The sequence below is a fragment of the Streptomyces sp. x-80 genome (assembly GCF_046549095.1).
Classification (GTDB): domain Bacteria; phylum Actinomycetota; class Actinomycetes; order Streptomycetales; family Streptomycetaceae; genus Streptomyces; species Streptomyces celluloflavus.
On sequence record NZ_JAJPWM010000037.1, the window covers coordinates 1 to 43,724 of the forward strand.

Here is a 43,724-nt window from a genome sequence, read left to right on the forward strand (position 1 = left end):
GCGAACCCTCGCCGATGGCAACAGGGGCCTGGCAATCTCCCACAGCCCATCCGGCACGATCCATCGCCACCGTCCACTCCCCATAGCCAGCCCAACGACCAACTGACCATGTAGGACACGGTCTTAGAACGGCGGAGCCATCACCCCGAAATCCTCGCGGGTCTTCAACGCGTGGCACCCGTGGCACAGCACCTGAACATTCCCGTCAACGTCCTCACCGCCGAGGGACAGCGGGCGCATGTGGTCAACGTCCATTGTGGATGCAGGGAAGTCGCGCAAGCCCCAGTCGCACCAGGCCGAGCCCCGTTCCTGCGCTCGCCGGCGGAGCCTGGCAGCAGCATCCCGGCGGAGCGCCCGTCGCCTGCTCCGTGCTTGTCGGGAACGGACCGAGGGGCGCCCCTCGTACGCCTGATGGTGCGTCTCGCAGCGGCCCCGATGCGTCGCGGGCACGGTGCAAGGGACCGGCACGGGGTGGGCGCCGAGGTGGAACAGCGGAGTGGCGGTCGCACGGAAGGTGAGCGCGGGCACGATCGCCTTGTCCCGCGGACCGATGCCGCCGCGGTGTACACGGAGTGCAGCGCGGCGGAGCCGGTGCAGGTCGTCACGTGGGCCGGTGCGGGGCGTCACGGTGTGCCGGGCGCCGGGGTGCGAGGCGAGCGCGTCCTCCGGCTCGGCGGCGACGCCGGGGCGGTCCGGAATCGGGGACGGGTGTGCGGATTCACGGCCCGGTGTGTGCGAGGCGGTCGAACGGTGGGTGGAATTGGCGCGAACACGTCAAAAATCTTGAGGTGTCTGCCTTGCTCTCTTCGGGGGTGCGTGTCTCAATGGGCAGCAATTCAGGTCGCTGACCACCCATCAGATCCGGTGGTCGGCACGGGGCCCGAACCGCGGTCCCCGCGTGGCCGCCTGCCGCACCGTCTCTCCGACGGCCACGGGCCTGTCCCCCCACCAGAAGGCGGAACCCTCATGAGACACGGCAAGCTCGGAATCGGCACGGCACTGGGCGTCGGAGTGGCCCTCGCGGGCACCCTCGCGATGGCGCCGGCCGCGGTCGCGGTGACGCCGACAACCGCCACCATCACGTTCGACTGCGGTCTGTACGGCTCCGGTACGGCGACGCTCACGGCGAGCCAGGACGGGACGGCCGCGACCATCAGCCTGTCCACGTCGGCGATCACCGCGCCCATCGACGTCGGGGCGAACTCGGTCAGCTCCAAGCTCACCCTCACCAACAACGGCTCCGGGACGACGGTGTTCAGCGGCAACTCCAACCCGGCGATCCCGTCCGGCAGCGCGGTCTCCACCGGTCCGCTCAGCGGTACGGTCGCCGCGGGCGACAGCCTGACGGCGAAGTCGCTTCAGGTCGTGGTGTTCGGCGTGACGGCCACCTGTAACGCCACCTCCGCGCAGTCCCCGGGCCCGTTCGTGTTCTGACGGCCGGCGGGGCGGCCGCGGTGCGGGGCCGTACGGCCGTACGGCCCCGCACCGCACCGGCCGGACCGGGCGGCGCGGACAGGGTTCCCGGTGCGGCCCGGCCGAGCCGGTACGGCCGTCAGGACCCGTCGCCCGCCCGGTCCGGTCTCGCCAGTTCGGAGCGGCGGTAGGAGTACGTGAAGTAGACGACCAGGCCGATCAGGAACCACACGGCGAACCGCACCCAGGTCTGCCACGCCAGGAAGGTGATCAGCCAGAGCGAGAAGACGACGCCGATCGCCGGCACCACCGGCATCCCCGGCGTCCGGAACGTCCGCGGCAGGTCAGGGCGCTTGTAGCGGAGCACGATCACCGAGATGCAGACCACCACGAACGCGAGCAGGATGCCGATATTGGTCAGCTCGGCGGCCTCCCCGATCGGCAGGAAGCCCGCGATGGCCGCCGACGCGACACCGACGATCCAGGTCACCCGGGTCGGCACCTGATGCCGGACGCTCGTCTTGGCGAACCACTTCGGCAGCAGTCCGTCCCGGCTCATCGAGAAGAACACCCGGGTCACCCCGAGCATGAACGTGAACATGACGGTCAGGATGCCGATGATCGCGCCGACCGCGATGACATCCGCCAGCCGGTCCAGGCCCACCGACTTGAACGCCGTCGAGAAACCGCTCTCCGGGTTGATGTCCCGGTAGTTCTGCATACCCGTCAGGACCAGACAGGCCAGGACGTAGAGCACCATCGAGATCGCCAGCGAATACATGATCGCTTTCGGCATATGGCGCCGGGCGTCCCGGGACTCCTCGGCCGCGGTGCTCATCGCGTCATAGCCGAAGACCGCGAAGAAAACCGTCGCCGCACCGGTGAACGCGCCACCGACCCCGAACGGGAAGAAGGGGTGGTAGTTCCCGGTGTCGATGTGGAAGAAGCCGACGCCGATCACCACCAGCACCACCAGGACCTTCAGGCCCACCACGATCGTCTCGAAGCGCGCGGCGTTCTTGATGCCCAGGGTCAGCAGGTAGGCGATCAGCAGGCAGAGCGCCGCCGCGAAGAGGTCCACCCGGTGCCCGGGGCCGGTGCCCGGCGCGCCCAGCAGCCACGCGGGCAACTGGAGCCCCATCTCGCCGAGCAGAAAACTGAAGTAGCCGGAGATGCCGATCGCCACCACCGCGACGATCGCGGTGTACTCCAGCAGCAGATCCCAGCCGATGAACCAGCCGGCCAGCTCGCCGAGCACCGCGTACCCATAGGTGTAGGCCGACCCCGCCTTCGGGATCAGCCCGGCGAATTCGGCGTACGAGAAGGCGGCCGCCGCGCTCGCCACGCCCGCGATGAGAAAGGACAGCAGGACCGCGGGCCCGGCCTTCCCGTTCGCGACCGTCCCGGCCAGTGTGAAGATGCCCGCTCCGATGATGCCGCCGACACCGATGGCCGTCAGCTGCCACAGGCCCAGGACCCGGGTCAGCCGCGGGCCCGCGCCGCCCTCGGTCTCCTCGATGTGCTCGATCGGTTTACGGCGCCATACGCCCTGTCCCGCGCGCAGCCCCATGCGTGATCCCTCCGTACCCTCCGGCGTGGTCCGACGGCGGCTCATCATGGTCCCTCGGCCGCGTCCGAGGAAGGCGCTGCGCCGGGTCCGCGTCGCGCGCCGCCGGCCCCGGGGGCGGGCGGTGGCCCCGGGGCCGCGTCCGGACGCGGTTTCGCGGGTCGCGCGGGGTGTCGTTGTGAGGCACCGTAGGGAGAAGGGGGTGCCCCGGCCGGTCCCACTGACGCAGGAGACCCTGTATGTCGAACCACACGTACCGAGTGACAGAGATCGTCGGAACGTCTCAGGAGAGCGTGGACGATGCGATCCGGCGCGGGGTCAGCCGCGCGACACAGACGCTCAGGGGCCTGGACTGGTTCGAGGTCACACAGGTCCGCGGGCACCTGGTGGACGGCCGCATCGGCCACTATCAAGTCGGGCTGAAGGTCGGCTTCCGGCTGGAGGAAGGGAAGTCCTGAGGCCGCCGCCGGGTACGGACGCAGGGGGCGCGCCCAGGGCGGCCGGCGGCCCCCCGCACCGGCGCGGGCCCGGCCCCGTTACGGGACGACGGTCACCGGCCAGCGCCCCGCCTTGACCAGACGGACCGCGACCGAACCCATGATGCGGTGCCCGGCCGACTCCGAGGCGCCGACCACCACCGCGTCGGCCGTCAGCTCGTCGGCCATCTGGACCATGCCGTTGTACGGATCGCCCCGCAGTGTGTGGAACTCCCAGCGCACGTCGTATATCCCCTGGAGCCGCTCCGTCGCCTTGCGGATCTCGGTCATCAGCTCCTCGGCCACCTCGCTGGTCGCGTCCACGACCGGGGCGCCCATCGCCGCACCGGCCGGCAGCACCGGCTGGACGTAGACCAGGACGAGCTTCGACGCCTGGCGCCTGGCCAGGCCGGCCGCGTACGCGGCGGCGCGCCACGACGAGTCCGAGCCGTCGATGCCGACGACGATGACCTTCGGGCCGTCCGTTCCGCGCTCGAAAGGCGCGGGCGTGTTCTGCTCCACACCAGGGAGGTTATCCGTACGCACGTGCTGGATGCCCCCCGGGCCGCGCGGGCGTGCGCCGTGGGGCGCTCGGGCGCGGGCCGCCGGGGTGTGCCGCCACCGGGACGACCCGGTCTAGGCCGGGGCCGGCGGCCAGCTGTCCGGGGACAGCACGCCCAGTACGTACGCGCGGGCGACCAGCGCGGTGCGGCCCTGCACCCGCCAGCGGCGGGCGAGCCGGGTGAGGTGGTAGTTGACGCCGTCCACCGTCAGCCCGAGGGCGCCGCCGATCGCCGACGTGGTGGCGCCGCCGGCCGCCATCGCCAGAATCCGGGCCTCCACGGGGCTCACCGTGGCGCGCGGCGCCGGCGACGGGGGAGCGGCGTCACGGACCCGCAGTAACGCCAGCAGCGCGGGCGGCCGGTTCGACGGGTCGCCGACCGGATCGATCGTCAGCTCCCCTTCCCGTTCGTCGCCGTGGCCCCCGCTCCGCCAGCGCACCTCCACCGGATAGCGCGACCGGTGGCCCAGCCGCAGCGCCTCGGTCAGCCGGTGCAGCTGGGCCCGTGCCCGTGGGCGGAACAGGTCCAGCAGATTGCGGCCGCGCAACTGGCCGGCGACCGTACCCCACTGCGCGGCCATCGCCGGATTGGCGATCAGCACCTCGCCGTCGGCCCGGCACACCGCGATCGGGGTGGGGATCCGGTCCAGCAGGATCAGGAAGTAGTTGTGCCAGGCGCCGTCCGGTTGCAGGCCGAACTCGTCCAGCGGACCCCGCGCGGCGGGTGTCCCCGGGGCGGGGGGCGCGCCCTCGTCCGCCGTGCCGCCGTCCGCCCCGTCGCGCATGTTCCCTCCCCGGCCCGCCCGCAAGAGCGGACAGCGAAAAACCACTGCACAATCATGCAGTTGCCGCGGCGGGCGGGGCACACCGGGCCGGTCACGCTGGAGACATGACCGACACCATCGCGCTCCCCGCGGACGAACGCGCCGCCGACGGCATCCCGGTCGCCGACATCTCGGCGACGGGTCTCTCCACCACACCCATCCAGCAGGCCATGGACCTCGCCCGGATCCACGGACCGGTCTTCCGGCGCCGGTTCGGCCACCGCGAGACGCTCTTCGTCTCCTCGCTGGACCTGGTCACCGAGGTCGCCGACGAGCAGCGGTTCGCCAAGGGCGTGCCGGCCGTGCTGGAGTACGTCCGGGAGTTCGCCGGGGACGGGCTGTTCACCGCCTACAACGACGAGCCGAACTGGGCCAGGGCGCACGCGGTCCTGATGCCCGCCTTCGCGCTCGGCTCGATGCGTACGTACCACCCGACGATGCTGAAGGTCGCCCGCCGGGTCATGGCGAGCTGGGACCGGCGGGCGGCCGACGGTACGGCCGTCGAGGTCGCGGACGACATGACCCGGATGACGCTGGACACCATCGGGCTCGCCGGATTCGGCTTCGACTTCGAGTCGTTCGCCCGCGAGAGCGCGCACCCCTTCGTCGAGTCGATGGTGCGCTGCCTCGAAGGGAGCATGCAGAAGTTCGGCCGCGATCCCGACGCCGACCACACGGCGAAGGACGCGGCGTTCCGGGCCGACGCGGACTACCTGGCCTCCGTGGTCGACGAGGTGATCGGCGCCCGGACCGCGAGCGGCGAGACGCGCGCGGACGATCTGCTGGGGCTGATGCTCGGCGCCCGCGCGCAGGACGGCGGCGCCGCGGACGGCGGCCCCACCCTCGACCTGGCGAACATCCGCAACCAGGTCATCACCTTTCTGATCGCCGGGCACGAGACCACCTCGGGCGCGCTCTCCTTCGCGCTGTACCACCTGCTCAAGGACCCGGCCGCGCTGCGCATGGCACAGCGTGAGGCCGACGCGCTGTGGGGCGACGCGGCGGACCCCGACCCGTCCTTCGAGGACATCGGCCGGCTGCCGTTCACCCGGCAGGTCCTCAACGAGGCGCTCCGGCTGTGGCCCACGGCCGCCACCTTCAGTCGCCAGGCGCGCGCGGACACCCTGCTCGGCGGCCGCTGTCCGGTGCGGGCCGGGCAGTTGGTCACGGTGCTCACGCCGATGCTGCACCGCGATCCGGTCTGGGGCGACAACCCCGAGCTGTTCGACCCGGCCCGGTTCGGCCCGGAGGCTGAGGCGGCCCGCTCGCCGCATGCGTACAAACCGTTCGGCACCGGTGAACGGGCCTGTATCGGGCGGCAGTTCGCGCTGCACGAGGCGACCATGCTGCTCGCGCTGCTGGTGCACCGCTACCGCCTGATCGACCACGCCGACTACCGGCTGCGCATCAAGGAGACGCTCACCCTCAAGCCCGACGGGTTCACGCTCACCCTGGCCCGGCGCGGCCCGGCGGACCGGGCCGCGGTCCGCGCCGCCCCGGCCGTACTCCCCGGCGGCGCCGCGACCGTCGGCGACACCGCGGACGAAGGCGGTCTGCCGGCCCGCGTCCCGCAGGGCACCGGCCTGCTGCTGGTGCACGGCAGCAACTACGGGACCTGCCGCGAGTTCGCCGAGCGGCTCGCCGACGGGGCCACCGGCCTGGGCTTCGCCGCCGAGGTGGCGCCGCTGGACGCGTACGCGGACGGGCTGCCCGCCGACCGGCCCGTCGTCATCGTCGCCGCCTCCTACAACGGGCAGCCCACCGACGACGCGGCCGCCTTCGTGCGCCGGCTGGCCACCGCGCCGGAGGGCGCCGCGGCGGGCGTGCCGTACGCCGTCCTGGGCGTCGGCGACCGCAACTGGACCGCGACCTACCAGCAGATACCGACCCTGCTGGACGAGCGGCTGGCCGCGCTCGGCGGAGAGCGCCTGCTGCCGCGCGCCGAGGCCGACGCCTCCGGCGATCTCACCGGCACCGTCAAGGAGTTCGCCGCCGCGCTCCGCACCGAACTGCTGACCCGCTACGGCGACCCGGCGAGCGTCGGCGCGAGCGCCCCGGCCGACGCGGACACCGGCTACACCGTGACCGAGATCAGCGGCGGACCGCTGGACGCGCTCGCCGCCCGCCACGACCTCGTCGCGATGACCGTCACCGAGGCCCACGACCTCACCGCGCCGCGGTGGCCGCGGCCCAAGCGGTTCCTGCGGATCGCGCTGCCCGACGGCGTGACCTACCGCACCGCTGACCACCTCGCCGTGCTGCCGGTCAACGCGCCGGCCGCCGTCGAGCGGGCCGCCCGCGCCCTCGGCGTCGCCCTCGACACCGTCCTCGCGCTGCACACCCGCCGCCCCGGCCGGGACGCCCTCCCGGTGGACCGGCCGCTGACCGTACGCGAACTCCTCACCCACCACCTGGAGCTGGGCGCCCGCCCGGCCCCCGGACAGGTCGCCCTGCTCGCCGCGGCCAACCCCTGCCCGCCGGAGCGCGCGGCCCTGGAAGCCCTCCCCGAGGACGATCCGCGCACCCTGCTCGACCTCGTCGCGGCCCATCCGGCGCTGGCCGGCGCGCTGACCTGGCCGGTGATCCTGGAACTGCTGCCGCCGCTGCGCATCCGGCACTACTCCCTGTCGTCCTCGCCCGCCACCGACCCCCGGCACGCCGATCTGATGGTCGCGCTGAAGCCCCGCGGCACCGGCTCGGGGTATCTGCACGGGCTGCGGCCCGGCGACACCGTCCTGGCCCGCGTACAGCCCTGCCGTGAGGCGTTCCGGCTCGACCCCGCCGACCCCACCCCGCTGATCATGGTCGCCGCCGGTACCGGTCTCGCGCCCTTCCGCGGCGCCGTCGCCGACCGCCTCGCCGCGGGCCGGAGCGGACCCGCCCGGCTCTACTTCGGCTGCGACGACCCCGACGCGGACTTCCTGCACGCCGCGGAGCTCGCCGCTGCCCAGGAGGCCGGTGCCCTCTCCCTGCGGCCCGTCTTCAGCGCCCGCCCCGAGCACGGGCACCGCTACGTCCAGCACCGCATCGCCGCCGAGGCCGACCAGGTGTGGGAGCTGCTGCAAGCCGGTGCGCGGGTCCATGTCTGCGGCGACGGCAGCCGGATGGCGCCCGGCGTCCGGGCCGCCTTCCGGGCGCTGCACGGCGAGCGCACCGGCGCCTCGGCGCAGGAGTCCGCAACATGGCTGCGCGAGCTGACCGCCGCCGGCCGCTATGTCGAGGACGTCTACGCGGCGGGCTGAGGCCGCCCGGGTTCCGGCGGGTGCGGGTCTGGATCTCCGTGCCCGCCGGGGCCAAGGTGGCAGTGCGGCCAACGGGGCCGCACCGCCCGGCGGCGAGGCCGGCGGCCCGACCGGGGGGAGACGGTATGACCAAAGCCCTGATCATCGGAGGCGGCACAGCGGGGGCGGTGACCGCGATGGCCCTGCACAAGGCGGGCATCGACGCGGAGATCTTCGAGGCGTACCCCACCGGCGCGGACGACGTCGGCGCCTTCCTCGTCGTCTTCGCCAACGGCCTCGAAGCGCTGCGGGTGATCGACGCGCACGGCCCGGTGGCGGCGGACTCCTTCCCCGCCCAGCGGGTCCGCGTCCTGGACGACCACGGCGAGCGGCTGGGGGAGCGCCCCATCGCGGGCACCGAACAGGGCACCGGCCTCGGGCCGCGCACCCTGCGGCGCGCCACGCTCTACCGGGTGCTGCACGCCGAGGCGGCCCGGCGCGGTATCGCCGTCCGGCACGGCAAGCGGCTGACCGGCGCCGAGACCGTGCACACCGCGCACGGCACCAAGGTGGTGGCGGCCTTCGCCGACGGCAGCCGCGCCGAGGGCGATCTGCTGATCGGCGCGGACGGCCTGCACTCCGTCACCCGCGGCCTCATCGACCCGGCCGCGCCGCGCCCCCGCTACACCGGCCGGAACACCGTCTGCGGATACACCCGTGACACCGAGGCGCCGCTCGCCCCGGACGCCTACACCATGATCTTCGGCAAGCGGGCGTTCTTCGGCTGCACCCGTGCCCCCGACGGCGAGATCTGGTGGTTCGCGAACGTCCCGGGCACCGAGCGGGACGGGGCCGCGCCGGCCGCCGTCCCCGCCGCCGAATGGCGCCGCCGGACCGCCGCCCTCTTCGCGGACGACGACACCCCGGCCGCCGGCCTGGTCCGCGCCACCGACCGCGTCGTCGCCTCCGGTGCCTACGACCTCGCCGCCACCCCCACCTGGTACACCGACACCATGGTCATCCTCGGCGACGCCGCGCACGCGGCCGCGCCCAACGCCGCCCAGGGCGCCTCGATGGCGATCGAGGACGCCCTCGTCCTCGCCATCTGCCTGCGCGACCGGCCGGATCCGCGCAGCGCCTTCGCCGCCTACGAGGAACTGCGCCGGGAGCGGGTGGAGAAGGTCGTCGCGGCCAGCGCCGGGATGGCCGCGGTCGCCGCGCCGGGGCCGGGCGGCCGCCCGGCGCGCCCGAAGCCGCCCGAGCGCCGCACGGCGGACGGCAGCGCGGGCGCCGACAACTGGCTGACGGGCTACCGCATCACGTGGTGAGAAGGCGGCTCGGCGGGGGGCCCGCCGAGCCGCCGGTCCGGGTCCGGCAGATGGACGACCAGCAGCGCGATCCCGGCGACGGTGAGGTTCCGGGTCGCCGCGTCCAGCCCGTTCCACTGCTTGGACTGCCACATCGCGAACCACTCGCCGCCGACCGCCAGGAACCCCGCCCCGAACAGCAGCAGCACCATCAGCAGCCCGGCGGTGGCCGTCCGCCGGGCCCGGCCGGTGCCGCCGCCGCGCAGTGCGCCGCACCACCGCACGGTGGCCACGCCCAGCACCACCGCGGCCACCGTCTCCCAGGCGATGACCGCCACGTACGCGGCGTCCTGAAGGGCGGGTGAGGTGACGGCCCGCCACATCAGGTGCGGGTCCCGGAACGTGGTGTCCATGGCCAGCACATGGCGGACGAACTCCCGGTTGGTGCCGAAGTCGGTGAGGTTGCCGAAGGCGATCAGTGCCATGGTGAGCGCGACCGTCCCCGTGAGCACGGCCGCCGCGAGCGGCAGCGCCCGGGACGCCGCCCCGGAGGCCGTCCGCCCTTCCGGGTGCGGACCGCCGCCCCGTCCGTCCGGCTGCCTGCCCGATTCCGGTCTCTCCACGCCCATGCGCCGTTCCTCTCTTGATCCACTCTGCGGGCAACTCCCGTACGCTGCTGCCCACTCGGCCGGCGCGCGAACCGACGCGGGACCGGCCGGCCACGGAACAACCAGGGGAGAGCGGGGCACATGAGCGGAATACGGAGCGTGGGGACGGTCGCCGTCGCGGCGGCGGCGATGATGGCGGTGACCGCACCCGCGAGCGCCGAGCCGGCCGGTCCGGCCGGTCCGGCCTACGACGCCGCCACGTCGGTGGGTGTCCACAACGCCTACGAGAAGGGCAAGTACCCCTATCTCGCGGACGCGCTGGACTCCGGCGCCGCACTGGTCGAACTCGACGTCTGGACCAACGGCCTCGGCTCGTCCTGGCGGATATCGCACAGCAACCCGTTCGGGAACAACAGCAACTGCGTGAACGCCTCGACCGCGTCGGAACTGCGCACCAACAAGCGCGACCAGGGCCTCGGCGGCTGCCTCGCCGATATGAAGGCATGGCACGACGCCCACCCCGGCCACCGCCCCATCGTCGTCAAGGTCGAGATGAAGGACGGATTCAACGCCAAGGGCGGCCGCGGGCCCGCCGAGTTCGACGCGCTGGTACGCGGGAAGCTGGGCGACGCGGTCTACGGCCCCGGCGACCTGACCGCGGGACACACCACACCGGACGAGGCGGCACGGGCCGGCGGCTGGCCCACGCGCGCCCAACTCGCCGGCAAGTTCCTGTTCGAGCTGATCCCGGGCACCGTCGAGGAGCACAACCCGTTCGACGATCTGTGGACCGACGTGGAGTACGCCACCCACCTCAAGGAGCTCGCGGCGCGGGGCCGGCTGGCGGGGGCGACGGCCTTCCCCGCGGTGCACGGCGCGGCCGCCGGCGACCCCCGCGAGCGCTACGCCGACCCGGCCCTGCGCCCCTGGTTCGTGGTCTTCGACGGGGACGCGGCGACCTATCTGAACGGCGGTATCGACACCGCCTGGTACGACGCCCGCCACTACCTGCTGATCATGACGGACGCGCAGAACGTCCCGCCGGTCATCGACGGCACCCGGCCGACCGAGGCCCAGGCGCTGGCCCGGGTCGCCCAACTCGCCGCCGCGCACGCCAGTTTCGTCACCGCCGACTGGTATCCGCTGCCGTCCGTCCTCAAGACCGTGCTGCCGCGCGGCGCCTGAGGGGCAGCCGGCGGGGCGGCCCGCCCGGCTACCCGGTGGCGCGCCGGTAGAGCGCGGCGATGTCCGCGCCGAACCTGCTGCTGTAGGACGTGGTGTCGTCGCCGCCCCCGTCCAGCCCGCCGATCACCCCGATCAGCGAGCCGGTGCCGGTGGTCCGGTCGAGGTCGGTGAGCATCGGCCCGCCACTGGTCCCGTTCGGGAATCCCGCGCAGGCGAACCGGAGCTGGGTCGGGCTCTGGGCGTCCGCGGTGTGCCGGCAGCCGACCGGCTGTTCCAGGTCGTTGGGGTAGCCGGTCAGCTGCGCCGGGCGGCCGGCCGGCGCGTCGAACCGGATCCGTTCGGCGCCGGTGACGTCCTGGATCCGGGCGCGCGCCCCGCCCGCCGCGCGGACCCGGAGGAACGCCACGTCGTAGTCCGGATCGCGGTCGTTGACCCAGCGCGGATCGATATCGATCCGGGTGGGCACCCACAGGCCGTACGGCACGACGCCGTCGTGGTAGCCGGGCGCGAACACCAGCCGGGTGCGGAAGCCGCCGTCGTGGACGCAGTGCGCGGCGGTGACGACGAGGTCCCCCGCCGGGGAGTCCACCACGCTCGCGGTGCAGTGGTGCGGGGCGTCGCCGTCGTCGCCGGGGGCGAAGAGCGCGCCGATCGGCGGTGCGGGGGCGGTCGGCGTCGCCATCAGCGGACGGGACGCCGGCAGCGGGGCGGGCGTACCGGAGCGGGACACCGCCACCGGCGGGCCCGGCCGTTCCGTGTACGGTCCGGCGCGCACCGCGGCGGCGGCCGCGTCACCGTCCGCCGGCCGCGCGGTGTAGATGCCCCGGACGGTGTCCCCGTTCGCCAGGAACTCCTCGTACGCCAGGGTCCGTACCACGAGCAGCACGCCGCCCGAGACCGCCGTCACGAGCGCGAGGGCGAGCACGGTGCGCAGCGGGCGCCCGGCGCGCTCGTGCCAGGGGCCGGCCGGCCGGGTACCGGGCGACGGCCGGTCCGCGGCCGGGGCCCCGGCCGCGCCGCGCTCGTGCTCCATGGGGGCGGGCTCACGCTCGCTCGTATCCACCAGCCGCCGCCCTCGCCGCATCAGTCGGCGCAGGCCCGTCGGACGGCCGGGGCGGCACCAGAGTCGGATATTCCTTTTATTCTGATGCATTGTGGTGCATAAGGGGTTGGCCGGCGGCTGCTGCCGCGGCGGAGCGCGGGACCGGGCACGGGCGCCGGTCCGCCGTCCGGACCGGTCCTGCGGCCCCGTGCCCCCGGTCACCCCCGGGAGCCGGCCGGTCCGGCGGCCTCGGTGTACCTGCCGATGCCACCCGGTCGGCCGATCGCCCGGCCGGTCCAACGGCCCGGCCCTGGTGCGCTCCCTATGCCGCCAGGTTGTGCCGGATCAGCGTCTCGGCCAGACCGAACTCGTTGGGGAAGTCCATCGGGACGATGCCAAGGCCCGTCCAGCCGCTCGCCCCCGAACCCTCCAGCAGGCTCTTGACCTGAGGGTTGAGCCGGTCGGCGTTGGAGCGGGGCGGCAGCAGGGCGGCGGTGCTGACGTAGTTGACGAACAGCTTGCCGGGCTGCGCGACGGCCTTGCGGAACTGCGCCTCGATCTTCGGGTACTTCCCGAACGGCTCGGTCATGTAGTCGTCCTGGATGTCGAAGAGCTCCGGATCGGCGTACCGGACGCCGCCCAGCCCGTCGGAATCCGCCAGCAGCACCACCTTGCCGCGGGCCTGACCCAGCGTCGGCAGACCGCCCTCCAGCCGGAACAGCGACCGGTAGCCCTTGTCGTCCAGATAGATGTCGAAGATCCGGCGGAACTCCTCGGCGGCGACCTCCGAGTACTCCTGCTTGACCCGCATCAGCACCGTTTCCGAGGGGTGCGCCCGCAGGAACGCCCGGCAGGCGTTGAGGACGTCACCGAACATCAGCTCCTGGTAGAAGGCGCCGTGGTGGATGGCGAAGACGCTCTCGATGGCCCGGCAGCGGACGTCCAGGAAGCGGATCCCGCTGTTGAGCTGGGCGTCGATGGCGGTGTTCTGACAGGCGACCCAGGGGCCGCCGATACGGGCGCCGGAGTCGTGGGTGCCGGGGATCGACAGCCGCTGTACGGGAGTGGCGTCGCCGAGCCCCGCCATCCAGTCCTGGACGGACAGGACGGCCGCCCCGCGCCCGGTGGCCCCCGCGGTGAACTGCCCGCTCCCCACGCCCGCCAGCACTCCCGCGGCCGACAGCACCGCCGCGCCCCGGAGGAAACTCCGTCGATCCAGCCCCATGCCGCAACCCCTGCCCCTCGTGTCGGCGCGCCGCACGGCTGCCCCGGTGCGAACACGTGATCGGAGCATCGAACCATACGAACGCCGGACACGGCACCCGGCCGCCGGACCACCGGGGCCCAGCGGCCGGGACCGGCCACACCAGGGGCCGTTATCGGCCGCCGCCGGTCAGTCGCGGAAGGCGAGCGACAGCGCGAAGCGGTCCGCGCCGTCCGTCCACCAGTGGGCCAACGTCAGCCCGGCGGCGGCGAGTTCGGCGCGTACGCCGGTCTCGCGGAACTTGGCGGAGACCTCCGTCCGCAGCTCCTCGCCCGCCGCGAAGGTGACCACCAGGTCCACGCCGGGGATCTTGACGGTCAGGTCCCTGCGGGCCCGCAGCCGCATCTCGATCCACTCGTTCCGGGTGTCCCACAGCGCGACATGGCCGAAGTCCGCCGGGTCGAAGTCGGCGCCCAGCTCCCGGTTGACGACCTGGAGGACGTTCTTGTCGAACGCGGCCGTCACACCCCGCGCGTCGTCATAGGCGGCGACGAGCGTGGCCTCGTCCTTGACCAGATCGGTGCCGAGCAGCAGGGCGTCGCCCGGGGAGAGCAGATCGCGCACGGCGCGCAGGAAGACGGACCGCTCCCGGGGCAGCAGATTGCCGATGGTGCCGCCGAGGAAGGCGAGCAGCCGCGGACCGGGCACTGCGGGCAGCGGGATGCCCTGCTGGAAGTCGGCGACCAGCGCGTGCACGGTGAGACCGGGGTACTCGGCGAGCAGCGCCTCGCCCGCGGCCGTCAGCGCGGACTCGCTGACGTCGACGGGCACGTAGGTGTGCAGCTCGGGCAGCGCGCCGATGAGATGGCGCGTCTTGTCGGACGAGCCGGAGCCCAGCTCGACGAGGGTGCGCGCGCCGGTGGCCGCGGCGATCCGGGCGGCGCGGCCGCGCAGGATCTCCCGTTCGGCGCGGGTGGGGTAGTACTCGGGCAGCGTGGTGATCTCCTCGAACAGCTCGCTGCCGCGGGCGTCGTAGAACCACTTGGGCGGCAGCTGCTTGGGCGTACGGGACAGCCCCTGGACGACGTCGGCGCGCAGTGCGGCCGTGGTGGCGTCGGCGGGGAGGGCACGGGTGATGCTGAGGGGGCTCACGTGGCGGGCTCCTTGAGCGGGGTGAGCTGGACGTCGGTGCCGGTGGCGCGGAGCAGAGTGCCGTTGGGGACCTCGGTCCAGTGGGGGGAGTCGTCGTACGGCTCGGAGGCGATCACGGTGCCACCGCCGGGCAGGGACCGCCGGAAGAGGGTGTCGCCCCAGGTGGTGGCGGCGATGGAGGTGCCGTCGGTGAGCAGCAGGTTGAGCCGGGAGACCGGTGCCGCCGCCGCCACGGCCGTCACGGTGGTGGCCAGCGCCGCGCCGGGGTCGTCACCGGTCGCCATCCGGTGCTGGACCAGCGCCCACAGGAACGCCGCGTCGCAGCGCGCCTCCATCCGCAGCAGCTCCACCGGCGGCAGCCCGGCCGCCAGGCCGGCGAGCGAACCGGGCCAGCCGCGCACCGCGCCGTTGTGGCTGAAGAGATACCGGCCGGCGGCGTACGGCGCGGCCGCCGCCTCGGCGTCCGCGCCCGCCTCGGTGGCGTCGCGTACGGCGGCCAGCAGCGCGCCGGTGCGCACCACCCGCGCCAGGTCGGGCAGCGATTCATCGGCCCAGATCGGCCCGGCCCTGCGGTAGCGGGCCGGCACCGGGTCGCCCGGCGCGTACCAGCCGACGCCGAAACCGTCCGCGTTGACCGTGCCGTGCGCCTGGTGGCGCGGCGCCCAGGACTGCCGGTACAGGCCGTCCGGCGGGTCCAGCACCACCTCGCCGAACGGTATCGCCGGCCCGATGTAAGCGATATGACGGCACATCAGCGCGCCGCCTCCCCCGGTGTGGTGCCGCGCTCCGCCCGGTGCGCGGCGGTGCGCCCCACCGGCCGGACCGGCGCGGCCGCGGGCCTCATGCGCCCGCCGCCGGACCGGCGTCCCGGGCGGTGCGGAACCCGGCGAAGATCTGCCGCCGTGCGGGCAGGTCCCAGTTGCGGAACGTGCCCCGGCAGGCGACCGGATCGACCGCGAACGACCCGCCGCGCAGCACCTTGTGCGCGGGGCCGAAGAAGACCTCCGAATACTCCCGGTAGGGGAACGCGGCGAAGCCCGGATACGGCAGGAAGTCGCTCGCCGTCCACTCCCACACATCGCCGATCAACTGCCGTATGCCCAGCGGCGACTGACCCTCCGGATAGCTGCCGACCGGGGCGGGCCGCAGATGCCGCTGGCCGAGGTTGGCGTGCGCCGGGGTCGGGTCCTCGTCGCCCCACGGGTAGCGCCGCGCCCGCCGGGCGGCCGGATCGTGCCGGGCGGCCTTCTCCCACTCGGCCTCCGTCGGCAGCCGCCGCCCTGCCCAGCGCGCGTACGCGTCCGCCTCGTACCAGCTCACATGGAGCACCGGCTCGTCCGGCGGCACCGGCTCGGTCACCCCGAACCGGCGGCGCAGCCACCGGCCGCCCTCCTGCCGCCAGAACAGCGGCGCGCGCAGCCCGTGCGCCCGTACCTGCGCCCAGCCCGCCCCGGTCCACCAGCGGGGGTCGTCGTAGCCGCCGTCCTCGATGAAGCGCTGGTAGGCGCCGTTGCTGACCGGTGTGGTGTCCAGCAGGAAGGCGGGCAGCAGCCGGCGGTGCGCGGGCCGCTCGTTGTCCAGCGCCCACGGCTCGGTGGAGGTGCCCATGGTGAACGGGCCGCCGGGGACCAGGACTTCGGCCGGCAGGATGCCGTCGGAGGTGACCGGCGGGTCGGGCGCGCCCAGCACGGCGGGACCACGGCGCAGCTGATGGGTGATGAGCATGGTCTCGTCGTGCTGCTGCTCATGCTGCGCGATCATGCCGAAGGCGAAGCCGGAGTCCAGCAGCGGATCGCCGCGCAGCGGGGTGCGCGCCAGGATGTCCAGCACCCGGCCCCGGACCTCACCGGCGTAGCCGTGGGCCTCGGCGGGCCCCAGCAGCGGCAGCGACGGCCGCGCGGCGCGCGGATGCGCGAAGGCGTCGTAGACGGAGTCGAGGTCCGGGCGCAGCGCGTCGCGGCCGCCCACGGTGCGCAGCAGCCACTGCTCCTCCTGGTTGCCGATGTGCGCCAGGTCCCACACCAGCGGGGACATCAGCGGGGAGTGCTGCGCGAGGAGATCCCCTTCCTCGACGCACGTGGTCAGCAGCCGGGTGCGGTCCCGGGCGGCGCGCAGCGCCACGGCCGCACGCTCCCGGAGCATCTCGGGATCGATGGTCACGGGCTGTCCTTCCCTGGGGTGAGGTCGTCGTCGGGTACGGTGCCCGCGGCGCGCGGGTGGTGCGGAGTGCCGGGGGCGGTGTCCGTCCCGGACAGGGCGTCGAGGTGGTCGTCGGCGGGGCAGCGGCCGCGCGCCACATACCGCTCGGTGAACTCCGCGACGGCGGCCTGCACGCCGGGGGAGCCGCCGAGCCGCGGCAGGGCCTCCTGCGCCGCCGCGAAGCAGGCCACCGCCGCGGCGTGCAGTTCGGGATCGGTCAGTGCGCCGCGGGCGGCCCGCCGCCACAGCGGATTGCGCGGCGCCGGACGCGTACCCGCCGTCTCCGCGAGGGGTTTGACGATGCGGTAGGCCCGCTCGGCGGCCTCCTGGTCGTCGAAGAGCGCGGCCGTCACGGCCAGCGGCACGATCCAGCCGCCGTCGCCCGCCTGCGCGTCGATCATGCGCAGCTCCAGATGGCCGCGCGGCCGGACCGGCGGGAAGAGCGTGGTGACGTGGTAGTCGAGATCCGCCCGGGTGGGGGGCCGGGGCACGCCCGTACGGACCCACTCACGGAAGGTGAGGCCCTCGGGAGCGTCCCAGGGCCCGTCCTCGGCGCGGATGCACATCACCGGGGCGTCCAGGGCGTAGCGGACCCAGGCGCCGCGCGGGTCCGGGCCCTGGGGCGGGGCGAGCGTACGGGCCGGATCGAGCTGGGACCAGATGACCTGGCGGGTGGTGCGGTAGCCCGTCGGACAGCCCTCGCTGAACGGCGAGTTGGCGAACGCGGCGGCCAGCACCGCGCCCAGCAGATGGGCCAGCAGCCAGCGGCGGCCGTGCCCGAGCGGCCCCGGCTCCTCGTACCCGGCGTCCACGCACACCTGCACGGACGCGGTGGCGGCCATCATCGACCGGCCGGCCCCGCCCCAGCGGTCGAAGTACGCCTCCATGGCGTTGTAGCGCGGCTCCGTCCGCACGCGGTGCGGGGGGTGCCACGGGTTGTGGCCGTGCCCGGCCAGGCTCAGCCCCCGGTCGAGCATGGCCGGACGCACCAGGGCGAGGTCGGCCGTCATGGCGTCGATACAGGAGGTGAGGGAGGTGGCGGGCAGCGAGCTGAGCTCCAGCTGGCCGCCGGGTTCGAAGGTGAGCAGGGAATTGAGGGGGAGCGCGCGCAGTGCGGTGGCCGCGGCGTGCAGCCGGGACGGTTCGACGGGACACCAGGGATCGCGCGCGTCGTGGACCAGCCATTCGATCTCGACACCGATGCGCCGCGGCGGGCCCGTCTTGAAACATATTCCGCGCAGGTGGGCTTCGAGTTCCGCTTCCGTCACCGCCGGCAGTGCGGGCTGTTCCTCCATCGGCTCCCTCTCCCCTCCCGGGTGGCGGCGAATGTGCCGTACTCCAGCTAAGCGGCTGCGGGGGCCGCGCTCAAGGGGACGTTTGTGCGGTGGACGCGGCGGACGGGCGTCCAGCGGGGGAGCGGGGAGAGGACCGGCCGGCCGGGCCGCGGCGCCGGGGCGGCCCCGGCGCCCGCCGCCGGACCCCGCGGACGGGCCGCGGGTCAACGGGACGGCACCGGGCGCGGCCTGCGCCCGTTCGGGTGGTGCGCCGCCGCGGCGGCCGTCACCTCATTGGCGGTAGCCCGCGAGGAAGCGGCCGATCCGGCTGATCGCGGCGTCCAGGTCGTCGGCGTGCGGGAGGGTGAGGATGCGGAAGTGGTCCGGGCGCGGCCAGTTGAAGCCGGTGCCCTGGACGACCTGGATCTTCTCCCGCAACAGCAGGTCCAGGACGAACTTCTCGTCGTCGTGGATCCGGTGCACGGCGGGGTCCAGCCGGGGGAACGCGTAGAGCGCGCCCTTCGGTTTGACGCAGGAGACGCCCGGGATCTCGTTGAGCCGGGCCCAGGCCCGGTCGCGCTGTTCGCGCAGCCGCCCGCCCGGCAGGACGAGGTCCTTGATGCTCTGCCGGCCGCCGAGCGCCGCCTGGATGGCGTACTGCGCGGGCGCGTTCGGGCACAGCCGCATGGAGGCCAGGGTGCCCAGGCCCTCCAGATAGTCGGCCGCGTGCTGCTTGGGGCCGGAGACGACCAGCCAGCCGGAGCGGAATCCGGCGACCCGGTAGGACTTGGACAGGCCGCTGAAGGTCAGGCAGACCAGGTCCGGGGCGAGCACCGCGGCGTGGTGGTGGACCTCGTCGTCGTACAGGATCCGGTCGTAGATCTCGTCGGCGAAGACCATCAGCTGGTGGCGGCGGGCGAGATCGAGCATGCCCTCCAGGAGTTCCCGCGGATAGACGGCGCCCGTGGGGTTGTTGGGGTTGATGATGACCATCGCCCGGGTCCGGTCGGTGATCTTCGAGGCGAGGTCGTCGAGATCCGGCAGCCAGTCCGCGGACTCGTCGCACAGATAGTGCACGGCCTTGCCACCGGCGAGCGCGGTGACCGCGGTCCACAGCGGGAAGTCGGGGGCCGGGATGAGGACTTCGTCGCCGTCGTCGAGGAGTGCCTGGACCGCCATCGAGATGAGCTCGGAGACGCCGTTGCCCAGGTAGACGTCATCGACGCCGACATCCGGCAGCCCGCTGTGCTGGTAGTGCTGCACCACCGCGCGGCGGGCGGACAGGATGCCGCGGGAATCCGTGTAGCCGTGGGCCCGGGACAGATTGCGGATCACGTCCTGGAGGATCTCCTCGGGCGCCTCGAAGCCGAACAGCGCCGGATTCCCGGTGTTCAGCCGCAGCACGCTGTGGCCCGCCTCCTCCAGCGCGTCCGCGTGCTGGATCACCGGCCCCCGGATCTCGTAGCAGACGTCGGCCATCTTGTTCGACTGCTTGAACTGCATGCGGCGGCCTCCCGGTCCTCGCCCACCGCGTGGCGCGGCGGCTTCCGTGTTCCCTGGTTCTTCCGTGTTCGCTGATTCGCTCACCGTACTTGGTTTTACCAAGTATCGACTTGGAAAATCCAACCACATGTCTATGCTGGTGTCATGCCGCGCCGAAGCTATGACCAGTACTGCGCCGTCGCCCGAGCCCTGGACGCCGTCGGCGACCGCTGGACGCTCCTCATCGTCCGGGAGCTGCTGGGCGGGTTCCGGCGCTACACCGACCTGCACGCCGATCTCCCCGGCGTCAGTACCGACATGCTCGCCTCCCGCCTCAAGGACATGGAACGGGACGGCCTCGTCACCCGCCGCCGCCTCGCCCCGCCCGGCGCCGCCACCGTCTACGAACTGACCTCCCGCGGCCGCGCGCTGCGGCCCGCGCTCACCGCCCTCGCCGACTGGGGCGCCCCCGCCCTCGGCGAGCCACGCCCCACCGACGCGGTGCGGGCCCACTGGTTCGCCGTCCCGCTGATGGCCCGGCTCGCCCGGCACTTCACCGACGGCACCGCGGTGGTCGGCATCGCCCTGGACGAGGGGGAGTTCCACGTCCTCCTCGGGCCGGACGCCACCGGCACCGCGGACGGCCCCGCCGGGGCCGCCACCCCCCGGTACGCGGACGGCCCGGCCGAGCGCCCGGACCTCCTCCTGCGGATGGACACCGCGACCTGCGCCGCCGTCGCGGCCGACCGCCTCCCGCTCGCCCAGGCCATCGCCGCCGGCCGGATCACGGTCACCCGGCCCGCCGCGCCGGGCGCCGGCCCGGCCTGACGCCGCGCCACCACCCCACCGCGGGCGGCCCGTCGGCCACCGCACACCCCGTCAGGCGGTGCCCCGGCACGGCAACCCCCGTGCGGCGGAGCACGGCACACCGGGGCGGCGCGGCGGCCGTCCGTTCGGGGGTACCCGCGGGGCGCCGGCGCCGACAGCGGGCGAAGCTCGGGCAATGGACCTGTCATCAGCACCCCGGGCACGCACCGGACTCGCGCTCCTGCTCGCCGCGGTGACGCTCGCCGGCCCCCTGGCCCCGGCGGCCGCGGCCGCACCGGGCGCCGGCGGGGGGCACCGGGCCGCGGGCACCGCCGCCCCGGCCGGGACCGCCTCCGCCGCGCGGCGCACCGGCTCGGCCTGGCTGCCCTACTGGGGCGACACCGACGCCGCCTACCGCGACGCGGTGCGCCACGCCGGTCAGCTGCACACCGTCAGCCCCTTCTGGTACGAGGCGTCGGCCACCGAGATCAAGAGCCAGGAGGGCGCCGGGCGGCGCGACATCATCGACGGGCTGCACCGGGCCGGCCTCGCGGTCGTGCCCACCGTCACCGAGACCCTCGACGCCACCGGGATGGCCGAGCTGACCCACGACCCGCGCCGCCGCGCCGCGCACCTCGACGCACTGCTGGCGACGGTACGCAGCCGCCCGTACGACGGTATCGACCTGGACTACGAGACGATGGCCGCCACCGCCGACGAGGCGACCCGCGAACGCGTCCGGACCGGCTACGACATGCTCACCACGGAGCTCTGCGCCCGTCTGCACGCCGACGGCAGGCGGTGCGTGGTCACCGTGCCGCCCCGGGCCCGCGGCACGGCCGCCGCGTTCGACTACCCGCACCTCGGCAAGGTCGCCGACACGGTGCGCATCATGGGCTACGACCTGCACTGGTCGGGCGGCCCGCCGGGCCCGCTGTCCGCCACCGGCTGGTACGAGGAGTTCCTGCGCTACGCCACCGCGACCGTCCCGAGGGAGAAGATCGAGGTGGCGTTCCCCGGCTACGGCTGGGACTGGGTCGAGGGATCCACGGCCAGGGCGACCCACCTGACGTGGTGGGAGGCGGAGGCGCTGCGCGAGCGCGAGGGCGCCGACCGCCTCTTCGACACCGCGTCCGGCACCCCGCACTTCAGTTACCGGCGGGACGGCGCGGACCACGAGGTCTGGTACCAGAACGCGCGCGGCGTCGCCGCCCATCTGCCGCTGCTGAGGAAGTACGGGGTGCGGGGCACCGGCCTATGGGCGCTCGGGTTCGAGGACCCGGACATGTGGGCCGTGCTCCGTGGCGAGTAGCCGCAGCGCCGCCTCGGACGGCGAACCGTCCGCCGCCGTGTACATCAGCACGCCCTGCCCGGAACCGTCCGGCGTCTGCATCATCTCGAAGTCCAGCTCCAGGTCTCCCACCAGCGGATGGTGGAAGTGCTTGGTGCCGTAGGTGCAGTTGCCGACGGCGTGCCGCGACCACAGGCCGCCGAATTCGGGACTCTTCATCGACAACTCACCGATCAGCTCGGCGAGTTGCTGGTCGTCGGGGTGCTGCCCGGCGGCCACCCGCAGCGCCGAGACGGCCCGGCGCAGCTCCGCGTCGCGGTCCGGGTACAGCTCGCGGGTGTGCGGGTCGAGGAAGAGCAGCCGCTGGGTGTTGGGGCGGTCCAGCGGCCGGCCGGGGCTGTCGAAGTCCAGGTGCCCGGCGGTCAGGGCGTGCCCGAGACGGTTCCAGGCGAGCACCTCGAAGCGCGGGCCGAGCGCGAGCGCCGGCACCCCGTCGAGGGCGGCCAGCAGCCGCCGCACACCGGGACGGGCCTTGTCGGGGCGGACCGCGGGGCGCCGGCGGGTGCGCGCCGGGCGGGCCAGCTCACGCAGATGCGCCCGCTCGTCGGCGGACAGCCGCAGCGCGCGGGCCAGCGCGTCCAGCACACCCTCGGAGGCGTTGTGGCTCTGCCCCTGTTCGAGGCGGGTGTAGTACGCGACGCTGACGCCGGCCAGCTGGGCGAGCTCCTCGCGGCGCAGCCCCGGCACGCGGCGGCGCGCCCCGTAGGAGACCAGTCCGACGTCCGCCGGCTGCAACCGGGCGCGGCGGGTGCGGAGAAAGTTCCCCAGCTCGGCGGGTGTGTCGATGGCGGGTGAGTCCATGCCGGCCAGTCTCGTCCATCGGGCGGCCGACCGCCTGACCCTGTCGGTAGCAGGGTCGCGGCGGCGTACCGGAGAGTGTTCCCTCAGCCATACCGACCGCTTAGTATGCCGGTGGCGAGGGGCCTCCGGGCCCCGCGCCGCCCGCGTATCCGAGGTCTGGGGAGGCACCAGGTGAAGGCATGGCGCGTACACGCGAACGGCGAACCGCGGGCGGTGATGCGGCTGGACGACGTGCCGGATCCCCAGGCGGGCCCCGGCCAACTGCTGCTCCGGGTACGGGCCGCCGGTGTCAACTTCCCGGACGCGCTGCTCTGCCGCGGCCAGTACCAGGTGCGGCCGCCGCTGCCGTTCACCCCGGGCGTGGAGATCTGCGGCGAGGTGCTGGCCGTGGGCGCGGGCGCGACCGGTGCGGCCGGGCAGCGCGTACTGGCCCAGCCGGCGCTGCCACAGGGCGGATTCGCCGAACTCGCCGCCGTCGACGCGGCGACCGTACGCCCGGCCCCCGAGGCCCTGGACGACGCCGAGGCCGCGGCGCTGCACATCGGCTACCAGACGGGCTGGTTCGGACTGCACCGCAGGGCCCGGCTCCAGCCGGGGGAGACGCTGCTGGTGCACGCCGCGGCGGGCGGTGTCGGCAGCGCCGCCGTCCAGCTCGGCAAGGCGGCCGGCGCCCACGTCATCGGCGTGGTCGGCGGCGCGGACAAGGCCCGTACCGCCCGGGAACTGGGCTGCGATGTCGTCCTCGACCGGCGCACCGACGACATCGTCGCCCGGGTGAAGGACGCCACCGGCGGGCGCGGGGCGGACGTCGTCTACGACCCGGTCGGCGGCGACGCCTACGCCCGGTCCGTCAAATGCGTCGCCTTCGAGGGCCGCATCGTCGTCGTCGGCTTCGCCGGCGGCACCATTCCCACCCCCGCCCTCAACCACGCGCTGGTGAAGAACTACTCGATCCTGGGCCTGCACTGGGGCCTCTACCTCACCAAGGACCCGGCCGCGATCGACGCCTGCCACGCGGAGCTGACCGAGCTGGCCGCGCAGGGCGCCGTCACACCGCTCATCGGCGGCCGGGTCCCGCTGGCCGGCGCCGCCGAGGCCGTACAGCGCGTCGCCGACGGCAGGTCCACCGGCCGGCTCGTCGTCCTGCCGGGCGCCGCCCCCGGCACCCTGCCCGCCCTGCCCGATACGGAGGACGCGCGATGACCGACGCCGAGGACCTGCGCCGGCGCACCGCGGAACTGCTCGCCGCGCACCCGCCCGCCACCACCGCACCGCTGGACTTCCTGCGCGCCCGCTTCGACGCGGGGCTCGCCTGGATCCACTTCCCCGAGGGGCTCGGCGGGCTGGACGCGCCGCGCGCCCTGCAACCGGTCGTGGACGCCCTCCTGGCGGACGCCGGCGCCCCCGGCAACGACCCGGGCCGCAACGGCATCGGCCTCGGCATGGCCGCGCCCACCATCCTGCGCTACGGCACCGACGAGCAGAAGCGGCGCTTCCTGCGCCCCCTGTGGACCGGCGAGGAGGTGTGGTGCCAGCTCTTCAGCGAACCCGGCGCCGGCTCCGACCTCGCGGCCCTCGCCACCCGCGCGCGGCCCGTGGACGACGGCTGGGTGGTCGACGGCCAGAAGGTCTGGACGTCCGGCGCCCACCAGGCCCGGTGGGCGATCCTGCTCGCCCGCACCGACCCCGGCCTGCCCAAACACCGCGGCATCAGCTACTTCGTCTGCGATATGACCGACCCCGGGGTGGACGTCCGGCCGCTGCGCCAGATCACCGGCGAGGCCGAGTTCAACGAGGTCTTCCTGACCGGCGTCGCGATCCCCGACACACACCGCCTCGGCGAGATCGGCGAGGGCTGGCAGGTCGCGCGGACCACGCTGATGAACGAGCGGGTCGCCATCGGCGGCGCCCGCATCCCCCGCGAGGGCGGCATGATCGGCCTCGCCGCCGCCGACTGGCGCGCCCGCCCCGCACTGCGCACCCACGACCTGCACCAACGGCTGCTGAAACTGTGGGTGGACGCCGAGGTGGCCCGGCTGACCGGCGAGCGGCTGCGCCAGCAACTGGCCAAGGGACAGCCGGGACCCGAGGGTTCGGGCATGAAGCTGGCCTTCGCCCGGCTCGCCCAGGAGATCAGCGGCTGGTCGGTGGAGTTCCTCGCCGAGGACGGGCTGGCCTACGACGACTGGACGCTGCGCCGCCCCGAGAGCGTCGACTTCACCGGACGGCAGGCCGGCTACCGCTATCTGCGCGCCAAGGGGAACTCCATCGAGGGAGGCACCTCCGAAGTGCTGCTCAACATCGTCGCCGAACGCGTCCTGGGGCTGCCGCCCGAGCCGCGCACCGACAAGGACGTCGCGTGGAAGGACCTCCCCCGATGACCACCGCCCCGACCGCCCCTGGGTCCGCCCCCGACCTCCTCTACTCCGAGGAGGAGGACGCGCTGCGCGCCGCCGTACGCGCCCTGCTCGCCGACCGCGCCGATCCGGCCACCGTACTGGCCGGCCTGGAGTCGGCGGCCCCGTACGACGCCGGACTGTGGCGCGCGCTCGCCACCGACATCGGCGCCGCCGGCCTGCTGGTCCCCGAAGCGCTCGGCGGCCAGGGCGCGAGCGCCCGCGAAGCCGCCGTCGTCCTGGAGGAACTGGGCCGTTCCGTCACCCCCGTGCCCTATCTGACCAGCGCGGTCCTGGCGGTGACCGCCCTGCTGGGCTGCGACCCGGCCGCTGCGGAGCACTCCGGGCTGCTCGCCGCGCTCGCCGCGGGCCGGACCGTCGGCGTCCTCGCCGTACCGCTGCCCACCGCGCCGGACGGCGCCGCCTTCGCGAGCGTGCGCGCCGCAGCGGACGGTGCGCTGACCGGCCGGGTCACCTCGGTCGCGGACGCCGCGGCCGCCGGGCTGCTGCTCGTCCCGGCCCAGGGACCCGACGGACCCGCCCTCTACGCGGTCGAGGCCGCCTCGGACGGCGTGCGCACCGACACCGTCACCCCCCTCGACCTCACCCGCCCGCCGGCCGATATCACCTTCGACGGCGCCCCCGGCCGCCTCCTGGCCGGCGGGGACCGGGCCCGTACCGCCGTCGGGCACGCCCTGCTCACCGGCGCCGGGCTGCTCGCCTCGGAGCAGCTCGGGGTCGCCGAATGGTGCCTGGCCGAGACCGTCCGGCACACCGCGCAGCGCACCCAGTTCGGCCGCCCCGTCGGCTCCTTCCAGGCGCTCAAGCACCGGATGGCCGCCCTCTGGCTGGAGGTCGCCTCGGCCCGCGCCGCCGCCCGCGGCGCCGCGGACGCGCTGGCCACCGGCAGTCCGGACGCCCCGGTGGCGGTGGCCGTGGCCCAGGCGTACTGCGCGCCGGTGGCGGTGCACGCCGCCGAGGAGTGCGTCCAACTGCACGGCGGCATCGGCATGACCTGGGAACACCCGGCGCACCTCTTCCTCAAGCGGGCCAAGACCGACGAGATCGCCCTCGGCACACCGGGGCGGCACCGGGAGGCGCTGGCCGGGCTCGTCGATCTGGCCGCGCCGTAGCGAAGGCGACGGTGTCGTAGCGAAGGCGACCGCGTCGTACGGACAACGGGGGAGCGGGGGCACCGGTTCCCGGGCGCCCCCGCCGCCCGCTCAGCGGGTGAGGGCGAACACCGGGCTGAAGTCGCGCACCATGCCGTCGTCCGTGGCCACCTCCAGCGAGTACGCGGCGCCCGGTGAGACGCGGGGCAGGGTCACGAGCAGCTCACCGGCCGGACCCGAACCCGCCCGGGGCGCGACCTTCGCCAGCCGCTCCGGCTCCGCGCCACCGGTGTCCGTGTCCAGCCAGACGTCCACGCTCCGGCCGGTGCCGTTGCGCCAGGCCACGGTGATGCTGCCGGTCATCCGGAAACCGGCCGCGGCGTCCGCGGGCAGCGGGGCCGTCACCTCGATCCACCACATCGGCGCGGCGTCCTCGGCACGGAAGGAACCCTGGGCGCGCGGTGCGGGGGCGGCCCGGTAGTCGGCGGGGGACCGGCCCCCGGCGGCGGGCACGGTGCCCGCCGTCCGGACTCCGGGGCCGGCGTGGCCGGTGCGCGCGCCGACGGCGGTGACGCCCGTACCGCCCGGCGCGGAGCCGGGGCGGGACGGCACCAGCGCGAATATCAGCAGCGCGGCGCTGGCGGCGGTGGCGACGGTGGCGGCGACGGCTATGGGGGTGGCCCTGCGCATGGTGGCCTCGTTTCCTCGGTAAGGAGGGACGAGCCGGAACATCCCCGGTGACCTTGATCATCAAAAACGGCGCGCGGCGTGATCACTCGCATGGTCACCTCCTGCCCGGCGGCCCCCGGGCGCCGCCGAAGACCCCCGCGAAAGTGCCGGGTGGAGCCCCGCGGCGAAAGTCGTTCCGTGCCGAAAGTGCGGTTCGGGTAGCGTCTCACCCATGAAGACCGCAACTCGTCGTGCGCTGACCGGACCGGTCCTGCTACTGGTCGCCGCCCTCCTGGCGATGGTCACCGCGCTGGCCCCCCAAGCCCATGCCGCCGGCGGACTCGACGAAGCCGCGGCCGCCCTCAAGAAGAGCCCGGTCTATGTCGACCCACGGGCCGCCGGCACGTTCTCCGCCGCGGACGCGGACGCGCTGGCCAAGAAGATCAAGGACTCCGGCAAGCCGGTCTTCGTCGCCGTGCTGCCGCAGGCCGCCGAGTACCCGCCCGCGTCACTGCTGGCCAACCTGCGCGCCAAGGTCGGCATCAGCGGCGTCTACGCCGTCGAGCTGGGTGACGGCTTCAACGCCGGTGCCGACCCCCGGGTGATGTCGGGCAACTCGGTCGGGAACCTCGTCAGCGCCGTCAAGGGCTCCCAGTACAAGACCGTCGGCGAACGCCTGAACAGCTTTGTCGACACGGCCCGCACGCAGGCGTCCGGCCACGCCCCCGCCGGCTGGGACGGCGGCGGCAGCGGCGGCGGCACCGGCGCGGCCATCGGTATCGGCGCGCTGGTCGTCGTCGGTGGCGGCGGCGCGTACGCCCTCGCCCGCCGCAACCGCAAGAAGCGGGAGGAGCAGGAGCGCGCCGCGCTGGAAGACCTGCGGGTCGTCGTGGACGAGGACATCACCGCCTTCGGCGAGGAGCTGGACCGGCTCGACTTCAATCCCGGTGAGCGCGGCGCCGACGACGCGATGCGCGCGGACTACAGCCACGCGCTGGACGCGTACGAGAGCGCCAAGTCGGCGATGACGGCGGCCCGGCGCCCCGACGACGTCCAGGCCGTGACCAAGGCGCTGGAGGACGGCCGGTTCTCGCTCGCCACGCTCGCCGCGCGACGCGAGGGCAAGCCGCTGCCCGAGCGCCGGATGCCCTGCTTCTTCGACCCCCGGCACGGCCCGTCGATCGTGGACGTCCAGTGGGCGCCCGACGGCGGCGCGGCGCGCACCGTACCGGTCTGCGCGGCGGACAAGACCCGGCTGGACGAGGGCCTGGAGCCGATGACCCGTACGGTCAGGACCGAGCACGGTGACCGCCCCTACTGGGACGCGGGCCCGTCCTACGGCCCCTGGGCCGGCGGCTACTTCGGCGGCGGCATGCTGCCCGGCCTCCTGATGGGCACCATGCTCGGCAGCATGATGATGTCGTCCCCCGCCCACGCCGCCGGCTTCGGCGGCCCCGGCGGCGTCGAGGGCGGCGAGTTCTCCGGCTCCGACTTCAACCCCGGCGACTTCTCCGGCGGCTTCGGCGGCGGCGGTTTCGGGGGTGACGGCGGCGGCTTCGGCGGCGGCGACGGGGGGTTCGGCGGCGGCGACTTCTGACCGGACCGGTCAGCAGCGCCACCCGGCGGGGGAGGCCCGGCGCATCCGGCGAGTGCCACACGGCGGCGCCGGACCCGGACCCCCGCCCCTCTGTCCCCTCGGCCCGGCCCGCATCGCGGTGCCGGGCCGACGCATGTGCCACGGCGGGGGCCGGACCCGCCGGAGCCCCCGCGGACTCCCGCGTTCCGCCGCGCTCTCCCGGGCCCGCCGCGATCCGCCGCCTTCCGGGCACGGCGCGCCGTCCCTGCCGTCCGTCCGTATCGCCCCGTCGTCCGCATCGCCCGTCCGCGCCCGGCTGACGGGCATTCAGGTGCCGCGTGCCCGGATGGCGGCGCCCGAGCAGGGGACGTCGCCGGGCGCCCTGGGGCGGCGGTGGTACGCGTACGGGCCGTGCGGGCCGGGGGCGGGGCGGCCACCGCCGGACGGCGGCGGCCCGGGAGACGCGAGGGCGCGCTCCTGCCGTCCGCCGCGCGGTCGAGGAGGCTCAGCACGTCGGACCCGACGTGCACTCGACACCGCGAGGAGACTCCCCCGATGCAACGCCGCTTTCGCAAGGCCGCTCTCCGGGGCGTGAGCATGGCCGCCGTCCTGGCGGCCATCGGTCCGTTCGGCCCGGCGCAGGCCGCGCCGGGGCCCGGTCCGGCGTCCCGGTCCGCGCCGCGCGGCATGCTCGCCGCGCTCCACCGGGACCTGGGGCTGACCCCGGACCGGGCCCGCGCCCGGCTCGCGCAGGAGGCCGCGGCGCAGCGTGCCGCCGGTACGCTGCGCCGGGTGCTCGGCGCGCCGCCCGCCGGGATGTGGTTCGACAAGACGGCCGGCAAGCTCGTCGTCGCGGTCACCGGCGCCCGCGACGCGCGGCGCGTACGGGCCGCGGGGGCGGTGGCCAGGACGGTCCCGCACAGCCGCGCCGAACTCACCGGGCTGGCGCGGCGGATCGGGAGCCGGGCCGGCGACGGCGTACCGGGCGTCACCGGCTGGGGCGTGGACGAGCGGGCCAACGGCGTCGTCGTCCGGACCACCCGCACCGGCCGCTCCGCCGGGACCGACGCCTTCGAACGGGCCGCGCGCGGTCTCGGCGCGCGCTCGCACATCCCCGTACGGGTCGAGCGCGGCGACCAGTCACCGCGCCAGGAGGGCGGGAAGGTCGTCGGCGGCGAGCGGTGGCAGCTCGGCGAGGACGGCAGCTGCTCCATCGGCTTCGCGGTGACCGGCGCGGCCGGATTCCGGGGCTTTCTGACCGCGGGCCACTGCACCCAGCAGCCCGATCAGCCCGCGTACGGCAGGGACGGCAGCCGCCTGGGCACCTCCAACGAGGGCGGACGGCACAGCGTCAACGGACGCGACGGCGACTTCGGGCTGGTCACCGTGGACCGGGCGGAGTGGAGCCTGACCCCGGACGTGGCGGGCCAGGACGGGGCGCCGGTCGCCGTCACCGGTGTGCAGGAGGGCGTCGCGGGCACCTCCGTCTGCCACTCCGGGGACACCAGCGGCTGGCACTGCGGCGAGATCACCCTGACCGACCAGACCGTGGACTACGGCAATGTCGTCATCGACGGGCTGTCGTACACCAACGCCTGCTCGGCGCCCGGGGATTCGGGCGGCTCGTACGTGTCCCAGTCCGGCGCGCCGAAGGCGGTCGGGCTGCACTCCGGCGGCGGCCTCGCCACCTGCGCCGACGGCGGCGACACCATCACCGTCTTCCAGCCGGTCGCGAGGGCGCTGGACCGATGGCGGCTGCGGCTGAAGACGGGCGGCTCCTGACCGGGATCCGGGGAGACCGGAGAGACCGGAGAGGCCGGGACAACCTGCCGCGCTGTGCCGTGCCATGCCGCGCTGTGCCATGCCGCGCCCCGGCCGGGCCCCGGGCCGGTCGCTGACCTGGGCGATATGCCCCCGAACCATGGCCACTCCTTTACGTGCTGTTTAATTGCGAGGTATTCGCAATAACAGTCGATCTTCATCAGAGGTGTGGGATGACAGCCCGGTCCGTACGGGGAGTGGCGGCCGCCACGATGGCAGGCGCCCTGGCGCTCGCGCTGGCGGCCTGTTCGACGCCGGACGGCGGCCGCGGTGGTGGCGCCGCGGGGAGCAAGGACTCCGCCGTGGTCGGTATCGCCTACGAACCGGAGACGCTCAGCCCGCTGCTCGGCTACGGCAAGGACGGCAACTCCAAGATCTTCGACGGGCTGCTCACCCACGACGCCGCGATGAAGCTCAAGCCGGCCCTGGCCGCCGCGCTGCCCACGGTCTCCGAGGACGGCAAGACCTACACCTTCCCGCTGCGCAAGGGCGTGAAGTTCAGCGACGGCAAGCCCTTCACCGCCGATGACGTCGTCTTCACCTACGAAACGATCCTCGACGAGAAGACCAACAACGCCTCCAAGGCCGAGCTGGACGCCGTCGAGAAGGTGGAGAAGAAGGACGACCACACCGTCGTCTTCCGGCTGAAGTACCCCTACGCGCCGTTCGCCGAGCGCACCGTGCTGCCCATCGCCCCGCGGCACATCGCGGGCGGACAGGACGTCAACAACGGCTCCTTCACGACCAAGCCGGTCGGCACCGGGCCGTACGTCCTCACCAGCTGGTCCAAGGGCGAGAAGCTCACCTTCAAGGCCAACCCCGGCTACTGGGGCGGCGCGCCGAAGGTCAAGAACTTCACCATGGCGATCATCAAGGACGATGACATCCGGGCCACCCGCCTGCGCTCCGGCGACCTCGACGGCGCCATCCTGCCGCCCAACCTGGCCGCCACCTTCAAGTCCGGCCAGGGCAAGCAGACGCTGACCGCCAAGACCTTCGACTACCGCAACGTCACCCTGCCCAGCGCCAACCCGGTCACCGGCGACAAGGCCGTCCGGCAGGCGCTGGACGTCGCCGTGGACCGCGAGGCCATGGTGAAGGGCATCCTCAACGGCGCGGGCAAGCCCGCCTACGGCCCGGTGCCCACCGACAGCCCGTGGTTCGCCAAGGGCACCGAGCGTCCGCACGACCTGAAGAAGGCGGAGCAGATCCTCGACGGCGCCGGCTGGCGGAAGGGCGCCGACGGCATCCGGGTCAAGGACGGGCAGCGCGCCTCCTTCACCCTCTGGTACCTCTCGGGTGACAAGCTGCGCCAGGAGCACGCGCTCGCCTTCGCCTCCGACGTCAAGAAGGCCGGCATCGAGGCCAAGGTCGAGTCCGGCACCTGGGAGGCCATCGAGCCGAACATGAAGAAGGACGCGGTGCTGGCCGGCGGCGGCAGCCCGGCCGACCCCGACTTCGACCAGTACCTGCTGCTGCACTCCTCGCTGGCCGGCGACGGCTTCAACAACATGTCGCGCTACGCCAACAAGACCGTCGACGAGCAGCTCGTCGAGGCCCGCCGCACGGACAACACCGCCGACCGCAAGGCCGCCTACGACACGGTCCAGAAGCAGCTCGTCGACGACCCCGCCTACACCTTCCTCACCCACATCGACCACCTCTATGTGATCGGTGACCGGTGGAAGAACCTCACCACCCAGGTCGAGCCGCACGACCACGGTCTGGCCTCCGGCCCCTGGTGGAACGTAGAGGACTGGCAGCCGGCCACGTGAGCGCGCTGACCTCGCTGCCCTGGGGTCCGATGGCGCGCATGACGGGACGGCGGGTGCTGCTCGCCGTCCCGGTCCTGCTCGCCGTCACGCTCGGGGTGTTCGCCATCGCCGCCGCCTCGCCCTTCGACCCGGTCCGGGCGTACGCGGGCACCGCCGGGCTCACCGCCTCGCAGGAGAACCTCGACCAGCTCCGGCACAACCTCGGCGTCGACCAGCCGCTGCTCGCCCGCTGGTGGCACTGGCTGACCGGCGCGCTCACCGGCGACCTCGGCGACTCCGCGACACTGCGCGCACCGGTCTCGCAGGTGATCGGCGAACGCATCGGCTGGTCCGTGCTGCTGTGCGCCCTCGCCTTCGTCATCGCCGTCGCCGTCGGCACACTGCTCGGTGTGCTGGCCGCCCGGCGGCGCGGCGGTCTGCTGGACCGCGCCGTCACCTCCGTGGCCTACGCGCTGGAGGCCGCCCCGCCGTTCTGGCTCGGCCTGCTCGCCGTCTGGCTGTTCGCGCTCGAACTCGGGGTGCTGCCGGCCGGCGGTCTCACCGACACCGGCAGCGAGGTCGCCACGGCGGGGCAGATCGCGCGCCATGTCGTGCTGCCCGCCCTGGTGCTCGCCGTCTCCCAGCTCCCGTGGTTCGTGCTGTACGTCCGCCAGGGCGTCGGCGACGCCCTGGCGGAGGACCCTGTGCGCGGCGCCCGCGCGCGCGGGCTGCGCGAGCGGACCGTACTGCTCCAGCACGCGCTGCGCTCCGGTCTGCTGCCGGTGCTGACCCTGATCGGCTCGCGGGTGCCGGAGCTGATCACCGGCGCGCTGCTGGTGGAGACCGTCTTCAGCTGGCCGGGTATCGCCGCCGCCACGGTCGAGGCGGCGACCGGCGTGGACTTCCCGCTGCTGGCCGCGCTGACGGTGCTCGCCACCGCCGCGGTCCTCGCCGGGAACCTGCTCTCCGATCTGCTGTACGGACTCGCCGACCCGAGGGTGGCCTTCGATGGCTGACACCGACACCACCACATCCGGCGCCGGCACTGCCATGTCCGGCGCCGCCACGTCCGGCGGGCGGGCCGCGGACGGCCGCGGCAGACGCGCCGTACGGGTGGGGGTCTCGGCCGTCCTGATGGCCGTCGTCGTCCTCGCCGTCCTGGTCGTCCCGCTGCTGGTCCCGCTGGACCGGCAGGCCGTGGACCTGGCCGCCAAGCTTCAGCCGCCGTCCCTCACCCACCCCTTCGGCACCGACGAGGTCGGCCGCGATCTGCTGCTGCGCTGCGTCTACGGTCTGCGCGTCTCGCTGCTGGTCGGTGTCGTCGCGGCGCTGGCCGCCACCGTCATCGGCACCGCGGTCGGCGCGCTGGCCGGCGCGCTCGGCGGCTGGGCCGACCGCGCGGTGATGCGGGTGGTGGACCTCTTCTCGTCCGTGCCGCATCTGCTGCTCGGCATCTTCATCGTGGCGATGTTCCGGCCCGGCGTCTGGCCGGTGATCATCTCGGTGGGGCTGACGCACTGGCTGTCGACTGCGCGGATCGTACGGGCCGAGGTGCTCTCGCTGCGCTCGCGCCCGTACATCGACGCCGCGGTCTCCGGCGGCGCCTCGCGGTGGCGGGTGACGGTCCGCCATCTGCTGCCCGGTGTGCTGCCGCAGGCCGGGCTCGCCGCGGTGCTGATGGTGCCGCACGCCATCTGGCACGAGTCCGCGCTGTCCTTCCTGGGCCTGGGGCTGCCCGCGCACGAGGCGAGCCTGGGCATCATGGTCAACGCCGCGCGCGGCTCGCTGCTGGCCGGCGACTGGTGGCCGACGCTCTTCCCCGGCGTGTTCATCATCGTCCCCACCCTCGCCATCGCGGGCCTGGCCGGCGCCTGGCGCGAGCGGATCAACCCACGCCGCCGATCGGAGCTGATGCTGTGAACGCGCCCGCAGACCCCGGGAGCTCGGCCGGTACCGCGCCGTCGTCCGGCTCCCCGGCCCCCGTGCTGTCCGTCCGCGGGCTGTCGGTCCGCTTCGTGATGCGCGGCGGCCGGCAGATCGCCGCCGTCAGCGACGCGGCCTTCGACCTCGCGCCCGGCGAATGCCTGGCCCTGGTCGGCGAGAGCGGCTGCGGCAAATCCGTGCTCGCCGCCGCGCTGCTCGGGCTGCTGCCGGGCAACGCCCGGACGGCGGGCTCGGCCCGGCTGCGCGCTGCCGGCGGTGCGACGGAGCCGGGAAAGCCGGGGCAGGCTTCCGTGGGGGACGGGGGCGTGGTGGAGCTGCTCACCGCCTCCGAGCAGGAGCTCGCCCGCACCGTCCGCGGCCGCCGGATCGGGCTCGTACCGCAGAGCCCCGCCGCGCATCTGACCCCGGTGCGCACGGTGCGGGCCCAACTGGAGGAGACCGTACGGGAGCTGACGGGGGTCCGGCGGTCCGGGGCGCGTGCGGACGCGGAGCGGGCGGCCGACCGGGCGGCCTTCCCGCTCGATCACCTCGACCGCTATCCGCACCAGCTCTCCGGCGGCCTCGCGCAGCGCGCCGCCACCGCGCTCGCGCTCGTCGGGGACGCCCCGCTGCTGCTCGCCGACGAGCCCACCACCGGACTGGACCGTGATCTGGTGGAGCGCACCGTCGACGAACTGCGCCGGCACGCCGACGACGGCCGCGCGCTGCTGATGATCACCCACGATCTGGCGGCGGCCGAGCGGATCGCCGACCGGGTCGCCGTCATGTACGCGGGCCGGATCGTCGAACTGGCCGACGCCGCCGCCTTCTTCGGCACCCCGGGCCCCCGCCACCCCTACGCCCGCGGTCTGCTCGACGCCCTCCCGGAGCGGGCCTTCCGGCCCATCCCCGGTATGCCGCCGGAGCTGGGCGCCCTCCCGGACGGCTGCGCCTTCGCCGCCCGCTGCGACCGCGCCACCGCCGCCTGCGAGGTGCTGCCCGTACCGGCCGACGGCGTCGCCTGCCACCACCCGGTGGGGGCACCGCCCGCGGCACCCGGCGGACCCGCCCCCGCCGAAGCCACCGAGCCCACCGGGGCCCAGCGGTCCGAGGAGGACGGCCGTCGTGCTCGAACTGCGTGACATCACCGCCGGCTACGAGCCGCGGACCCCCGTCGTCCGCGGCGTCTCGCTGACCGTCGCCGCCGGGGAGGCGGTCGGTCTGCTGGGGCCCAGCGGCTGCGGCAAGTCGACACTGGCGCGGGTCGCCGCGCTGCTGCACCGGCCGGACGCCGGGACGGTGACGCTGGACGGCGAGACCGTGACCGGCTGGCGGCACCGGGCACCGCGCCGGCAGCGCACCGCCTACGGCGTGCTCTTCCAGCAGCCCCGGCTCTCCGCCGACCCGCGGCTGCGGCTCGGCGAGCTGATCGCCGAGCCGCTGCGCGCGGGCGGCCGGCGCACCGAAATACCGGACAGGGTGGCGGAGTTGGCGCCGGTCGTCGGGCTCACCGACGAGCTGCTGCGGCGCCGCCCGCACGAGGTGAGCGACGGCCAGTTGCAGCGCGCCTGCCTGGCCCGCGCACTGGTGCTGCGGCCGCGCTGGCTGATCTGTGACGAGATGACCGCGATGCTCGACGCGTCCACCACCGCCGCGCTGGTGGCGGTCGTGGAGTCCTACCGCCGCGAGAGCGGCGCCGGTCTGCTCGCGGTGGGCCACGACCGTACGCTGCTGGCCCGCTGGTGCGACCGCACGGTGCGCTGGGCGGACCTCACCGGGGCACCCGCCGAACGCGCGGAGGCACCCGCGGACCGCTGATCGCCCGCGCCTACGATGTGAGGCCAGTGGCCAGGGAGGTCCGGTCCGCCGGGCGGGCCGGTGCCTCGGGAGAGCGGGGAGTGGGCGTGACGGACGTGGCACGGACGGCAGGCGCGGCAGCGGGGACGGACGGGGTACGCGTGGCGGACGGGGCGGCGCCGTTCGCCCTGGGGGTCACCGTCCGCGGCTACGAGACGGACAGCCAGGGCCATCTCAACCAGAGCGTGTACCTCCAGTACGCCGAGCACGCGCGCTGGTCGCTGCTCCAGGCGAGCGGTATCAGCCAGCGCACCATGGTGGACCGGCGGGTCGGCCCGGTGACGGTCGAGACGACCATCCGCTACCGGCGGGAGCTGCGGGCCGGTGACGAGACCGAGGTGAGCTGCGCCTTCGTCTGGGGTGCGGGCAGGACCTTCCGGATCGAGCAGACGGTCCGCACGGCGGACGGCACGGTGGCCGCCGAAGTGAGCGCCGTCTGCGGGCTGCTGGACCTCGACACGCGCAAACTGCTCACCGATCCGCGGGCGTGCCTGCGCGCGCTGGCGACCCGGCCCGGACTGCTGGGCATCGACCCCGGCTGACGCCCCGGGCCCGCCCCGGCGGCGGTCGGCACCGTCCGCACCCCGGCACCGTCCGTGCGCGGCGCCCGCACCCGTCCTGGGCGAGGCGCGGGACGGCAGCGTCCGCCGGTGACGGCCGGGCGGACGGGACCGGCGTCCGCCCGCCCGGCGCATTCCGCCGTGCGGGGCCGTGACGCAACCCGGCGGGCCGGTGACCGGGTGCGAAGATTCCGGCGGGCGGCAGGCGGGCGGCCGGCGGCGGGGCCGTGCGCCCGATGCGGCCGTCCGCACCGGTCCGCTCCGGCGGCGCGGCCCGCGCCGCCGCCCCGCACCGACCCACCGCACCCCCGACGGAGGCACCCGTGTCCGACCCCCGCGTCCCCGACCCCGACGGCGTCTGGCTCGGCCTCGACCTCGGCGCCGGGCACGCCCGCTGCGCCGCCGTCGACGGCACCGGCCGGCTCCTCGCCACCGCCGTCCGGCCGCTGACCGGCCGCCGCACGGGCAAGCGCCATGAACAGGACCCCGAACAGTGGTGGACCGCGCTCTCCGCCGCCTGCCGGGAGGCCCTGGACGGGCTCGACCCGCGGCGCATCCGCGGCCTCGCCGTCGCCGCCACCTCCGGGACGATCCTCCTCGCCGACGCCGACGGCACCCCGCTCACCCCGGGCCTGATGTACGACGACGGGCGCGCCGCCGAGCAGGCCGCGGCCGTCGACGAAGCCGGGGGAGCGGTCTGGCGGCAGCTGGGCTACGGCACCATGCCGGCCACCTGGGCGCTGCCCCGGCTCCGCTGGCTCCTCGACCGGACCCCCGGCCGGGAGGCGGTGGCCGGCAAGGGGGTCCGGCTGCTGCACCAGGCCGACCTGATCACCTGGCGGCTGGCCGGACACCAGGTCGCGAGCGACTCCAGCCATGCGCTCAAGACCGGCTACCACCTGATCGAGGAGCGCTGGCCGGACGAGGTGCTGGACCGGCTCGACGTGCCCGAGGGCCTGCTGCCCGAGGTCGTACGCCCCGGCACCGTGCTCGGCACCGTGTGCGCCGCGGCGGCCGGGGCCACCGGCATCCCCGAGGGCACTGCCGTCGTCGCGGGGATGACCGACGGCTGCGCCGCCCAGATCGGTGCCGGAGCCCTCGCGCCGGGCGCCTGGCACCTCCTCCTCGGCACCACCTTCGCCGTCAAGGGCAGCAGCCCGCACCTCGTCCGCGATCCGGCCGGCGTCGTCCACTGCCACCGGGCACCGGGCGGGAACTGGCTGCCGGGCGGCGCCTCCGGCAGTGGTGCGGGCGTCATCTCCCCGTACTTCCACGGTGCGAACCTCGACGCCCTCACCGAGCGGGCCGCCGCCCTGGACCCGGACGCGATCGTCTACCCGCTGATCTCCACCGACGGCGAGAGCTTCCCGTTCCGCGCCCCCGACGCCGAACCTTTCCTGCTCGGTGAAGTACCGCACCGCGCCGCCGAGTTCCACGCCTATCTGCTCGGCGCCGTCTGCCTCGAACGGCTCTCCTTCGACTACCTCGACCTCCTCGGCGCCCCGGTCGGCGGCCCCCTCATCGCCACCGGCGAGGGCACCCGCAACCCCTACTGGTGCCGGCTGCGCGCCGATGTCCTGGGGCGCCCCGTCCACCTGCCGGAACAGTCCGGGAGCGCTCTCGGTATGGCGGTCCTCGCCGCCGCCACCTCCGCCGGCGCCGGGCTCGACGAGGCGGCCGCCGCCATGGTCCGCACCGGCGAGGAGATCCGGCCGCGGGCGGCCCGCACCGCCCGCTACCTCCCCGCCTACCTCCGCTTCGTCGCGGAACTCACCCGCCGCGGCTGGCTCGCCGAGGCTGTCGCCGACCACGCCCGCGACCGGGCGGGCCGGTGACGGGCGCCGCCCCGTACGCCGTGCCGGGCCCGCGCACCCCGCCGGACCCGGCCCGGAACGCCCGCAGGGCCACCCCGTCCTGAGGTGGCCCTGCGGGAAACGTCCGCCGACGCGCGGTCAGCGGCGCCGTACCAGCGGGAACGGCAGCGTCTCGCGGATCGACAGCCCGGTGAGGAACATGACCAGCCGGTCCACGCCGATCCCCAGACCACCGGTCGGCGGCATCGCGTATTCGAGGGCCTGCAAGAAGTCCTCGTCCAGCTCCATCGCCTCCGGGTCACCGCCGGCTGCCAGCAGCGACTGCGCGGTGAGCCGGCGCCGCTGCTCCACCGGGTCGGTCAGCTCCGAGTAGGCGGTGCCCAGCTCGGTGCCGAACGCCACCAGGTCCCAGCGCTCGGCGAGCCGCGGGTCCACCCGGTGCTGCCGGGTCAGCGGGGAGACATCGGTGGGGAAGTCCTTGTAGAACGTCGGCAGCGTGGTCTTCTCCTCCACCAGCCGCTCGTACATCTCCAGCACGACGTCACCGCGGCCCATCTCCGGCTTCACCGGCACCCCCGAGGCGTGGCACAGCCGGCGCAGCACCGTCGGATCGGTGTCCGCGTCGACCTCCTCGCCGAGCGCCTCGGAGATCGCGCCGTAGACGGTCTTCACCGGCCAGATCCCCGAGATGTCGTGCTCGACCAGCCGCCCGTCGCGGTCCGCCTTGCGGGCGGTGGCGCTGCCGAACGCGGCGACGGCCGCCCCCTGGATCAGCTCCCGGGTCAGGTCCAGCATCACGTCGTAGTCGGCGAACGCCTGGTACGCCTCCAGCATCGTGAACTCGGGGTTGTGCTTGTAGGAGATGCCCTCGTTGCGGAACGTCCGTCCCATTTCGAAGACCTTCTCCATACCGCCCACGCAGAGCCGCTTGAGATACAGCTCCGGTGCGATGCGCAGATACAGATCGAGGTCGTAGGCGTTGATATGGGTCTGGAACGGGCGGGCGTTGGCGCCGCCGTGGATCTGCTGGAGCATCGGCGTCTCGACCTCCAGATAGCCACGGTCGATCAGCCCCTGGCGCAGCGCCTGCACGGCAGTGCTGCGGGCCCGCAGGGTGTCCCGGGCGTCCGGCGAGACGACCAGGTCCACATAGCGCTGACGGACCTTGGCCTCCGGGTCGGACAACCCGCGCCGCTTGTCCGGCAGCGGGCGCAGGCACTTGGCCGTCAGCCGCCACCGGGAGACGAACACCGTCAGTTCACCGCGCTCGCTGGTGCCGACCTCGCCCTCGGCCTCGACATGGTCACCGAGGTCCACATCGGCGCCGAAGCGGTCCAGCGCCTCGTCGCCGCTGCCGTCCCGGGTCAGCGCGATCTGGAGATCGCCCGACCAGTCCCGCAGCACCGCGAAGAGCACACCGCCGTGGTCACGGGTGAGCAGCACCCGCCCGGCGACGGTGACGATCTTGCCGGTACGGACCCCGCTCGCCGGCCCCGGGTACTCGTCGCGGACCTCGCCGAGGGTGTGCGTCCGCTGCACGCCCACCGGATACGGGTCGGTGCCGGCCTCCCGCAGCCGCTCCAGCTTGCGGTGGCGCACCCGCACCTGCTCGGGCAGCGCGGCCAGCTCCAGGTCCCGCTGCTCCGCCGCGGTGGCCGGCGCGTGGACCAGGCCCAGTTCGTGCAGGGACGGCAGACCCACGGTGCTGGCCGGGGCCAGCATCCGCTTCTTGTGGCCCTTGCCCCACAGCTTGCCCAGGCTCGGTACGGCCACGAAGCCCTCGGCGATCCCGGAGGCCAGACCGATCCGGGCCAGCGCACCGCCGTCCGCGTAGCACAGGAAGCGCGGGTACCACTCGGGGTTGTACTTCGCGTTCGAGCGGTAGAGGGCTTCCAGCTGCCACCACTTGGAGAAGAACAGCAGCAGCCGGCGCCAGAACTTCAGGACCGGACCGGCGCCGATCCGGGCGCCCTCCTCGAAGGCGGACCGGAAGACGGCGAAGTTCAGCGAGATCCGGCGCACCCCGAGCTGCCCGGCCTGGCCGCACAGTTCGGCGACCATGAACTCCATGACGCCGTTGGGCGCGGTGCGGTCGCGGCGCATCACGTCCAGCGAGATGCCGTCCTTGCCCCACGGCACGAAGGACAGCAGGGCGATCATCTTGCCGTCGCCGTCGAACGCCTCGGCCAGCAGGCAGTCGCCGTCCGCCGGGTCGCCCAGCCGGTCCAGCGCCATCGAGAAGCCGCGCTCGGTCTCGGTGTCCCGCCAGGCGTCCGCCCGGTGGATGACCTCCTGCATCTCCGTGTCGGAGAGCGCGGAGTGCCGGCGGACCCGGAACGTGGCACCGGTGCGCTGCACGCGGTTGACGGCCTGCCGGGTCACCCGCATCTCGCGGCCGTCCAGGTCGAAGTCGCCGACGTGCAGGATCGCCTCGTCGCCGAGTTGCAGCGCGCCGAGGCCGCAGCGGGCGAACGCCTTGGCGCCGTCCTCGCTCGCGCCCATCACGGCGGGCTGCCAGCCGTAGCGTCCGGCGACCTCCAGCCAGGCTTCGATGGCCGGCGTCCACGCCTCCCGGTCGCCGACCGGGTCACCGCTGGCCAGACAGACACCGGCCTCGACGCGGTAGGTGACGGCGGCCTTGCCGCTGGGGGAGAAGACCACGGCCTTGTCCCGGCGGGTGGCGAAGTAGCCCAGCGAGTCCTGGCTGCCGTAGCGGGCGAGCAGCGCCCGGATCCGGGCCTCCTCGTCGCCGTGCAGCGCGGCCTCCATGCGCTGCGAGCGGAACAGCGTGGCCGCGGCGTTCAGCAGCGCCAGCGCACCGAACAGCCCGAGCACGGTCATGATCCAGTGCGGCGGATGTCCCTCGACGAAGCGGCCGCCGACCAGCCCGCCGCAGACGCGGTTGGCCGCCCACAGCAGGCGGTTGCCGCCGCCGCGCTCCAGCGAGCCGGGGAAGAGCGACACCAGCCCCCAGCCGATCAGCACCGCGGCCGCCAGCCCGGCGGCCAGCACCAGCGTGGCCCGCAGGAACGCGCCGCGCCGGGTGATCGCGTAGAACTCACGGTGCGAGACGAGCAGCAGGATCAGCGCCCCGCCGCACAGCACCACGGAGAACGCGAACTCCCAGTAGCCCGCGGCCAGGAACAGTGCGTCCGCGAGGACGACCAGCGCCATGTAGGCCACGACGAACCACAGGGCGACCCGTTTGCGCGCGGTCATCGCCGCGGCCAACAGGAAGAGGAACGCCGCGTACGCGAAGTTCGGCGCCACCGGGATGGTGAGGGTGTCCAGCCAGTAGATCACCGGTTGGAGCCCGCGCCGCAGCGGTCCGATCAGTGCTGTCAGGGCACAGAAAAGCCCCAGCACGCTGAAGATGATGGCGAAGCCATTGGGGACACGGCGCCGGAAGCGCCGCCACCCCGTGAGTTGATCCTGGTCCTGCACGGTGCTCATTCCGTCACATTAGGCTCTGAAGGGGGTCAGCTGTTTGACGAGAGGGCGCTGTATTTCTGCCACCGGGACCAGTCGACCGCCCAGTCGCCGATCCCGTTGTTCCGGTCGGCCCTGCCGCGCACGGAGGAGCCGGTGACCTCGAAGGGGTCACCGACCTGGGCCTTGCCGTACAGCCAGTCCGCGTCCGCATCGGTCAGGCCGATGCAGCCGGAGCTGGCGTTGACCCGGCCGACCTTGCCCGCGTTCCAGGGCGCGGCATGCGCGTACGTCCCGGAGTCGGTGAGCTTCATCGCGTCCCGGACCGTCCGGTGGTAACTGTCGCCCAGACCCACGGTCTCGGAGTTCATGTCGATGGTGCCCTCCTTCGCCATCAGCGGGAAGGTGCCCGTCCAGGTGGCATGGTCGCCGTCCGGCCTGCCCGCCGAGACGGGAATCCTTCTGGTCTCCTCGCCGTCCTCGACGAACGACAGGTACCTGCGGTCCAGGTCGACCTTGATCACCTGGCTGCGGCCGATGGTGAAGTGGAGATCGTAGTCCTTGCCGAAGTAGCGGCCGCCGCCGGAGTCCACGCCGTTCAGCTCGGCCCGGAGGCCGACCTGGGTGCCCGGCTTCCAGTACGTCTCGGGCCGCCAGTCGACGCGGTCCTTGCCGGAGTAGTCCTTGACCCAGCCCCACGATCCGGTCGTGCCGTTGTCGGTGGTGACCTTCAGCCGGCGTTCGACCGCGGCCCGGTCGGTCACCGGGAAGTCGAAAGTGATCATGACGGGCTGGGCGATGCCGACCGTGGCGCCCTGCGAGCCGGGGCTCAGCACCAGCTTGTTGAGCAGGTCCGCGGCGGCCGTGGTCAGCGACTCCTTGGCCTCGCCGGTGCCGCCCTGGGCGTTCTTCGTCCGGGCGAGGACGGAGTACTTGGTGTCCGGCGCGGTCTTCGCCCGGGACGTCCAGACGGTGCCGCCGGCCCCGAGGGCGCCGGCCAGCTGCCGGCCCTTGGGGTCGGCCACCGTCACCTCGGTGAGCACCCCGCCGTGCGCCGTGACCTTCAGCCGGTCGCCGGCCTGCACCGTCCGGGTGCCGCTCGCCGCTCCCAGGTCCACCTTCACCGGGGGGCCCTTGGGCGCCGATGCCGCAATCCCGCCGCACGCGGTGAGCGCACCGACACTGACCAACGGCATCAGGGCCAGCGCGACATACCGCGACCGGACACGCCGGAACGGGCGGGCAGAGGGGGGCTGACGCATGGAGGGGGGCTTTCCGTCGGCGACGCGAGAGGCGTGGGGGCGATGTCGGTCGCTAAGACGGTTGATCCCGGACTCTCGTTGCGGGGCATGACGTGATACACGCCACGTTGCGCCGGGAATGCCGGGGCGTCGCTACGGAAGGGCCGCCAGGGAGAGCAGCAGCAGCGCCGAGCAGAGCACTTCGAGCGCGCCGACCACCCCGACGCGCACGCCACGGGCGGGCAGCGTCACGGCCCGTACGAAGAAGAGCGTGAAGACCGGCGCCAGCCAGGGGTTCAGCGTGGTCGCGGCGACGACCGCGACGCCGTGATAGACGGCCGAGGCCACGCGATAGGGCTGGCTCGCGCGCTCCCGGATCATGGTTTTCACATAGAGGACCGTGCCGGTGAAATACAGCAGACAGGCCGCCGCGGCCGACCAGGCCGCGAAATCCAGCACGCCGCTTCCCAGCCGTTCGGAAACGAGCAGCATGCCGCAGGCGGGGATCACCGCGGCAATTCCGTTGAGCAGTGAACGTTCATTGTTGCGGTAGGCGTGGAACATATTGACCGCGAAGAACGGCACCGCGCACAGGGCCGCGGCCAGCAGCCAGGGCCGGCCGGCGGCGAGCGGTGCGCCGAGCGCCGCGCACGCCGCGCCGAAACCGGCCAGCGGCGCGAGATGGCGGCGCGGCGCCCGCGGATTCCGGGACCGCCGGCGCAGCCGGACGTACTGCTGGGCGTGGTGGGCCGTGCCGTACGCGAGCAGCCAGACGGGCAGCAGCAGCGCGTGCCGGGCGGTGAATCCGCCCAGCAGGCCACCCGCCAGGAACGGCACGACGAGCATGGCCCAGGCACCGTGCTGCTGGGGTATCCAGCGGCGGAGGGCGCGCCGCGCCGGCGAGATGGTCATGCCCCCGAATATAGACCGGCCGATAAGAGAAAAAATAAGTCCGAAAGACCCGGACCTAATAGGATGTCTCACGTGGTGAGTTTCGCGAGCTTCTTGTAGCAGGTGAGGGTGGCTGCGAGGCCAAGGAAGGCGAGGAAGTGGGAGCCCTTTCGCTCGTACCGGACGGTGAGCCGGCGGTAGCCGAA

The 43,724-nt window shown here is 74.1% G+C and carries 36 protein-coding genes and 1 pseudogene; 19 read left to right on the forward strand and 18 right to left on the reverse strand.

Annotated elements, in window-relative coordinates:
- Nucleotides 1-123: 123 nt before the first annotated feature.
- Nucleotides 124-699, reverse strand: a complete 576-nt coding sequence (locus ACLJWH_RS39575) for an HNH endonuclease (protein WP_411146697.1) — start codon at nucleotides 697-699, stop codon at nucleotides 124-126.
- Nucleotides 700-966: 267 nt separating this feature from the next.
- Between ACLJWH_RS39575 and ACLJWH_RS39580 the strand changes: the two genes are divergently transcribed.
- Entirely contained in the window at nucleotides 967-1,434 is a 468-nt protein-coding gene (locus ACLJWH_RS39580) for a hypothetical protein (RefSeq protein WP_411146664.1), read from the forward strand.
- 118 nt (nucleotides 1,435-1,552) lie between these two features.
- Here ACLJWH_RS39580 and ACLJWH_RS39585 read toward each other — a convergent pair whose 3' ends face one another.
- The gene (locus ACLJWH_RS39585) at nucleotides 1,553-2,983 is read right to left on the reverse strand and encodes an amino acid permease (protein WP_411146665.1); all 1,431 of its coding nucleotides are present in this window, start codon (nucleotides 2,981-2,983) and stop codon (nucleotides 1,553-1,555) included.
- 236 nt (nucleotides 2,984-3,219) lie between these two features.
- Here ACLJWH_RS39585 and ACLJWH_RS39590 point away from each other — a divergent pair, with 236 nt between their 5' ends.
- The gene (locus ACLJWH_RS39590) at nucleotides 3,220-3,438 is read left to right on the forward strand and encodes a dodecin (protein WP_411146666.1); all 219 of its coding nucleotides are present in this window, start codon (nucleotides 3,220-3,222) and stop codon (nucleotides 3,436-3,438) included.
- A gap of 78 nt (nucleotides 3,439-3,516) precedes the next feature.
- On the opposite strand, the gene ACLJWH_RS39595 is transcribed toward ACLJWH_RS39590, so the two are convergent.
- Both ACLJWH_RS39595 and ACLJWH_RS39600 read right to left on the reverse strand, forming a co-directional pair.
- The gene (locus ACLJWH_RS39595) at nucleotides 3,517-3,978 is read right to left on the reverse strand and encodes a universal stress protein (protein WP_411146667.1); all 462 of its coding nucleotides are present in this window, start codon (nucleotides 3,976-3,978) and stop codon (nucleotides 3,517-3,519) included.
- A 114-nt stretch (nucleotides 3,979-4,092) separates the two neighbouring features.
- A complete protein-coding gene (locus ACLJWH_RS39600; protein ID WP_411146668.1) occupies nucleotides 4,093-4,803 on the reverse strand; it encodes a PAS domain-containing protein in 711 nt (236 codons plus the stop codon).
- A gap of 104 nt (nucleotides 4,804-4,907) precedes the next feature.
- Between ACLJWH_RS39600 and ACLJWH_RS39605 the strand changes: the two genes are divergently transcribed.
- Together ACLJWH_RS39605 and ACLJWH_RS39610 are read left to right on the forward strand one after the other, a co-directional pair.
- Nucleotides 4,908-8,084 (forward strand): bifunctional cytochrome P450/NADPH--P450 reductase, encoded by a 3,177-nt coding sequence (locus ACLJWH_RS39605; protein WP_411146669.1) that lies wholly within the window; start codon nucleotides 4,908-4,910, stop codon nucleotides 8,082-8,084.
- 125 nt (nucleotides 8,085-8,209) lie between these two features.
- On the forward strand, nucleotides 8,210-9,391 hold the full coding sequence (locus ACLJWH_RS39610; RefSeq protein WP_411146670.1) for an FAD-dependent monooxygenase: 1,182 nt from the start codon (nucleotides 8,210-8,212) through the stop codon (nucleotides 9,389-9,391).
- Here ACLJWH_RS39610 and ACLJWH_RS39615 read toward each other — a convergent pair.
- On the reverse strand, nucleotides 9,373-9,999 hold the full coding sequence (locus ACLJWH_RS39615; RefSeq protein ID WP_411146671.1) for a DUF2165 domain-containing protein: 627 nt from the start codon (nucleotides 9,997-9,999) through the stop codon (nucleotides 9,373-9,375). The genes ACLJWH_RS39610 and ACLJWH_RS39615 overlap by 19 nt on opposite strands.
- A 120-nt stretch (nucleotides 10,000-10,119) precedes the next feature.
- On the opposite strand from ACLJWH_RS39615, the gene ACLJWH_RS39620 reads away from it, so the two are divergent.
- Nucleotides 10,120-11,163, forward strand: coding sequence for a phosphatidylinositol-specific phospholipase C domain-containing protein (locus tag ACLJWH_RS39620; RefSeq protein ID WP_411146672.1), 1,044 nt, complete (start codon nucleotides 10,120-10,122; stop codon nucleotides 11,161-11,163).
- A 28-nt stretch (nucleotides 11,164-11,191) separates the two neighbouring features.
- Here the strand turns inward: ACLJWH_RS39620 and ACLJWH_RS39625 are convergent, their stop codons facing one another.
- The 7 genes from ACLJWH_RS39625 to ACLJWH_RS39655 form a co-directional block, all read right to left on the reverse strand.
- Nucleotides 11,192-12,226: a trypsin-like serine peptidase gene (locus tag ACLJWH_RS39625; protein ID WP_411146673.1), complete on the reverse strand. Its 1,035-nt coding sequence runs from the start codon at nucleotides 12,224-12,226 to the stop codon at nucleotides 11,192-11,194.
- Nucleotides 12,227-12,527: 301 nt separating this feature from the next.
- On the reverse strand, nucleotides 12,528-13,430 hold the full coding sequence (locus ACLJWH_RS39630) for a phosphatidylinositol-specific phospholipase C domain-containing protein (RefSeq protein WP_411146674.1): 903 nt from the start codon (nucleotides 13,428-13,430) through the stop codon (nucleotides 12,528-12,530).
- Between the two features lie 168 nt (nucleotides 13,431-13,598).
- Nucleotides 13,599-14,561 carry an L-histidine N(alpha)-methyltransferase gene (gene egtD / locus ACLJWH_RS39635; protein WP_411146675.1) on the reverse strand — a complete coding sequence of 321 codons (963 nt, stop codon included), beginning with the start codon at nucleotides 14,559-14,561 and terminating at the stop codon, nucleotides 13,599-13,601.
- Nucleotides 14,558-15,313 carry an ergothioneine biosynthesis protein EgtC gene (gene egtC / locus ACLJWH_RS39640; protein ID WP_411146676.1) on the reverse strand — a complete coding sequence of 252 codons (756 nt, stop codon included), beginning with the start codon at nucleotides 15,311-15,313 and terminating at the stop codon, nucleotides 14,558-14,560. Before egtC ends, egtD begins: the two co-directional genes overlap by 4 nt.
- Nucleotides 15,314-15,401: 88 nt before the next feature.
- Nucleotides 15,402-16,721, reverse strand: a complete 1,320-nt coding sequence (gene egtB / locus ACLJWH_RS39645; protein WP_411146677.1) for an ergothioneine biosynthesis protein EgtB — start codon at nucleotides 16,719-16,721, stop codon at nucleotides 15,402-15,404.
- Nucleotides 16,718-18,055, reverse strand: coding sequence for an ergothioneine biosynthesis glutamate--cysteine ligase EgtA (gene egtA / locus ACLJWH_RS39650; RefSeq protein ID WP_411146678.1), 1,338 nt, complete (start codon nucleotides 18,053-18,055; stop codon nucleotides 16,718-16,720). The genes egtB and egtA overlap by 4 nt, the downstream gene beginning before the upstream one ends.
- Before the next feature lie 270 nt (nucleotides 18,056-18,325).
- On the reverse strand, nucleotides 18,326-19,537 hold the full coding sequence (locus ACLJWH_RS39655) for a pyridoxal phosphate-dependent aminotransferase (protein ID WP_411146679.1): 1,212 nt from the start codon (nucleotides 19,535-19,537) through the stop codon (nucleotides 18,326-18,328).
- Nucleotides 19,538-19,681: 144 nt separating this feature from the next.
- On the opposite strand from ACLJWH_RS39655, the gene ACLJWH_RS39660 reads away from it, so the two are divergent.
- Together ACLJWH_RS39660 and ACLJWH_RS39665 are read left to right on the forward strand one after the other, a co-directional pair.
- Nucleotides 19,682-20,344 carry a winged helix-turn-helix transcriptional regulator gene (locus tag ACLJWH_RS39660; protein WP_411146680.1) on the forward strand — a complete coding sequence of 221 codons (663 nt, stop codon included), beginning with the start codon at nucleotides 19,682-19,684 and terminating at the stop codon, nucleotides 20,342-20,344.
- A 175-nt stretch (nucleotides 20,345-20,519) separates the two neighbouring features.
- Nucleotides 20,520-21,635: a glycosyl hydrolase family 18 protein gene (locus tag ACLJWH_RS39665; protein ID WP_411146681.1), complete on the forward strand. Its 1,116-nt coding sequence runs from the start codon at nucleotides 20,520-20,522 to the stop codon at nucleotides 21,633-21,635.
- On the opposite strand, the gene ACLJWH_RS39670 is transcribed toward ACLJWH_RS39665, so the two are convergent.
- Nucleotides 21,579-22,475, reverse strand: a complete 897-nt coding sequence (locus ACLJWH_RS39670; protein ID WP_411146682.1) for a helix-turn-helix transcriptional regulator — start codon at nucleotides 22,473-22,475, stop codon at nucleotides 21,579-21,581. The genes ACLJWH_RS39665 and ACLJWH_RS39670 overlap by 57 nt on opposite strands.
- A gap of 171 nt (nucleotides 22,476-22,646) precedes the next feature.
- Here ACLJWH_RS39670 and ACLJWH_RS39675 point away from each other — a divergent pair, with 171 nt between their 5' ends.
- From ACLJWH_RS39675 to ACLJWH_RS39685, 3 genes are read left to right on the forward strand one after another with little or no spacing between them, the layout of a single operon-like run.
- Nucleotides 22,647-23,678, forward strand: a complete 1,032-nt coding sequence (locus ACLJWH_RS39675) for an NADPH:quinone oxidoreductase family protein (RefSeq protein ID WP_411146683.1) — start codon at nucleotides 22,647-22,649, stop codon at nucleotides 23,676-23,678.
- On the forward strand, nucleotides 23,675-24,856 hold the full coding sequence (locus ACLJWH_RS39680; protein WP_411146684.1) for an acyl-CoA dehydrogenase family protein: 1,182 nt from the start codon (nucleotides 23,675-23,677) through the stop codon (nucleotides 24,854-24,856). Before ACLJWH_RS39675 ends, ACLJWH_RS39680 begins: the two co-directional genes overlap by 4 nt.
- A complete protein-coding gene (locus ACLJWH_RS39685) occupies nucleotides 24,853-26,004 on the forward strand; it encodes an acyl-CoA dehydrogenase family protein (RefSeq protein WP_411146685.1) in 1,152 nt (383 codons plus the stop codon). The genes ACLJWH_RS39680 and ACLJWH_RS39685 overlap by 4 nt, the downstream gene beginning before the upstream one ends.
- Before the next feature lie 90 nt (nucleotides 26,005-26,094).
- On the opposite strand, the gene ACLJWH_RS39690 is transcribed toward ACLJWH_RS39685, so the two are convergent.
- Nucleotides 26,095-26,673: a hypothetical protein gene (locus tag ACLJWH_RS39690; protein ID WP_411146686.1), complete on the reverse strand. Its 579-nt coding sequence runs from the start codon at nucleotides 26,671-26,673 to the stop codon at nucleotides 26,095-26,097.
- A gap of 211 nt (nucleotides 26,674-26,884) precedes the next feature.
- Here ACLJWH_RS39690 and ACLJWH_RS39695 point away from each other — a divergent pair, with 211 nt between their 5' ends.
- The 9 genes from ACLJWH_RS39695 (at nucleotide 26,885) to ACLJWH_RS39735 (ending at nucleotide 37,978) form a co-directional block, all read left to right on the forward strand.
- Nucleotides 26,885-28,249 (forward strand): hypothetical protein, encoded by a 1,365-nt coding sequence (locus ACLJWH_RS39695; protein WP_411146687.1) that lies wholly within the window; start codon nucleotides 26,885-26,887, stop codon nucleotides 28,247-28,249.
- Between the two features lie 534 nt (nucleotides 28,250-28,783).
- Nucleotides 28,784-30,010: a S1 family peptidase gene (locus ACLJWH_RS39700; protein WP_411146688.1), complete on the forward strand. Its 1,227-nt coding sequence runs from the start codon at nucleotides 28,784-28,786 to the stop codon at nucleotides 30,008-30,010.
- A gap of 212 nt (nucleotides 30,011-30,222) precedes the next feature.
- Nucleotides 30,223-31,824: an ABC transporter substrate-binding protein gene (locus tag ACLJWH_RS39705; protein WP_411146689.1), complete on the forward strand. Its 1,602-nt coding sequence runs from the start codon at nucleotides 30,223-30,225 to the stop codon at nucleotides 31,822-31,824.
- A 29-nt stretch (nucleotides 31,825-31,853) separates the two neighbouring features.
- Complete coding sequence (locus tag ACLJWH_RS39710; RefSeq protein ID WP_411146698.1) at nucleotides 31,854-32,819, forward strand: ABC transporter permease; 966 nt, start codon at nucleotides 31,854-31,856, stop codon at nucleotides 32,817-32,819.
- Nucleotides 32,812-33,723, forward strand: coding sequence for an ABC transporter permease (locus ACLJWH_RS39715; protein WP_411146690.1), 912 nt, complete (start codon nucleotides 32,812-32,814; stop codon nucleotides 33,721-33,723). The genes ACLJWH_RS39710 and ACLJWH_RS39715 overlap by 8 nt, the downstream gene beginning before the upstream one ends.
- Nucleotides 33,720-34,868 carry an ABC transporter ATP-binding protein gene (locus ACLJWH_RS39720; protein ID WP_411146691.1) on the forward strand — a complete coding sequence of 383 codons (1,149 nt, stop codon included), beginning with the start codon at nucleotides 33,720-33,722 and terminating at the stop codon, nucleotides 34,866-34,868. The genes ACLJWH_RS39715 and ACLJWH_RS39720 overlap by 4 nt, the downstream gene beginning before the upstream one ends.
- Nucleotides 34,852-35,544, forward strand: a complete 693-nt coding sequence (locus ACLJWH_RS39725; RefSeq protein ID WP_411146692.1) for an ABC transporter ATP-binding protein — start codon at nucleotides 34,852-34,854, stop codon at nucleotides 35,542-35,544. Before ACLJWH_RS39720 ends, ACLJWH_RS39725 begins: the two co-directional genes overlap by 17 nt.
- A 140-nt stretch (nucleotides 35,545-35,684) precedes the next feature.
- On the forward strand, nucleotides 35,685-36,125 hold the full coding sequence (locus ACLJWH_RS39730; RefSeq protein WP_411146699.1) for an acyl-CoA thioesterase: 441 nt from the start codon (nucleotides 35,685-35,687) through the stop codon (nucleotides 36,123-36,125).
- Between the two features lie 341 nt (nucleotides 36,126-36,466).
- Complete coding sequence (locus ACLJWH_RS39735; protein WP_411146693.1) at nucleotides 36,467-37,978, forward strand: FGGY-family carbohydrate kinase; 1,512 nt, start codon at nucleotides 36,467-36,469, stop codon at nucleotides 37,976-37,978.
- A 117-nt stretch (nucleotides 37,979-38,095) separates the two neighbouring features.
- Here the strand turns inward: ACLJWH_RS39735 and lysX are convergent, their stop codons facing one another.
- From lysX to ACLJWH_RS39755, 4 genes and pseudogenes are all read right to left on the reverse strand, one after another.
- Nucleotides 38,096-41,410 carry a bifunctional lysylphosphatidylglycerol synthetase/lysine--tRNA ligase LysX gene (gene lysX / locus ACLJWH_RS39740; protein WP_411146694.1) on the reverse strand — a complete coding sequence of 1,105 codons (3,315 nt, stop codon included), beginning with the start codon at nucleotides 41,408-41,410 and terminating at the stop codon, nucleotides 38,096-38,098.
- 26 nt (nucleotides 41,411-41,436) lie between these two features.
- On the reverse strand, nucleotides 41,437-42,582 hold the full coding sequence (locus ACLJWH_RS39745; protein WP_411146695.1) for an Ig-like domain-containing protein: 1,146 nt from the start codon (nucleotides 42,580-42,582) through the stop codon (nucleotides 41,437-41,439).
- A 198-nt stretch (nucleotides 42,583-42,780) separates the two neighbouring features.
- The gene (locus ACLJWH_RS39750) at nucleotides 42,781-43,539 is read right to left on the reverse strand and encodes a YwiC-like family protein (RefSeq protein WP_411146696.1); all 759 of its coding nucleotides are present in this window, start codon (nucleotides 43,537-43,539) and stop codon (nucleotides 42,781-42,783) included.
- Nucleotides 43,540-43,607: 68 nt separating this feature from the next.
- A pseudogene (locus ACLJWH_RS39755) lies at nucleotides 43,608-43,724 on the reverse strand (IS5/IS1182 family transposase); the annotation flags it as partial.

Excerpts from the sequence above, each read along its gene's own strand:
- ACLJWH_RS39745 (WP_411146695.1), bottom strand. The coding sequence starts at position 42,582 with ATGCCGTTGGTCAGTGTCGGTGCGCTCACCGCGTGCGGCGGGATTGCG.
- ACLJWH_RS39710 (WP_411146698.1), top strand. The coding sequence starts at position 31,854 with ATGGCGCGCATGACGGGACGGCGGGTGCTGCTCGCCGTCCCGGTCCTG.
- ACLJWH_RS39660 (WP_411146680.1), top strand. The coding sequence starts at position 19,682 with ATGCCGCGCCGAAGCTATGACCAGTACTGCGCCGTCGCCCGAGCCCTG.
- ACLJWH_RS39695 (WP_411146687.1), top strand. The coding sequence starts at position 26,885 with ATGAAGACCGCAACTCGTCGTGCGCTGACCGGACCGGTCCTGCTACTG.
- ACLJWH_RS39655 (WP_411146679.1), bottom strand. The coding sequence starts at position 19,537 with ATGCAGTTCAAGCAGTCGAACAAGATGGCCGACGTCTGCTACGAGATC.
- ACLJWH_RS39615 (WP_411146671.1), bottom strand. The coding sequence starts at position 9,999 with ATGGGCGTGGAGAGACCGGAATCGGGCAGGCAGCCGGACGGACGGGGC.
- ACLJWH_RS39690 (WP_411146686.1), bottom strand. The coding sequence starts at position 26,673 with ATGCGCAGGGCCACCCCCATAGCCGTCGCCGCCACCGTCGCCACCGCC.
- ACLJWH_RS39605 (WP_411146669.1), top strand. The coding sequence starts at position 4,908 with ATGACCGACACCATCGCGCTCCCCGCGGACGAACGCGCCGCCGACGGC.
- ACLJWH_RS39610 (WP_411146670.1), top strand. The coding sequence starts at position 8,210 with ATGACCAAAGCCCTGATCATCGGAGGCGGCACAGCGGGGGCGGTGACC.
- ACLJWH_RS39585 (WP_411146665.1), bottom strand. The coding sequence starts at position 2,983 with ATGGGGCTGCGCGCGGGACAGGGCGTATGGCGCCGTAAACCGATCGAG.
- ACLJWH_RS39705 (WP_411146689.1), top strand. The coding sequence starts at position 30,223 with ATGACAGCCCGGTCCGTACGGGGAGTGGCGGCCGCCACGATGGCAGGC.
- ACLJWH_RS39715 (WP_411146690.1), top strand. The coding sequence starts at position 32,812 with ATGGCTGACACCGACACCACCACATCCGGCGCCGGCACTGCCATGTCC.
- ACLJWH_RS39670 (WP_411146682.1), bottom strand. The coding sequence starts at position 22,475 with ATGGACTCACCCGCCATCGACACACCCGCCGAGCTGGGGAACTTTCTC.
- egtC (WP_411146676.1), bottom strand. The coding sequence starts at position 15,313 with ATGTGCCGTCATATCGCTTACATCGGGCCGGCGATACCGTTCGGCGAG.
- ACLJWH_RS39590 (WP_411146666.1), top strand. The coding sequence starts at position 3,220 with ATGTCGAACCACACGTACCGAGTGACAGAGATCGTCGGAACGTCTCAG.
- ACLJWH_RS39680 (WP_411146684.1), top strand. The coding sequence starts at position 23,675 with ATGACCGACGCCGAGGACCTGCGCCGGCGCACCGCGGAACTGCTCGCC.
- ACLJWH_RS39750 (WP_411146696.1), bottom strand. The coding sequence starts at position 43,539 with ATGACCATCTCGCCGGCGCGGCGCGCCCTCCGCCGCTGGATACCCCAG.
- ACLJWH_RS39600 (WP_411146668.1), bottom strand. The coding sequence starts at position 4,803 with ATGCGCGACGGGGCGGACGGCGGCACGGCGGACGAGGGCGCGCCCCCC.
- ACLJWH_RS39700 (WP_411146688.1), top strand. The coding sequence starts at position 28,784 with ATGCAACGCCGCTTTCGCAAGGCCGCTCTCCGGGGCGTGAGCATGGCC.
- ACLJWH_RS39630 (WP_411146674.1), bottom strand. The coding sequence starts at position 13,430 with ATGGGGCTGGATCGACGGAGTTTCCTCCGGGGCGCGGCGGTGCTGTCG.
- egtA (WP_411146678.1), bottom strand. The coding sequence starts at position 18,055 with ATGGAGGAACAGCCCGCACTGCCGGCGGTGACGGAAGCGGAACTCGAA.
- lysX (WP_411146694.1), bottom strand. The coding sequence starts at position 41,410 with ATGAGCACCGTGCAGGACCAGGATCAACTCACGGGGTGGCGGCGCTTC.
- ACLJWH_RS39685 (WP_411146685.1), top strand. The coding sequence starts at position 24,853 with ATGACCACCGCCCCGACCGCCCCTGGGTCCGCCCCCGACCTCCTCTAC.
- ACLJWH_RS39580 (WP_411146664.1), top strand. The coding sequence starts at position 967 with ATGAGACACGGCAAGCTCGGAATCGGCACGGCACTGGGCGTCGGAGTG.
- ACLJWH_RS39665 (WP_411146681.1), top strand. The coding sequence starts at position 20,520 with ATGGACCTGTCATCAGCACCCCGGGCACGCACCGGACTCGCGCTCCTG.
- ACLJWH_RS39620 (WP_411146672.1), top strand. The coding sequence starts at position 10,120 with ATGAGCGGAATACGGAGCGTGGGGACGGTCGCCGTCGCGGCGGCGGCG.